36 protein-coding genes and 4 pseudogenes (1 of these 40 running past the window's edge) are annotated in these 46,781 nt (G+C 69.4%); 16 read left to right on the top strand and 24 right to left on the bottom strand.

Features of this window, described 5'->3' with window-relative positions; genetic code table 11:
• Nucleotides 1-364 precede the first annotated feature (364 nt).
• On the bottom strand, nt 365-532 hold the full coding sequence (locus ACIBVL_RS33905; RefSeq protein ID WP_399103325.1) for a hypothetical protein: 168 nt from the start codon (nt 530-532) through the stop codon (nt 365-367).
• A 132-nt stretch (nt 533-664) separates the two neighbouring features.
• Nucleotides 665-958 carry a hypothetical protein gene (locus ACIBVL_RS33900; RefSeq protein ID WP_399103324.1) on the bottom strand — a complete coding sequence of 98 codons (294 nt, stop codon included), beginning with the start codon at nt 956-958 and terminating at the stop codon, nt 665-667.
• Nucleotides 959-1,121: 163 nt separating this feature from the next.
• Here ACIBVL_RS33900 and ACIBVL_RS33895 point away from each other — a divergent pair, with 163 nt between their 5' ends.
• Together ACIBVL_RS33895 and ACIBVL_RS33890 are read left to right on the top strand one after the other, a co-directional pair.
• On the top strand, nt 1,122-1,688 hold the full coding sequence (locus ACIBVL_RS33895; RefSeq protein ID WP_399103323.1) for a hypothetical protein: 567 nt from the start codon (nt 1,122-1,124) through the stop codon (nt 1,686-1,688).
• Nucleotides 1,685-4,339, top strand: coding sequence for a Helicase associated domain protein (locus ACIBVL_RS33890; protein ID WP_399103322.1), 2,655 nt, complete (start codon nt 1,685-1,687; stop codon nt 4,337-4,339). The genes ACIBVL_RS33895 and ACIBVL_RS33890 overlap by 4 nt, the downstream gene beginning before the upstream one ends.
• A gap of 21 nt (nt 4,340-4,360) precedes the next feature.
• Here ACIBVL_RS33890 and ACIBVL_RS33885 read toward each other — a convergent pair whose 3' ends face one another.
• The 4 genes from ACIBVL_RS33885 to ACIBVL_RS33870 form a co-directional block, all read right to left on the bottom strand.
• Nucleotides 4,361-4,924 carry a hypothetical protein gene (locus tag ACIBVL_RS33885; RefSeq protein WP_399103321.1) on the bottom strand — a complete coding sequence of 188 codons (564 nt, stop codon included), beginning with the start codon at nt 4,922-4,924 and terminating at the stop codon, nt 4,361-4,363.
• On the bottom strand, nt 4,921-6,822 hold the full coding sequence (locus ACIBVL_RS33880; RefSeq protein ID WP_399103320.1) for a tyrosine-type recombinase/integrase: 1,902 nt from the start codon (nt 6,820-6,822) through the stop codon (nt 4,921-4,923). Before ACIBVL_RS33880 ends, ACIBVL_RS33885 begins: the two co-directional genes overlap by 4 nt.
• A 477-nt stretch (nt 6,823-7,299) precedes the next feature.
• Nucleotides 7,300-8,460, bottom strand: coding sequence for a tyrosine-type recombinase/integrase (locus tag ACIBVL_RS33875; RefSeq protein ID WP_399103318.1), 1,161 nt, complete (start codon nt 8,458-8,460; stop codon nt 7,300-7,302).
• 233 nt (nt 8,461-8,693) lie between these two features.
• Nucleotides 8,694-8,903 (bottom strand): hypothetical protein, encoded by a 210-nt coding sequence (locus tag ACIBVL_RS33870; protein ID WP_399103315.1) that lies wholly within the window; start codon nt 8,901-8,903, stop codon nt 8,694-8,696.
• A 123-nt stretch (nt 8,904-9,026) separates the two neighbouring features.
• Between ACIBVL_RS33870 and ACIBVL_RS33865 the strand changes: the two genes are divergently transcribed.
• Nucleotides 9,027-11,927 carry an NACHT domain-containing protein gene (locus tag ACIBVL_RS33865; RefSeq protein ID WP_399103312.1) on the top strand — a complete coding sequence of 967 codons (2,901 nt, stop codon included), beginning with the start codon at nt 9,027-9,029 and terminating at the stop codon, nt 11,925-11,927.
• Between the two features lie 112 nt (nt 11,928-12,039).
• A pseudogene (locus tag ACIBVL_RS33860) lies at nt 12,040-13,458 on the top strand (Helicase associated domain protein); the annotation flags it as partial.
• Between the two features lie 364 nt (nt 13,459-13,822).
• Here ACIBVL_RS33860 and tpg read toward each other — a convergent pair.
• A complete protein-coding gene (tpg, locus tag ACIBVL_RS33855) occupies nt 13,823-14,380 on the bottom strand; it encodes a telomere-protecting terminal protein Tpg (RefSeq protein WP_399103309.1) in 558 nt (185 codons plus the stop codon).
• Nucleotides 14,381-14,386: 6 nt separating this feature from the next.
• Nucleotides 14,387-16,633 (bottom strand): telomere-associated protein Tap, encoded by a 2,247-nt coding sequence (gene tap / locus ACIBVL_RS33850; RefSeq protein WP_399103307.1) that lies wholly within the window; start codon nt 16,631-16,633, stop codon nt 14,387-14,389.
• A gap of 409 nt (nt 16,634-17,042) precedes the next feature.
• Here tap and ACIBVL_RS33845 point away from each other — a divergent pair, with 409 nt between their 5' ends.
• From ACIBVL_RS33845 to ACIBVL_RS33815, 7 genes are all read left to right on the top strand, one after another.
• Entirely contained in the window at nt 17,043-18,515 is a 1,473-nt protein-coding gene (locus ACIBVL_RS33845) for an integrase (RefSeq protein ID WP_399103304.1), read from the top strand.
• Nucleotides 18,516-18,592: 77 nt separating this feature from the next.
• Nucleotides 18,593-20,473 carry a hypothetical protein gene (locus ACIBVL_RS33840; RefSeq protein ID WP_399103301.1) on the top strand — a complete coding sequence of 627 codons (1,881 nt, stop codon included), beginning with the start codon at nt 18,593-18,595 and terminating at the stop codon, nt 20,471-20,473.
• Nucleotides 20,470-22,557, top strand: a complete 2,088-nt coding sequence (locus tag ACIBVL_RS33835) for a hypothetical protein (RefSeq protein ID WP_399103299.1) — start codon at nt 20,470-20,472, stop codon at nt 22,555-22,557. The genes ACIBVL_RS33840 and ACIBVL_RS33835 overlap by 4 nt, the downstream gene beginning before the upstream one ends.
• Nucleotides 22,554-22,970 carry a hypothetical protein gene (locus ACIBVL_RS33830; RefSeq protein WP_399103297.1) on the top strand — a complete coding sequence of 139 codons (417 nt, stop codon included), beginning with the start codon at nt 22,554-22,556 and terminating at the stop codon, nt 22,968-22,970. The genes ACIBVL_RS33835 and ACIBVL_RS33830 overlap by 4 nt, the downstream gene beginning before the upstream one ends.
• 19 nt (nt 22,971-22,989) lie before the next feature.
• A complete protein-coding gene (locus ACIBVL_RS33825) occupies nt 22,990-24,291 on the top strand; it encodes a Mu transposase C-terminal domain-containing protein (protein WP_399103295.1) in 1,302 nt (433 codons plus the stop codon).
• Nucleotides 24,292-24,374: 83 nt separating this feature from the next.
• Complete coding sequence (locus ACIBVL_RS33820) at nt 24,375-25,358, top strand: TniB family NTP-binding protein (protein WP_399103345.1); 984 nt, start codon at nt 24,375-24,377, stop codon at nt 25,356-25,358.
• Nucleotides 25,359-25,365: 7 nt separating this feature from the next.
• Nucleotides 25,366-25,992, top strand: a complete 627-nt coding sequence (locus tag ACIBVL_RS33815) for a hypothetical protein (protein WP_399103293.1) — start codon at nt 25,366-25,368, stop codon at nt 25,990-25,992.
• A gap of 430 nt (nt 25,993-26,422) precedes the next feature.
• On the opposite strand, the gene ACIBVL_RS33810 is transcribed toward ACIBVL_RS33815, so the two are convergent.
• The 7 genes and pseudogenes from ACIBVL_RS33810 to ACIBVL_RS33780 form a co-directional block, all read right to left on the bottom strand.
• Complete coding sequence (locus ACIBVL_RS33810) at nt 26,423-26,806, bottom strand: hypothetical protein (protein WP_399103290.1); 384 nt, start codon at nt 26,804-26,806, stop codon at nt 26,423-26,425.
• Entirely contained in the window at nt 26,803-26,973 is a 171-nt protein-coding gene (locus tag ACIBVL_RS33805; RefSeq protein ID WP_399103287.1) for a hypothetical protein, read from the bottom strand. The genes ACIBVL_RS33810 and ACIBVL_RS33805 overlap by 4 nt, the downstream gene beginning before the upstream one ends.
• Nucleotides 26,970-27,482: an ATP-binding protein gene (locus ACIBVL_RS33800; RefSeq protein WP_399103285.1), complete on the bottom strand. Its 513-nt coding sequence runs from the start codon at nt 27,480-27,482 to the stop codon at nt 26,970-26,972. The genes ACIBVL_RS33805 and ACIBVL_RS33800 overlap by 4 nt, the downstream gene beginning before the upstream one ends.
• 217 nt (nt 27,483-27,699) lie before the next feature.
• Nucleotides 27,700-27,975 (bottom strand): helix-turn-helix domain-containing protein, encoded by a 276-nt coding sequence (locus ACIBVL_RS33795; RefSeq protein WP_399103282.1) that lies wholly within the window; start codon nt 27,973-27,975, stop codon nt 27,700-27,702.
• Nucleotides 27,976-28,251: 276 nt separating this feature from the next.
• A pseudogene (locus ACIBVL_RS33790) lies at nt 28,252-28,565 on the bottom strand (IS6 family transposase); the annotation flags it as partial.
• A gap of 167 nt (nt 28,566-28,732) precedes the next feature.
• On the bottom strand, nt 28,733-29,422 hold the full coding sequence (locus ACIBVL_RS33785; RefSeq protein WP_399103279.1) for a hypothetical protein: 690 nt from the start codon (nt 29,420-29,422) through the stop codon (nt 28,733-28,735).
• Nucleotides 29,415-30,020 (bottom strand): SigE family RNA polymerase sigma factor, encoded by a 606-nt coding sequence (locus ACIBVL_RS33780; RefSeq protein WP_399103277.1) that lies wholly within the window; start codon nt 30,018-30,020, stop codon nt 29,415-29,417. The genes ACIBVL_RS33785 and ACIBVL_RS33780 overlap by 8 nt, the downstream gene beginning before the upstream one ends.
• A 139-nt stretch (nt 30,021-30,159) precedes the next feature.
• Here ACIBVL_RS33780 and ACIBVL_RS33775 point away from each other — a divergent pair, with 139 nt between their 5' ends.
• Nucleotides 30,160-30,726: a hypothetical protein gene (locus tag ACIBVL_RS33775; protein ID WP_399103274.1), complete on the top strand. Its 567-nt coding sequence runs from the start codon at nt 30,160-30,162 to the stop codon at nt 30,724-30,726.
• Between the two features lie 186 nt (nt 30,727-30,912).
• On the opposite strand, the gene ACIBVL_RS33770 is transcribed toward ACIBVL_RS33775, so the two are convergent.
• Nucleotides 30,913-31,527: a hypothetical protein gene (locus ACIBVL_RS33770; RefSeq protein ID WP_399103272.1), complete on the bottom strand. Its 615-nt coding sequence runs from the start codon at nt 31,525-31,527 to the stop codon at nt 30,913-30,915.
• Between the two features lie 676 nt (nt 31,528-32,203).
• Between ACIBVL_RS33770 and ACIBVL_RS33765 the strand changes: the two genes are divergently transcribed.
• The gene (locus ACIBVL_RS33765) at nt 32,204-33,460 is read left to right on the top strand and encodes a hypothetical protein (RefSeq protein WP_399103269.1); all 1,257 of its coding nucleotides are present in this window, start codon (nt 32,204-32,206) and stop codon (nt 33,458-33,460) included.
• A gap of 132 nt (nt 33,461-33,592) precedes the next feature.
• Here the strand turns inward: ACIBVL_RS33765 and ACIBVL_RS33760 are convergent, their stop codons facing one another.
• Complete coding sequence (locus ACIBVL_RS33760) at nt 33,593-35,260, bottom strand: DUF4173 domain-containing protein (RefSeq protein WP_399103267.1); 1,668 nt, start codon at nt 35,258-35,260, stop codon at nt 33,593-33,595.
• Between the two features lie 512 nt (nt 35,261-35,772).
• Between ACIBVL_RS33760 and ACIBVL_RS33755 the strand changes: the two genes are divergently transcribed.
• The gene (locus tag ACIBVL_RS33755) at nt 35,773-36,078 is read left to right on the top strand and encodes a hypothetical protein (protein ID WP_399103265.1); all 306 of its coding nucleotides are present in this window, start codon (nt 35,773-35,775) and stop codon (nt 36,076-36,078) included.
• Nucleotides 36,079-36,168: 90 nt separating this feature from the next.
• On the opposite strand, the gene ACIBVL_RS33750 is transcribed toward ACIBVL_RS33755, so the two are convergent.
• Nucleotides 36,169-36,900, bottom strand: a complete 732-nt coding sequence (locus tag ACIBVL_RS33750; RefSeq protein ID WP_399103262.1) for an ATP-binding cassette domain-containing protein — start codon at nt 36,898-36,900, stop codon at nt 36,169-36,171.
• A gap of 331 nt (nt 36,901-37,231) precedes the next feature.
• Here ACIBVL_RS33750 and ACIBVL_RS33745 point away from each other — a divergent pair, with 331 nt between their 5' ends.
• Nucleotides 37,232-37,993, top strand: a complete 762-nt coding sequence (locus ACIBVL_RS33745) for a CoA transferase subunit A (RefSeq protein ID WP_399103260.1) — start codon at nt 37,232-37,234, stop codon at nt 37,991-37,993.
• A gap of 3 nt (nt 37,994-37,996) precedes the next feature.
• Nucleotides 37,997-38,643 (top strand): annotated as a pseudogene (locus tag ACIBVL_RS33740) (3-oxoacid CoA-transferase subunit B).
• A gap of 517 nt (nt 38,644-39,160) precedes the next feature.
• Here ACIBVL_RS33740 and ACIBVL_RS33735 read toward each other — a convergent pair.
• The 6 genes and pseudogenes from ACIBVL_RS33735 to ACIBVL_RS33710 all read right to left on the bottom strand — a co-directional run.
• Nucleotides 39,161-39,790 (bottom strand): hypothetical protein, encoded by a 630-nt coding sequence (locus tag ACIBVL_RS33735; protein WP_399103257.1) that lies wholly within the window; start codon nt 39,788-39,790, stop codon nt 39,161-39,163.
• Nucleotides 39,791-39,995: 205 nt separating this feature from the next.
• A complete protein-coding gene (efeO, locus tag ACIBVL_RS33730) occupies nt 39,996-41,132 on the bottom strand; it encodes an iron uptake system protein EfeO (protein ID WP_399103255.1) in 1,137 nt (378 codons plus the stop codon).
• 275 nt (nt 41,133-41,407) lie between these two features.
• Nucleotides 41,408-42,685 (bottom strand): annotated as a pseudogene (locus tag ACIBVL_RS33725) (helix-turn-helix domain-containing protein).
• A 104-nt stretch (nt 42,686-42,789) separates the two neighbouring features.
• Complete coding sequence (locus ACIBVL_RS33720; protein ID WP_399103252.1) at nt 42,790-43,482, bottom strand: SDR family oxidoreductase; 693 nt, start codon at nt 43,480-43,482, stop codon at nt 42,790-42,792.
• Between the two features lie 370 nt (nt 43,483-43,852).
• A complete protein-coding gene (locus tag ACIBVL_RS33715) occupies nt 43,853-45,847 on the bottom strand; it encodes a PKD domain-containing protein (RefSeq protein WP_399103250.1) in 1,995 nt (664 codons plus the stop codon).
• A gap of 95 nt (nt 45,848-45,942) precedes the next feature.
• Nucleotides 45,943-46,781, bottom strand: the 3' portion of a protein-coding gene (locus tag ACIBVL_RS33710; RefSeq protein ID WP_399103247.1) for an ATP-binding cassette domain-containing protein. Its footprint extends 4 nt past the window's final position; only the last 839 of its 843 coding nucleotides appear in the window; the start codon falls outside the window, past its right edge; the stop codon is at nt 45,943-45,945.

Raw genomic sequence — 46,781 nt, 5'->3', positions numbered from 1 at the left:
CCCCGCGGAGCGGGTCCCTTCGGGCTACGCCCGAAGCAAGCGAACACCCGCGCTGCGCGCGGGTGTTGCGCTCCCGCTCCGCGGGAGCGCTGGCGGGTGGCTGCGCCACCCGCACAATCCCGGTGCTGCGCACCGGGATTGCCGGTGCGTTCGCTGCGCTCCCGGACCGGCGGGACTTTCGTCCCGCTATCAGGCCTCCGCTCCGCTCCAGCCTGGCCGGCGGGTCCGCTGCGCTCCCCCGCCTGACGGTCCTTCCGGCTGCGCCTCCAGGACCGTTAGGCCCGCTTTCGCGGGCCAGGCTGGCCACAGGGGCAAGGATCTCGCCTGTGCGTGCCTGATGGCTTGTCACCAGGCACGCACAGGGTCAGCGTCTGCGGGCCCAGCCGGTGCCGATTCCGGCCACGTGCAGGGCCAGGGCGGTCAATCCCAGCAGCATCACGTTCGTCGAAGAGAACGCATCGTTGGTACTGAGTTCTGCCGCGTTGATCAGAAACGACACGAAGAACAGCACCGCCGCGACTATGCCGAGCATGAAACGAGCTCCTCTCATAGGGGGTGAAGCCCGTATGCCCGGTCATCGCCCCGGCAGGCCTGAGACGGCGCCTTCATGCCGCTGGGGCCGCCAGCGCGAGCCGGGCCGAAGCTCAACGGGGCTGACGGATGTTCAGGCGTGGGCGTGGCGGGGGCTTGCCGTCTTGTGTGATGCAGCGTGGTGCGCGGGTCGGTCTGTCTTGGGGGCTTCGAGGCGCCGCAAGGACAGGCCGGCGGTGGCGAGGAGGCCGGTGAAGATGGCGAGAAGCAGGACGCACGTCCACGTCTGCCGGCTTCCTGGTGCCTGCCAGCCGCTCCAGGCGGCGGATGCCGCCCATAGCAGGACGCCCAAAGCGTAGAAGGAGCGGACGCGGTGCAGCTGCCGTACGGCGCGCAGGAACATGATGCGTTCGGTCTTCGGTGCCATGCGGGGCCGTGTACCCCGATACGCCGTGACCACCAGGGCGGCAGGCATCGTGCGGACGGGCACTTGTGGGGGATCTTCTTCGAGCGTTCCGGCAAGCCTCCTCTTGATGTGATGCAGCATGTAGCATTGGCGTAATTCAGGGACTCCCAGCGGGAAGCGGTGTGTGTTGATCTACGAGTATCTTCCGCACGAGCTTGTCCGGCTCGGCGTGGTGGCGAAAGCAGCCGGGTTTGATCACCGTCAGGTAGCCGCGCAGGTATGCCAGGCTCAGGCACGCGCCGGGAAGGCGCGTATGGCCCCGCCCGAACCGCACCACTTGAGTGAACTGTTCATCGCGGAACTGCGACGCCTGCAGTGGGAACGGATCGCTGGCCTCATGGAGAAGGAGCGGATGGCCGTGTACGTGCCTTCCCGCGACTCGCGTGCTGTTCGTTATGAAGAGCAGCGCTTGCAGAGGCTGATGACAGACGTGGCTGAGGCCGAGCGGTCAGGCGTTGCCCCTCCGGAAATCTGGCGGCATCGCGTCTACCGGATCGCTGCCCAGCCTACCGCCTGCATCTCCAGCCCGGACCTGCCCGCCCCCACCGTCCACCTGATGGCCGCCTCAGCCGGCGAAGCGGCCGCGAGGGCATGGGCCGTGCACGGAAGAGAAGGCGGCCTCTACCAGCGCGGTGGATACCGGATCGCTTCCGTCGAACAAGCACTCCCCGAACCGGGAGAACTATTTTGATCCAGCTCCGAAAACACCAGGTGGACCAGAAATCAAGTTTCCGGAAATGGGTCGGATTCCCTGCAAGATCATCTGTGCCACCTGAAGGGGTGCGGGGCACGATCGTGTCCGCGACCGGATCGGGCAAGACGATCACCGCCGCCGCGAGCGCGCTGGAGTGCTTCCCCGGCGGGCGGATCCTCGTCATGGTGCCCACCTTGGATCTGATCGTGCAGAGCGCGCAGTCGTGGCGCCGGGTCGGGCACCGCGCGCCCATGGTCGCGGTCTGCTCGGTGGACAAGGACGAGGTCCTGGAGCAGCTCGGAGTGCGTAGCACGACCAACCCGATCCAGCTCGCGCTGTGGGCGGGATCCGGGCCGGTGGTCGTGTTCGCCACGTACGCCTCCCTGGTGGACCGCGAGGACCCGGAGGACCCGTCGGGCCAGCGGACGGTGCGCGGGCCGCTGGAGGCCGCGCTGGCGGGCGGGGAGCGGCTGTACGGCCAGCGGATGGCCCCGTTCGACCTGGCGATTCTGGATGAGGCGCACATGACGGCCGGGGACATGGGCCGGCCGTGGGCGGCGATCCACGACAACCAGCGGATCCCCATCGACTTCCGGCTCTACCTGACCGCCACCCCGCGCATCCTCGCCGCGCCCAGCCCGCAGCGCGGCCGGGACGGACGGGAGCTGGTGATCGCATCGATGCAGGACGACAGCGCCACCTACGGCACCAGGATTTTCGACCTCGGGCTGGCGGAGGCGGTGGAACGCTCGATCCTCGCGGGCTTCGAAATCGATGTACTGGAGATTCGGGACCCCGATCCGATCCTGGTGCTGTCGGAGGACGCGCTGCGCGGCCGGCGCCTGGCGCTGCTCCAGGCCGCGCTCCTTGAGCACGCGGCGCAGCTGAACCTGCACACCGTCATGACCTTCCACCAGAGGGTCGAGGAAGCCCGCGCGTTCGCCGAGCAGATGCCGGCGACCGCCGCCGAGCTGTACGCCACCGAAGCTTCAGACGCCGCTCTGGCCGATGCGGAGGAACTGCCCGCCTCCTCCATCGACGCCGAGCTGTACGAGCTCGAGGACGGCCGCCACGTACCCCCGGACCGGGTCTGGGCCGACTGGCTGTGCGGCGACCACCCCATCGCCCACCGGCGCGAGGTGATCCACCGGTTCGCCAACGGCATCAACGCAGAGAACCGGCGCGTACACCGGGCGTTCCTCGCCTCAGTACGGGCCCTCGGGGTCGGGGTCGACATCACCGGACTGCGCGGCGTGGAAGCGGTGTGCATCGTCGGCTCACGCAGCTCCCAGGTCGACATCGTCCAGAACATCGGGCGGGCCCTGCGCCCGAATCCGGACGGCACGGTGAAGACGGCACGGATCATCATCCCGATCTTCCTCCAGCCCGGGGAGGACCCGAAGGACATGGTCGCCTCGGCCAGCTACCAGCCTCTGGTCGACATCCTCCAGGCGCTGCGCTCGCACTCGGAGCGCATGGTCGACCAGCTCGCTTCCCGCGCCCTGACCCGCGGCACCGAACGCCGACGCCTCCACGTCCGCCCCGCCCCCGCAGCGGGAACCGACGGCGGTGACGGCGAGGAGAAGAGCGAGGCGCAGCAGGAGGCCGACCGGGTCACCTCTATCGTGATCAACTTCGCCTCCCCCCGCAACGCCGCCGACATCGCCGCCCTGACCCGCTGCCGCGTCATCCGCCCCCAGTCCCTGGTCTGGCTCGAGGGCTACCAGGCCCTGCTCCGCTGGCGAGCGGAGAAGGAGATCACCGGCCTGCACGCCGTCCCCTACGACACCGAGGTCGAAGTCGGCGTCACCAAGGACTTCCCCCTCGGGCGGTGGGTGCACCAGCAGCGGAAATCACTGCGGGCCGGTGAACTCGACCCCCACCGCAAAGAGCTCCTCGACGAGGCCGGGATGGTGTGGGAGCCCGGCGAGGAAGCCTGGGAGAACAAGCTCGCCGCGCTGCGCTCCTACCGGCGGGCCACCGGGCACCTCGCGCCCCGCCAGGACGCGGTCTGGGACGATCCGGCCGGCGGCGTCCCGGTGCCGATCGGGCAGCACATGGCCAACCTCCGCCGCAAGGGCGGCCTGGGGAAAGACCCCGAGCGGGCCCGGGCGCGCGCGGAGCAGCTCGCCACGATCGACCCCGACTGGAACTGCCCCTGGCCACTCGACTGGCAGCGCCACTACCGCGTCCTCGCCAACCTCGCCGCCGACGAACCCCACGGCCACCTCCCCGACATCGCACCCGGCGTCCTCATGGACGGCGACGACATCGGACGATGGCTCCAACAACAGCGCAAGCCAGGCACCTGGGCGCAGCTATCGAACGAGCAGCAGGAGCGGGTGTCCACGCTCGGCATCAAGCCGCTAGAGCCGCCGTCTCCGGTCTCGGTGACCACGCGTACGACGAAGGGCCCGAACAAGTCACAGCAGGCATTCCAACGCGGCCTGACAGCCCTCACCCAGTGGATCCAGCGCGAGGGCGTCGCAAGGCCAGTGCCGAGGGGACACGTCGAACGCGTCGTCTTCGATGGCCAGGAGCACCACCACAAGCTCGGCGTATGGCTATCGAATGCCAAGATCCGCCGCGACAAACTCGCTCCCGAGCAGCTCGACGCGCTACGGGAGCTGGGCGTGGAGTGGGCATGACCGCCGTGGATGGTATGTCGTTCAGCGGGCCGTGTTCTCGGTGCGGATCATCCGGCGCAGGCTTGTGCGGGCAGCAATCAGGTCTTCTTCGAGGGCGGTGATGCGGCTGCGGAACGTGGCGTTCTCCGAGGCGGCCTCCTCCAGCCGGCGGGTGAGGTCCTGGTTCAGGGCGTTCATCTGGTCTGCTCTGGCTGCTGTGTCGGGGGCGTGGATGGCATCGAGTTGCTGGCCGAGCTGATGGCGCAGGGCTGCCTGGAGCCGGTCGCGTTCGTCGCGGAGTTCCTTGATTTCTTGCCGGGCGATTTCGAGTTCGGTGCGCAGGCTGAGTGGGGAGGGCGAGCTTGCCATGGCAGATGGCGGGGTGCTGTGGGCTTGGCGTAGTTGGGCTGCCTCGATGTGCTCGCGTACGCCGGGGGCATAGGTGAGCCAGGTGGAGACTCGGGCGGCGCGGGCGACTGCGGCAAAGGTGAGCGGCTTTCCCTGTTTCTCGAGTGTGGCGAGGACGGTCAGGACACGGGCTCGTTTGTCGAGGCTGTGGCGGCGTCTGGCTTCGGCGAGCTGGGCGGGGTTGCCGCGGGGATTCATCGCGGGTCTTTCGGTCGGGCAGTGGTGAGGGGCAGGAGGGTGTGGTTGCGGCCTGCTCGTGCCTTGCGCAGCACGGTGCTGGCTTCTTCGATCTGGGCGCGTTCGGAGGCGGGGAGGGATGCCAGGTGTGTATTCATGCGGTCGATGACGCGCTGGTAGGCGGTGATCTGTGCGGTGAGGGCGGTGGTGACGAACTCGGCTGCGCCCATGGCGAGTGCGGTTTCGCGGTCTGCTCGTAGCTCGTTGATGTGGTGCTCGATGGCGGGCAGGTAGGAAGGGTCGGGGCGGTAGAAGCCGCAGCCCGCGCATTGGAAGCGGATGGGGCAGGCCTGGCCGCCAGCTTTGACGTTTGACGGCTCGGTGCAGCCGCCGTAGGGAACGGCTACGGAGCGCATCTCGTAGGCCGTGCTCGAGCTGGGGCTGGGGTGGCCGTGCTGGTCCAGGACGTGTGCGCTGAGTTTGGCCACGGCTTCGCTCTTCCGCTTGAGGGAGACGGTGTAGTAGCGCTGGGTCATGGCGATGGATTTGTGATCCATCAGCTCGCGCAGCACGTCGACGGGGGTTCCGGCGTCTGCGTGGCGCTGGGCGTAGGAGTGGCGGAAGGCGTAGGGGTAGATCAGAGACCGGTCGAAGAGCAGGCGTTGTCCTTTGGAGTCGGTGCCCTCGGCGTGGAGCGGGGGCAGGGCGTCTGCCCAGAGCCTGAGGGCGTCGCTGAGGTAGGTGCTGGAGATGTGGGGGGCGTCGCTCAGGGCGGTGAGGGACGGAAAGAGGTATCGATCCCCCTTGGCGGGAAGATGCAGCTGTTCGCGACAGGCTTGCCAGGTTCGGATGGCGTCGGCGGTGGAGGTTGTGATCGGCAGACGTCTGCGGTGGCGTTTCCTCTTGTGGTTGTCCCAGATCAGGGTGGGTTGGCCGTTGTGGATCTCCAGGCAGTCACGGGCCAGGGAGACGATCTCGAGCGGGCGGCGCCCGGTGTCGCGCAGGACGATGTACATCGTGCGGTACAGCAGCTGCCGGGCGTCTGGGGCGATGTCGCGGCAGCCGTAGGTGTTTCCGGTTCCCAGGGTGTCGAGGTGGGCGTCCAGTTGCCGGATGACGGATTCGGGGATGGCCTTGCCGATGAAGTCCTCGTTGGGTTCTTCCACGGAGATGACATGTTCGACGGGCACGCGGGTGAAGGTGCCGGCCAGGTTGTCGAGGGTGCCGTAGCGGCGGCCGTAGGCGATGAGCTGGAAAAACATCCCCAGCAGGCTGCGTCGGAAGGAGGAGGAGTAGGGGGTGCCGTCTCGTTTGCGCGCAGCACGGAAAGCGTCGACGGCCAAGGTGGCATCGGCGAACGTCAGGGCGGCGGGATCGTCGCCGGAGTCGGCGCGCTGGGCGAGTGCCGTGGAGGCGATGGTCGTCGCGTGGAAAGTGCGCTTGAAGTCTTCCGTGGAGGGTCGGGCGGTGGTCACCCAATGACGCAGCGCCTGGCGCAGCCAGGACTGGCGGACTGTGCGGAGATCGACGCGGCCGGGCAGATGCCGGCGCTTGCCGGAGGCGCTGTGGCGCAGCCCGAGGACGCGTAGATCGATGACGTCCTGGTCGACGAGGGTGATCCCGGAGAATTCGCTGTATCCGGCGCGGGCGGCGGACTGCAGGTTCTCCAATGTGCGGACGGCAGCCTGGTGCGGCTTGGTGAGCCGGGCCGCGTTGGTGGCGTCCAGAAGGGTCTCGGCCGTGGTGAGGTGGCTGATCACGCCGCGGATCCAGTGAGGTTCCAGGGCCCGTACCCACTGGTCCATCTGCTGCACGGCGTAGAGCACTTCCCAGCGCAGCAGGTCGGGCAACAGGGCGAGGTGGAACTGGTGCGCCAGCAGATACAGAGGCTGGTGCGGTGCCCACTGGGCGGCAGGCATGGGGTCGGTGCTGGAGCGGCATTCCGCTCTCCAGGCGCGCCAGTGGTAGTTGCACAGTCCACTTCCATGATCCGTGGTGGGCGGCGCACAGGCCTCCCGATACCTGAGGGCGTACGCACCGCACGCCGTCCCGGGTGAGCGTGCACGGACCTACGACCGTCAACGGCAGGGATCTGGAACGGGCGGGGGTGAAAGTGGCGGCGAACTCTTCCCGCGGCAGGCCGCTCTTTCTGCGCTGATCCGAGCAGTAGGTACAGAACGTCTCCTGAGCGCGCACGATCACATCGCAGCGGCGGGTGCGGCACCGGGAGGACGAGGTGCGCGGGTTGCCGAGGTCTCCCGTGAACAGCCATCTGGCGCTGTCCCACTCCCCCGGCCGCCACGCGGGATCGATGTGGGCACGCAGCCACGTCTCCCACGACTTCTTCGTGGCCCTCGTCGGTGCGGGACGTGCGACGGCAGGCGCACCAGCCGTGCTCACTGGTCCTCCCGCCATGCCTGGGCCCGGTCGACAGCCGCCCGGGTCTCGGACTCATCGACGTGGCGGTAGCGGTCCATCGACAGCGGCGAGGCGTGACCCAGCAGCTTTTGCACCACATCCCGGCCCACTCCCCCACGCAGCCAGTGAGTGGCCGCGGAATGGCGCAGCATGTGCGGCCGAACCGGATGCCCGGCGCGGCGGGCCAGACGGTCGAAGACGCTCTTGGCGTTCGGATAGGTCATGGCCCGCCCCAGCGGCGGCCGAAAGAGGTTCACGAACACCATGCCCGTCTCGGCCGCCTCGGCCACCGGGGTCCGTTCGTGCTGGTAGTCGGTGTAGAAGGCGACGATGTCGGGGGTGACGGGGAGGCAGCGGGAGTGTCGGGACTTGGCCAGGGCCCGGTTCGGGTTGTCCGTACGGCGCCGCACATGAAGATGCGGACCCTCCACGGGGCAGCCAAGGGAGCGTGACGAGGCTAGGAAGTGCAGATCTTCCTGGCGCAGGCCCAGGGCCTCCCCGATCCGCAGGCCGGTCGCGGCGAGCAGCGCGATGAGAAAACGGTCCCGCGCGCGGGGCGTATCCGCGATCATGCGGCGGATCTGCTCCGGGGAAAGGTCCTCGTAGCCTGGCTCGCCGACGCGGAAACGAAAAGCCGACACCTGGACCTGGCGCCACTGGCCGCGCTCGCCGGCGTCGTAACCGGCCGGCAAGAACCGCAGGAACTTCGGCTCCGACAGCAAGCCGGCCGTCTGCGCGGGGACCCAGCCGTGCAATGCGCCAAAGCGCAGGAAGTCCGTGACCGCCGTCATCACCGCGTTCGCCGTACCCTGCGAACGGTAGCGGGGCGCGCCCCTGGTCGGGGAGCGGCGACTGCGGGTGGGCAGCGGCGTGGTAACCAGCCACTGCTGCAGCCCGGACAACGCCATAAAACTCGGACACGACCACTCGATACGGCGCTCCGCGCAGTAGTTCAGGTACAGCGCGAGACGACCGGCATAGACCCGCTCCGTGTTCGGCGAGCGGCCCTTACTGCGCAACCCCGCTAAAAACGCACACGCCTCAGCGTGCAGGTCGAAGGTGCGTACGTCGGCCACCACCCACCGCTCCACACCAGTCGACGGAGAGATCGAACGCTCAGCTACGTAGGTCTGCTCCACCCACCAAACACAACCAAGCCCGCCCCCCGCGAGCGCAGCTTCCGGGCATCTCCCACACGACCAGGTAGGAACCACACCGAACACACCCCACGGGCCTGTGCACCTATGGATAATCCCTGTCCTGTAGTCGACGCCCTGACACTGGCCGGGCCCCAGCGCCGAGCAGCAACAGCGCCCGCCACGGGCGGGCGTCGTGCTCTCGCCTGCAGGTAGGAGGACAAAGCATCCTCGGTTCACAGCACCGCGAGGACGAAGGTCAGCAGCGCCAGGGACAGGGTGGCACTGCCCGCAAAGGCCACGGCACCGCGCAGCAGAGCCGTGGCATAGGTGGCTCCGTCGATACGAGCGAGCAGACCGGCCGCTGCTCCTACGAGCATGCAGAAGAGCGCGACGACCGCGAGGAGCAGGACCAGGAGCATCAGGTGAGTGGATGAGGTGCTCATGCCTTCTTCCCAGGACAACCGACGACGGGGACTTCGGCGAATTTCGCGGTTCCGGTGTTCACCGGGGTTCAGGGCGAACAAAGATGAACGAAGACGGTCGCCCGGGGGACGGAGAAGCAGGACATGGGGGACGTACACGAGGACCCGCTGGCGGAACTCGCGCTGCGGCTGCGCACCCTCCGGGCGCAGCGAGGTCTGCAGATGGGCGGATTGCAGCAGCGGACCGGGCTGGGACGGACAACAGTCAGCCAGGCGCTGAACGGCAAAATGGTGCCCACCGAGGCCACGCTGGTGGCCTTGGCGAAGGCGTTAAGTACGGATGTGGGCCCGCTGCTGGCCCTGCGCGAAGCCGCATGGCGCCAGCCGGATGTCTCACCGGCAAGAGTTGTGCGCAGGCCGGTGCGGCCGAAGGCGGAGCCGTCCTTTGAGGAGCGGTACCTCAACTACGTGGCAGAGCGGCATTCCCAGCTGACCGTCGTAGGGCTGGACCTGAGCCGACCGGAACGCGCGCGTTGGCCACTCGACGCCGCCTACTTGAGCCTGGAACTGGCGGAGCGGCCGGAAAGCTGGCCAGGAGGTGAGGAAGCGGACCGGCCATCCGTCGTAGTGAAGCGTGCCGAGCACGCGTTGGCCAACTGCCGACGGGTTCTTCTGCGAGGGCTCGCCGGCAGCGGAAAGACAACACTGCTGCAGTGGCTGGCCGTCGCCACGGCACGCGATGAACTACCGGAGGAACTGGCGGACTGGAGGGGGCAGATTCCGTTCGTCCTGCCGCTGCGCACGCTGGTGCGGCGCGGGCCCCTTCCAGAGCCACATGACTTCCTGTCCTCGGTCGGCACCCCCCTGGCCGCCTCACAACCTGAAGGCTGGGCCGATGCTGCACTCGCCAGGGGTGAGGCACTCGTCCTGGTCGACGGCATCGACGAGGTTCCTCAAGAGCACCGGGGTACCACGCGGGACTGGCTCGAGCGGCTCTTGGCGGCCTACAGGGACGCACGCTTCGTGGTCACCACGCGCCCGTCCGCTGTGCCGGAAGGCTGGCTGACTTCGTCGCGCTTCACCGAACTGTCAGTACGGCCCATGAGTGCCGCCGACACTGGAGTCTTCGTTCACCGCTGGCACACCGCAGCCCGACACAATGCGACAACCGACGCCGAACACTCACATCTGCATGATCTCGAAGCAGCGCTCCAGGTCACCGTGCGTGCTCAACGTGACCTGGCGCAGCTATCCAGCACCCCCCTGATGTGTGCACTGATCTGCGCACTGCACCGGGACCGCCGCGGTCATCTGCCCCACAGCCGCATGGAGTTGTATGAGGCAGCACTGTCGATGCTGCTCGTGCGTCGAGACCTCGAGCGCAGCATCGAGGTCCCGGAAGGTATTCAGCTCACCGAACACCAGAGCGTCCAGCTGCTGCAGCGTCTGGCCTACTGGCTGATCCGCAACCGCCAGACCGAGATGGACCGAGCTACCGCGCTGGCCCTAGTCGGCGATGCACTACCAGCTATGCAGGCCGTGGCCGAGCAGGGCACTGCCGACCAGGTCCTGGCGCACCTGGTCGGCCGCAGCGGGCTTCTACGCCAGCCCACCGCCGACACCATCGACTTCGTCCACCGCACTTTCCAGGACTACCTCGGGGCCAAAGCCGCCATCGAAGCCCACGACTTCCCCCTGCTGGTCAACAACGCCCACGACGACCAGTGGGAAGACGTCATCCGCATGGCCGTTGCCCACGCCCGCCCAGCCGAGAGCGCTGATTTCCTCCGCCGACTCGTCGAACGCGGTGACGCCGACGACGAACACAAGGGCAGACTCCACCTTCTGGCAGCCGCCAGCCTGCAGTACGCCACCGAAATCGCACCCGAGGTCCGCAGACTGGTCGAGCAGCGGGCGCGTGTCCTGATGCCTCCCCGCTCTTCTGAGGAAGCGGAGGAGCTTGCCGCGCTGGGCCCGGGCATCCTGGATCTGCTGCCCGAGCCCCAAGGCCTGAAGCAGGATGAAGTGAATGCGGTTTTCCATACGTCTGCTGTTATCGGCGGCGATCAAGCATACGCTTTCCTTCAGCATTTCACACAAACGTCTCCTTACCCCCCGGCGCACTACGAGCTAGTCGACGCCTGGGAGAGGTTCGATGCAGACCAATACGCCCAGGACATCCTCCTCCGCTTCAAAGAACGCTTGCATCTCAGCGTACAGACCCAAGACCAAAGGAACGCCCTACGCTTCCTGAAACCCGTAACCGACGTCGCCTTCAGGGGAGAATTCACTCAAGCCGAGATCACGGAGCACCTCTCTCCTGAGCACACCCAGAAGATCGAGATCTACTCGGGCCAACTGCTCGGAGATTTGACATTCGTACGCGATTTCCCCGCCCTCCAGGAGCTCGCTCTCAGCAATTGCACACAACTCAGTCACCTCGAAGACCTTGCAGGACTGCCACTGCCCAACCTGAGACTTATTCAACTCCCGGACTCTTTCTCATTCAACGCACTGGCCTCTCTTCCCCACCTCACTGAGCTCGCTCTCTACACACGCCTGCCATGGAATAGCCTCGGAGAGCTACCCGCACCAGCAGACCTGATCTCACTACGCCTCGCCGAATGGATCGGCATACCCCTGGCAGGCATCTCCAAATGGAAGAACCTGCAGGAGCTAGTGATCAACGCGGCACCTACACCAGCAGAATGGCGAGAAATTTCCACCCTGCCCCACCTATCAAGACTTGCACTCGGGCAATATGACCTCGCGCAGGCCACTCCCATACATGGCGTCACTTACCTGCACCTTTCCCCTATCGACTCAGACACTCAGTTGGAACTGGTGCCGGAGATCTTTCCCAATGTGCAAGAGATTTCCGCCAACTGTCGCGCGTCTCTGCCTGACATCACCGATATCACCCCTTTGAAACGAATCAAAGACCTGACAATCTCCTTGAGTTACGCGGATCATGTCGTTGGCCGAGAGGAATTCAGCCCAGAAGCGGTCCATCTCTACCCACGACCCCGCTCAGAAATCACCTGATCGCCCATCGGGTTGAGGTCTCGGCACACAGATCGGCTTCTCGCGTCCGCTGCCACCTATGTTTCCTAGCATTCAGACCAAACGTCGCTCACCATCTCGCCACCTCTAGATAATCGACATCGTCGGCGAGCGGGGCGTTGAAGCGGTGTGTTTCGCCGACACCCGCGGCTCCCAGGTGGAGATCGTGCAGAACATCGGCCGGGCACTGCGCCCGAACCCCGACGGCACGGCGAAGACCGCCAGGATCATCGTGCCGGTCTTCCTGGAGCCCGGCGAGGACCCAACCGACATGGTCGCCTCCGCCTCGTTCGCACCCCTCGTAGCGATCCTCCAAGGGCTCCGCAGTCACGATGAACGACTCGTCGAGCAGCTCGCCTCCCGCGCCCTCACCTATGGCAAGCGCAAGGTGCACGTCCAGCGCGATGAGGAAGGCCGGATCGTCGGCGCCGACGGCGCGGGTGACGGCGAGGACCAGGAGCACGACGACACTCAAGCCGCCGCCGAATCCGCCCTGCTCCACTTCTCCACTCCGAAGGACGCCGCGACGATCGCCGCGTTCCTGCGCACCCGCGTCTACCGGCCGGACAGCCTCGTCTGGCTGGAGGGCTACCAGGCCCTCATCCGCTGGCGGAAGGAGAACGAGATCACCGGCCTCTACGCCGTGCCCTACGACACGGAGACCGAGGTCGGCACGACGAAGTCCTTTCCCCTGGGGAGGTGGGTGCACCAGCAGAGGAAGGCGCTGCGGGCCGGGGAGCTGGAGGAGCGGCGCAAGGAACTGCTGGACGCCCCCGAGGCCGGGATGGTGTGGGAGCCGGGCGAAGAGGCATGGGAGAACAAGCTCGCTGCGCTCCGGTCCTACCACCGGGCCACCGGGCACCTTGCCCCGCGCCAGGACCAGGTGTGGGGCGAGGGTGAGGCGATGGTGCCCGTGGGGCAGCACATGGCCAATCTCCGCCGCAAGGGCGGCCTCGGAAAGGACCCGGAACGGGCCCGGGAGCGCGCTCAGCAGCTGGCGGGGATCGACCCGGACTGGGACTGCCCGTGGCCGCTGGACTGGCAGCGGCACTACCGCGTCCTCGCGGACCTGGTCGACGCCGACGGCAGCCTGCCCGAGATCCAGCCGGGCGTGCTGATGGACGGCGATGACATCGGGCGGTGGCTCGAGCGGCAGACCCAGCCGGGCACTTGGGCGCAGCTGTCGACCGAGCAGCAGGAGCGACTGTCCACGCTGGGCGTGCAGCCGCTTGAGGCGCCGTCTCCCGCCCCGGCCGCCAAGGGCGCGGCGAAGGGTCCGAGCAAGGCACAGCAGGCGTTCCAACGGGGCCTGGCGGCCCTCGCGCAGTGGGTCGAACGGGAAGGCGCGGACCGGCCGACGCCGCGTGGGCACAGTGAGCAGATCGTGGTCGACGGCGAGGCGGAGCCGGTGGTCGTGAAGCTGGGCGTATGGACTTCGAACACTCGGGCGAGGTGGGACAAGCTCACCTCCGAACAGCAGGCCGCCCTCGCCGCCTTGGGTGTGCCCTGGGCGAAGGCTGCGGTGCCGGCCCCGTCCAGCCCGGCATCGGGGGACGACGGTTCGGTCCAGCCCGCGCCGTCGGACGCGCAGGCGCAGGAGGAGGACGACCAGGGCGACACGGGGGCGGACGATGAGCGCGAAGCCGAGGCGGCCCGCGGCCTGGCGCGCATGAAGCGCCTCACCGAGCTGACGCGGAAGCACACCAAGGCCGAACTGCTGCGCATGGCCTACGCGGGCGGCCTGGTGAACCACAACTCCCCCGAGAAGTGGCGCAAGGACGAAATCGCCTCCGCTGTCGTGGACATCGAGTTCCGCGCGGCCGACCGGCTCTGACCACAGCATGATGCTGTCGACCGGGCTCGCGGATGTTCGAGATCTACAGATCGAACTCGAGGTGCTCGATGTCCGTGAACCGGACCTCCTCCAGCTGGCCGGCGCGGCGGCCGCCGTCCTGGAAGTACACCTCCTTGAGTGCCTCAGCAGCGAGCTCCTTCAGGCGCTGCTCGGTGGCACCCTGCTCCTGGGCCTCGAAGAGGCGGGCCGCGTACTGCGGAGGCAGGGCGACGGTCAGGTGGCGGATGCGGTCCTGGTCCGTCGACCCGATCGGCGCGGTGTAGCCGAGCCGGGCCCGGGTGTCGATGACGATGCCGCCGGTCGTCGCCGCCCGCTCCTTGGCCTTGGCCCGGATCTGCGGCTGCCAGCGCGCCTTCACCTCGCGCTCCAGGCGCGCGGCGAGGTCCGGGCGCGGCTTCTTGATCTGGTCCTTCACGTACCGCTCGACGGTGCGCTGGGAGATCCGCAGCATCTGGGCGACCGCCTTGGTGCCCTTGAGCTGCTTGACCAGGTAGCGCATCTGCGCGCCGGCCGACTTCGGAACCGGGCGCGTGAACGCCCGCTGCACCGCCGCCTCCAGGCCGTCTGCGAACATGCTCATCGCCTGCTACTCCCCGCTGTCCTTGTCCGTGACCTGCCCGTCCTTGATGTACCGGGCGAGGTTGAGTTCCGGGGCGTCGAACCGCTCGCGGACCTCTTCGCCCCACAGGACGCTCTGCGTGCCCTCGTGCTTGACCAGGCCCGGGTTGATGCCGAGCTTGAAGCCGCCCGGCAGCGGCTTGCCGTCCCGGTAGGGCAGGAAGTCCAACGGACTGGTGCCGTCGGCCGCGTACACGACGCAGTCGGACAGGATCGCCACCGGGTACTGCCCGGTGAACGCCGCGTGCTTGACGATCTTGCGGTGCAGGTTGATGCGGGTGCGGGAGATGACCGCCGCGCGGATGTCCGGCCGCCACGTCGGCCGGGAAAGGGCGCGCCAGGGTTCGCCGGGCTTCCAGCCCTCACCGCGCGGGCGCTCGCGCAGCTTGCCCAGGCCGCCCTTCACCGTCGCCTTGACCGCGTCCACGACGATCGCCAGCTCCGGGTCACGCTGCCGCCAGCCGTCCATCGCCGCAAGGAAGTCCGCCGGCGACAGGTCGGCGTCGACGCCGAGGTCGGCCATCGTGGCGAGGAAGGCGTCGCGCAGCCGGTTGTACCAGCCGTCCAGGTAGCGGCCATTCTTGTAGCGGACATACGCCTCGACCGGCGCGACGTCGTAGCCGAGCTCCACCGCGTAGGCAACGGTGGGCGTGGCGTACCAGGCCGGGCCGTCGGGGCGTTCGCCCTTCGGCGTGAACGGGCTGGGCAGCAGACTCGCGTCCAGGTCCGCCCACTTGTCCTTGCCGACCTTCACCCGCGACAGGTCCACATGGGAGAGGTCGACCAGCCAGGAGCCGGGCAGCTTCGGGTCGAACGCAGGGGCCTTGACGTGCGTGGGCGCGCCGAGGCCGACGACCAGGCCGTTGGCGCCGGCGGCGAAGGCCATGTTCACGTCGATGCCGACCAGGTGCCGCAGGGTGCACTCGGCATCCGTCATCGGCCGCGCCCAGTCGTACGCCTCCTCGAACAGCTTCTCCCCGGGGCCGCGCATGTGGAAGCGCGGCAGGTCCGCCAGGAGCGGGTGCCCGTCGGGGGCCTCGCACGGCGCGCAGTCCACCGGGTCCTTCCCCAGCGAGCCGGGATTGTGCTCGGAATGCCGCTTGCCCGACGCGTCCGGTTCAGAGGCGCGGGTCGGCGGGTGCAGCGCGGTCATCAGCTCCAGGCCAGTCACGGCCGTTGAGCCGCGCGGCGTCATCACCCGCGACGCGTACACACCCAGCAGCCGGGCGAGCTCCGCCGGCGGCAACTGCCCGGCCTCGCCCCAGTGACGGGAGTCCAGCGCGTTCCACGACGGAATGCACAGCTGCACACAGGCACGCTCCGAACCCGTGGCCGGGCGGTAGATCCGCGCCCACGGCCCAAACCCCCGCTTCGTCAGCTTCCACTCCGCACGCACCAGATGCTTGATGACCTTGTGGCCCTCAGGGATCCGCCCGGCGAGCCGCTCCTCCTCGGTGAGGGCGACCGGGAGACCGTAGCGCTCCAGCGCGGCCTCGGTGAGCACCAACAGCGGGTCGGCGTCCTTGCCTGGGCCGGACAGCTTCGGCGCCCCGAGCCGTGCTTCCTTCAGCGTCCACTCCACCAGGGCCGGGATCGACTTCGCGGGCACGTCCAGGACCAGACCGCCGGGGCAATACGCATACGCCTGGCCGTCGACGTCGACATCGACGACCGCCAGCGGACCGTTCTCGAACCGCGGGTCCGTGCCACCGGCCGGGGTGTTCGCCGGGGCGGCCTTCCTCGCGGCCGGCCGACGCGACGCCGACGACGTCGGCCTGGCGGTGCGAGCCGGACTGGGCGCAGCCACCGGAGCTGGGGCGACGGAGGCAGAGGTCTGGGTGTGCTCGGTCGCGGTCATGGCCCCAGCCTCGGAGACCGGCGCCGCAGCGGTCCGGACTTCCGTAGCGGGGGCGGGCTCGCTGGTGAACATCTCGGGCACCGCCGTGTCCTGCTCGGGTGCGGCCGAGCTGGTGGGGGCGGGGTACAGCTCCGCGAGCTGCCGCAGCAGCCGGGCGTACGCGTCGCGCTCCGGCGGGCGGGGCTCGGTCTTGCCGGCCTCCCAACCGGACACCGTGGCCCGCCGCACCTTCAGCGCGCCTGCCACCTCGTCGATCGTCAGGCCGTGCGCGGCACGCAGCCGCTTGCGCTCCGCCGGCGGCGGCAACACAGACCGGGACGCCACCAGCGCATCGACCGCATCAAACAACTCAGACATCGAACACCTCCCGACCACACCCTAGCCCATGGAACGCACGAAGCGCGTACGTTCACCGTACGGATAGCGTACGAATGCCGTACGCGTGGTTAGCTTTCAGGGTTGATCTCGGAGACCAGTCCAGGCGCGGTCCAGCCGTGGACCGGCTCGGGCGGCAGTCAGTCGGACAGGGCAGCTTCCGGATCCCGCATGCCGCGCAACCGTCCATCCTGATGCATCCGCCCCCTACTGATGACGCGTTCGCCGCTTTTGCCGGTGAAGGAGCCGCGCCCGGCTTGACTCCCACAACGGTCACTGACCGGCCGTGCACAAGCGATGGTCAGTTCCGCGAGTAGGCCGTGTTCGCACTGAGAGGGGCGCCAGGATGCGTGAGCCGACGTGGACTGTGCACTTCACTTCGAGGGATGTTGTGCAGCCGCAGACTGTCGCGCCAGAGCTACGAGGGCTGCCAGGCAACCTGGGCGTGTGGCTGGACGAGGCGGGCCTGCCGGACGGGCTGCCGTTCCTGCTGTCGCCGCGGTGGGAGTACGACGTGGCGCTGAACTCCTATTTCCAGCGGCCGCAGTTGGTGTTCGCGCCATGGAACAGCAACGCCAACCGGGCCCGGGCCTTGGCAGGGTTTTTGACATTCGTGTACCGGGCGCGGGGCGGGCGGGGGTGGCGGGAGGTCACCGAGGCCGATCATCTGGCGTATCACCAGTGGCGGCGGCGGGATGCGGCCGGGCCGCGGGTGTCGGGCGGCACGTGGAGCCAAGACGTGTCCCACGTCAACCAGTTCTACGGCTGGGCTGTCCAGCAGGGGCAGCTGGGCGCGATGCCCATCCCGCACCGGCTGTCCAGGGCCGCGCCCTGGGGCGTGCCGTCTGGCGCCCGCGTTCAGGCGACTGTTCCGGCGACCTACGCGCATGACCGGGGCGGTGAGCGCATTGAGTGGCTGCCGCCGGCGTCGTACCGGCTGTGGCGGGACGTGGGACTGCGGGGATACGGGCCCGACGGGCTGCCGTCGCGGCGGTTTCGGGGGCGCTGGGCGGCGCGGAATGCGGCGTTCGCCGACCTGATGGTGCGCACCGGGATGCGGCTGTCCGAGCAGGCCCACCTGGCGAGCCTGGAAGTGCCGACCGGGCCTGGGGCGGGCGGCTACCAGCGGTTCTGGCTGCCGGGGGCGATCGCGAAGTGTTTCTCCGCCCGCTGGATCTATGTCCCGCACAGCGTGCTGCGCGAGCTGACGGCCTACGCGCAGCTGGATCGGGCGGAAGTGGTCGAGGACGCCCGAGCGGCCGGCGCCTACCGGCGATGGCGTCGTCCGCTGGTCATCGACGACCCGTCGCGGCCGCAGCTGGCCCGGGTCACCGGGAGCAGCACCCGCCGCGTGGTGAACCTGGCCGAGCTCACGGCGGGGGAACGGCGCCGGCTGCTGGTGGAGGGCGAGGACGGCCTGGAACCGGCGCTGTTCTGGCTCGGTGAGAACGGGCAGCCGCTGGCGGTGTCGACGTGGAAGAGCGTCTTCGCCGACGCCAACAAGCGCTGCCAGGCGCGCGGGGTCGCGCTGTGCTGTCATGCCCATCTGCTGCGGCACAGCTTCGCCGTGGTGACTCTGGAACAGCTGCAGCGCGGCCACATCGCAGCCCTCGGCCAGCTCAACGAAGGCCAGCGCGGCCACTACACGCGGATCTTCGGCGACCCACTGGACTGGGTGCGCCGCCGGCTGGGCCACCGCTCCGTGGTGACGACGACCGTCTATCTGCACGCCCTGCAGGAGCTGGAGATGGAAACCCGCATGGCGCTGGTGCCCGATACCTGGGAGGACCCGCGCGACACCCCGCTGCAGCGGCTCGGCGACGACCTGCGCGCACCGGCCGGCACGGGCGGAGTAAGCGGGTGAGCCGGCGGGGGCGGAGCAGCACCGGACCGGGCCGTCCGGCAGCGCTGCCCCATGGCGCCTACGCACCCGCCGCGCCCGTGCAGCAAGGGGCGGACGACACGCTGGTGGTGGCCTTCCACGGGGACGACGGCCGCCGCGCCGCCTTCGACGTCTCCCGGCTGCCGCTGCCAGGCTGGCACCAGGCCCTGGCCGCCGCGTTCGCCGAGCGGACCGGCCCGGCCGGAGGGCTGCGCACCCACGCCGCGGCGCGGACAGGCTGGGGGTCCCTGGTCCGCCTGATGCGGTTCCTCGGCTCGCTGCCCCAACCGCCCACGGTGCCGGGCGAGCTCACGCCCGAGCATGTGTCGGCCTTCCACGCCCACCGGATGGCGACCTCGCCGGCCACCGCGCGCCAGGACCTCACCCGGGCCCGGCTGCTGTTCACCCGGCCCGGTCTGTGCGAGCAGGTCGCACCGCAGGTGATCGACCACCTTCGGCGACGCCTGCCCGCGCCCCGGACGCCGCTGGTGGCCACTGGCACCGCCGCCTCATCGGCGACGGGCGGCACCAAGCGGCTGACGAGCGGATACTCCGACGGTGAACTGGCCCGGCTGATGGCTGCGCTGCGGGCGGATGCCGCCAAAATCCGCGACCGCATCCGGGCCGGGGAGGACATACTGCGCCGCTACCAAAGGGACCCGCAGGCCCTGGACGAGAACGACCGCGCCCTGGGACGGATGCTGGAGCAGATGGCCGCCACCGGGCAGGTCCCCACACCGCCCGGTGCCCGCCCCAACCCGTTCGCTCCCGAGCGGCGGCAACTGGCGGGCCGTCTGTTCCTGACGCTGCGGGACCTTCCTCCGCTGTTGCTGCTCGCGGCCGCACTGTCCGAACGCAACGGTGAGACGGTCAAGGAACTGCCCGTGGCGCACCGGATGCTGGAAGACCGGGCGGTCGAAGTGGTCATCGTCAAGCGCCGGCGGGGAGCGAGCCGCTGGTGGGAGACCGTCACCTGGGAGATCGGTGCCCCAGGCAGGGAACTGCACACGCCCGGCGGGTTCTACCTGCTGCTGCTGGAGCTGACCGCCCGCAGCCGCCGGCTGCGCGGCTCGCCATCACCGCTGCTGTGGTGCGTGTGGCGCAACGGATACGGAGCCGGGCTGGGGGTCGCCGATGACCACTGCGCGCCGTTCGAACACTCCCTGCGGGGAACCCCAATCCTGCCCACCGCGTGGGCGGCCAACCGGCCGCGGCCGTTGCTGGCCGATCCACAGCCCGGGAGTAACGGCCCACATGGGTCGGGGGATGCCCTGCCGCTGCAGGTGAGCTTCAACCGGATCAAGACCAGCATGGAGGTACGACGCACGAAACGGATGGGCGGCCACCTGCCCTCGGCCGCCAAGTCCAACACCATGCCCGTGCTGTTCCGCAACTACCTCAGCGGCGATCCGGTCATCACCTCCTGGGCCGAGGAGGTCCTCGGGGAGGCGCTCGTCGACGCCGAACAGGCAGCCCTCCTGGCCCATGAGCGAGCCGTACGGGCGGCGGGCGGCGGACCCCGCGTCCTTACCGGACCGGCCGATACCGCGGCACTGACAAAGGCCGGGCTCGCGCCGTCCGCGGCCCGGCAGGTGGCGGACGGCGCCCTGGACACGGGCTGGAGTGCCTGCGCCAACCACGACCGCCATCCCCTCACCCAGCAGCCGTGCCAGGTCTCCTTCCTCGACTGCTTCCACTGCGGGAACTGCCTGATCACCCGGGACCACCTGCCCCGCCTGCTCGCCCTGAGCGACGCCCTTGCCCATCGCCGCCGCGAACTGCCCGAAAAGCAGTGGTGGCAGCGCTACGGCCCGGCCTGGGTCGCCATCCGCCAGGACATCCTCACCCGCTTCACCCCGGCCGAACTCGAGCAGGCCCAGACTCACAAGCCACAAGACGCGCTGCTCGACCTGGCCGAAAACCCGTGGGAGACCCCATGACCACCACCCCGCACAGCCGGCCCGTGGCCGTCCCACCGCCGCCCCTGGCACCGGAGAGCAACCCGTTCGTCCTGCACGGCTGCACCCTGAAGCTGGGCAGCAGGCTTCAGGAGACCTCACGCTTCGGTGACGACGTGTGGAACCTGGGCCCGGCCATGGTCAAGAAACACGACCGCCGGTTCATCCTCGACTTCCGCCTCATCCCCGCCGCCCACCGCCACGTAGGCAAAGAACTCTGCTACGCCATGCTGTCCGGACCCGCTCCTCCCGGAGAGACGCAGCCCGCGGCCGCGACCGTCCGCACCGTCTTCACCGAACACGTCCGCTTCCTGCGCTGGGCCGCCGCCCGCAGTGGGCGACTGGAGACACTCAGCGGCGCGGATCTGGAGGACTACCAGCGATTCCTGATCCAGTCTCTCCCCCGCACCAGTGCCCGCCAGAGCGCCCGAGCAGGCGCCCGCAAGTTCTGGCTCTGGCGAAGCTGCCTGTCCTGCGACGCCCTGCGCTTCGACCCCGCCCACATCGACGGATGGGCCGAAAACGCCGCGCACCGGCGGGAGAACACCACCGCCCGCATCCCCGAGGAAGTCCTGGGACCGCTGTTCGTCTGGTCCATGCGGTTCATCGACGAATTCCGCGCCGACATCCTCGCCGCCGACCGCGCCTGGCACACCCCTGCCCCGCCGCCGGTCAAGCCGCCCCCCTACGGCCAGGTATACGGACTGCTGCGGGCATGGCTGGACGAACGCATCGCCTCCCGCCAACCGCTGCCCGGCTGGCGCGGCAAGCCCAGCCTGACGGCGATCGCCCGCGCCGTCGGATGCAGCAGAATCTCTGTGACCCGTCACAGCCGCATGATCGACGAGACCGCTGCCCTCGTCAGTATCCGACCCCAGCCGGTCAGCGACCAGCCCATCCACGGCCGGCTCGACGGCCAGCCCTGGATCCAGGGGATCCTGGCCGACTACAGCGAACCCGACAGCCTCGCCAACCTCGCCCGCCTCCTGCAGGACGCCTGCTACATCGTCCTGGCCTTCCTCTCCGGCGCCCGCGACAGCGAACTCAAACACCTGAAACGCGGCTGCCTGGCCGTCGAACGCGACGCCGACGGCCGCCCCTACCGGTGGAAGATGCACAGCCTCGCCTTCAAGGGTGAAAGCGACCCGGCAGGCACCCCCGCCACCTGGAGCATCGGCGAACCTGCCGCACGGGCCATCACCGTCCTTGAGCAGTTGCAGCCGCCCGACAGCGACTACCTCTTCGCTCCCCTGCCCCACACCCCCGGCGCCCTCCCCGACGCCGTCAACCAGGTCCTGAGCAGCGGCGCCACCAACGCCCGCCTGAACCGGTACACCGCCTGGATCAACGACTACTGCCTACGCCACAGGCGCAACGACGTCATTCCCGCCATCGACCAACAGCAATGGCACCTGACGAACAGGCAGTTCCGGCGCACCCTGGCCTGGTACATCGCCCGCCGCCCCGGCGGCGTCATCGCCGGAGCCCTCGCTTTTCGCCACCACTGCATCCAGGTCTTCGAAGGCTACGCCGGCACCAGCGACTCCGGCTTCCGCGCCGAAGTCGAAAGCGAACAAGCCCTCGCCCGCGGCGAACACCTCATCGCCGCCATCGACGCCCACGAACACACCACGCTGACCGGCCCCGCCGCCGACGAAGCCGCCCGCCGCCTCAAGGAGTTCGGCATCCGCGCCCGCTTCCACGGCACCCTCGTCCTCGACGAGGCACGACTACGACGGCTGATGACCCGGCACGACCCGGCCGTCTACCCCGGCCAGTACGTCACCTGCGTCCACGACCACACCAAAGCCCTGTGCGAAAAAGCCCGCAACCGCCGCAGCGAAAACCTTCCCGACCACGGCAGCTGCAAGCCCCTGGCCTGCCACAACGTCGCCCTCACCCCCGAAAACACCGCCGCCTGGCAACACGAAATCAACCGCATCAACCACCGCCTCGCCTCCCGCCCACCCCTGCCCCCGCTCCTGCAGCACCAGCTCCAGGCACGCCACGAAGAGATCACCGCATTCCTTCAGCGGAACAACCCCACCCCACCGGAGAGCGCGTGACCCGCCCCGCCGCCATCCCCACCGAAACCCGAGCCCGCCAGGTCACGGACCAGTACCTCAACGACTGCCACACCAACGGCAAACGCCCCAGCGTCCTCGCCCTCGCCACCCGGCTCGGCCTGAGCAACACCACCTTCCGCCGCCACTTCCCCCAACTGGCCAAAGAAATCACAGCCCTTCGCAGCCATCCGTCCTCACCAGCGGGCCACGAGGCACGGCCAAGTCCCTACGACGTCCTCATCGCCAGGAACGCCAAACTCCGCCGGACCAACCGTGCCCTGACCGAAAACCTCCACTACGCAGCCGCCCACATCCAACGCCTTGCCCTGGACAACGCCCGCCTCCGCCAGGCCCTGGAGGCCAGCCACAACATCACCCGCATCGACAAACCTGAACGAGACCGACGGCACTGACCCTCCCCACCAACCCGCCGTGCTCCCTCGCCACAGCGGTCAACGGTCAGACCACAACCACCGCCACAAGATCGCCGTAGATGTCGCCACCCGCGCCATCCTCGCCGCCGTCCTGCGCCCGGCCGGCACCAAGGCCGTGGATGCGGCCCTGCTGCTGGCGGAGATGGCCGTCCCGCACCCCGCCCGCCCCACCTGGCCCGACGCGCTGCGCCTCGCCCACACCCAACTCCCCCAGCTCCAGCGGCTGATGACCCTGGACGAACGCCTTCAGGGCGCCGCCGCCCGTCCAGTCGTGGTGCCCGAGACGATCGTCGTGGACCGGGGCAAGATCTATCTGTCCACGGCGTTCAGCGCCGCCTGCGAAACTCTCGGCATCAGCGTCCAGCCCACCCCGCCCCACGCCCCCGCCGCCAAAGGCATCGTCGAGCGCACCTTCGGCACCATCAACGCCCTGCTGTGCCAGCACCTGCCCGGCTACACCGGCTCTGATGTCACCCGCCGCGGACCGGATGCCGAAACCGAGGCCTGCTTCAGCGTCGCCCAGCTGCAGGACCTGCTGGACGAATGGCTGATCCACTACCACCACCGCCCCCACGAAGGCCTGCGCCACCCCACCCTGCCCAAGAAGGCCCTCACCCCGAACCAGATGTGGGCCGCGCTGGTCGCCGTGGCCGGCCACGTGCCCCTCCCCCTCAGCGGCAGCGACTACCTCGAACTGCTGCCGGTGCGCTGGCAGGCCATCACCGAACGCGGCATCCGCGTCGACCACCGCACCTACGACCACGATGTCCTCACCCCCTACCGCGGCCAGCCCTCCCCCGTCACGGCGCGCGGCGGCAAATGGGAAGTCCACACCAACCCCCACGACGCCCGCCAGGTCTGGATCCGCCTGCCCGACGGACACCTGACAGAGATCCCGTGGATCCACCGCGACCACATCCACGAGCCGTTCAACAGCGCCACCTGGCAGCACATCAAAACCATCACCGCCCGCCACGGCGACCGCGACACCCACGAGGCCGACCTCGCCGACGCCCTCGACCAGCTCATGCGCCGAACCCAGACCAACACCGCCACCCCAGGCGAGCAACGCCTGATCACCCGCACCGCACCGCTGAAAACGCCCCCGCCAGCGGCCGACCACCACACGCCCCACACCCCGGGCCCTCAGGCCGACAGATGGGACGACGACAGTCTCGACGACCTCGACGACCCAGAGCAGGCTGATGGCGAGGAGGAAACCCCCGACAACGGCGACGCGCCCGTCCCGTACACCGGACTCGGCCTCTACGACCCCGCCCAGGAAGCCCTCAACTGGTGACCAGCCCCGCACACAACCACCACGCCACCACCGACACCGAGGTACCACTGCCCGGCACGCACGCGGCAGAGCCGGAGTGGCCGATCACCACCTGGCAGGGCTGGCAGCACTTCGCCACCACCCCACCCCTCGCCCCGCCCCAGCCCGGCGACGCACCCCGCAGCACGGAAGAACGCCTCGCCTACCACTCCGCGTTCGTCACCGTCCGCACCCCAGCCATCAACACCCTCGCCACCCAGGTCCGCACCCTGATGCTGCTCGGCCGCCACCAGCAGAACACCGCCCGGCCCTCACTGATCGTCACCGGCCCCGCCACGGCCGGGAAAACGACCGCCCTCCTCGAAGTCGGACGCACCTGCCACCTCGCCCACACCCGCAAACACCCCGCCCCGCCCGGACGCACCCACCAGCAGGTTCCGGTCGCGTACCTGCTGGTGCCACCCGGCGCCACCGCGAAAACCCTCGCCATCGAATTCGCCCGCTACCTCGGCATCTCCGTCACCACCCGCATGACCCAGGCCCAGATCACCAGCGCCGTCTGCCACACCTACACCCAAGCCGGCGTCCGCCTGGTCCTCATCGACGAGATCCACCGCCTCAACCCGCGCACCACCACCGGCGCGGAAGCCGCCGACCTGCTCAAAGACCTCACCGAACGCGTTAGAGCGACCTTCGTCTACACCGGCATCGACGTCGCCTCAACCACGCTGTTCGCCGGAGTGCGCGGCGCCCAACTCGCCGGCCGCGCCAGCCTCATCACCTGCGGCCCCCTCCCCGCCCGCCACGGAAACACCCGGCCCTTCACCGACCTCATCACCGACATGGAGAACGCCCTCGACCTGCCCCAGCACCCACCCGGCACACTCCCCCGCCACGCGCCCTACCTCCACCAGCGCACCGCCGGACGCATCGGAAGCCTCGCCCGCCTCATCCGCCAAGCAGCCATCACCGCCATCTGCGACGGCACCGAACGCATCACCAAGAAAACGCTCGAAGCCATCCAGCTCGACCACCTCGCCGAAGAAGCAAGCCGCCCCCGCACCCGCCGACCGGCCCAAACGGCATGATGCGGACATGAAGAAGAGTGCTGACACGACCGCTGACGAGGACTTCGCTGCTCTCTGCGGCCGAACGTGGGACATCCTGATCCCCGCCCGCGCCAGCTACCTGGCCGGCGTCTCACCCCACTACGACGAGGTCCTCCACGAAGTCGCGCAGCGGACCGAGCACACGGGCAGCCTCGGCAAGACAGACATCGCAGCCCTCGTCGTCTGGAAACGGCTCTCCGCACAAACCCGCTGGGTGACAGCACTCATGTCCCTGCCCGACACCCACGTACGAGCCATCACCGAGCGAGCCGTCACCGCCGTCCGCGACTCCACGGTCCCGCCCAGCGAGGCCGCCCGCACCGGACGCGGCATCATCTGGGAACTGCCCGGCTTCCGCACCGGCGACGCCGTCGCCTCCGCCATCCTGACCGCAGCAGCACCGCACCGGATGGCCGTCTACGACCGCCGCGTCCAACACGCCCTGGACACCCTCACCCTCACTCCAACACCGGGACGCTACGGCCGCTACATGCAACTCCTCGACGACCTCCTCGAACACGGCGCAGCACACGCCGACGGCTGGACCGCCCGCGACATCGACACCGCCCTGTACTGGACCGGCGCCAACCCCCACCCGACAGCAACGGCATAGCCCACCAGCAGACCCCGACCATGCAGCAAGCCGCCGACCAGCACAAACCCGCACCGACCCTTTAGATACCGGAGCCCATCACCAACACCCCACCACCGTTATCAACGAACTCCCAACGACCGCAGGCCAGACGCCCCATCACCACTGCCGCCAGCTTCCCGCAAGCGCCGGAATCGTTCTCAGGGAACCACCAACTCCCCAGCTCAAGCAGCCCTCACCACACCAACTACGCACCCTGGAATCACAGCCACACCGAGCCCTCTAGCCACTCGAACCAAGATCAAAACTTTTATGCGATTCGCATTAGAATGTCCTGCGCTTTTGCATGACTTGTCACGATCGTCTTTCACGCAATGTCACGCCACAGACCTAACACACCAGCTCACAGGGCTTTCTGTCTGACATTCAGGTGAGAGAGATCTTGGACGTTTCAGTGCGAGACGACAGCCGCGCGAGCGATCAGCTCACGATGGACCGCCGCGACGTTGCCCTTCCACAAGGCCAGCATGCGGCGCACTTCCGGGGTGACGGAGAAGCGGTCTTTGCTCTGGGCCCGCGCCCCAGGCTCCGCGGCCGCGAACTCGTCACGCTCGGCAGCGGCAAGCCACCGCCACACTGTGCGCTCAGTCACTTCCAACGACTCCGCCATCAGCCGTACATGCCGGGTCGTCAGTTTCTGCTCCTGTCGCAGAGCGAGCAGCCGGCGCACAGCAGGGCCGCGCAGCGCCGACAGGGAGGAAGAAGGCAGACCTCCCCGCGCGTGCGGACCGTCCTCGTGGCCGCCAGCCTCTCCCGGCCCGGAGGCGCCGGTCACAGCGGCCCCATGAGCCGTGCGCAGGCCCGCTCCAGCAACCGGCGGTCCACTACCGCACGACTCTTGCCGTAGATCTCGGCGGTCAGGTGCGAGGTCAGCTTCGCCCACGTCCGGAAATTGCCGTGGCCCACATGCTCGTCCACCCACACGACATCGTCCTCGCTCACGTCCTCCCACAGCGGGTGGAAGGCCGCCACCGCCCCTGCCACCTCGCCTGAGCTGAGGCGCGGCACAGCTCCCAGGTCAGCACCCGAGACGCCAGCGCGGGCACGCGGCGCAGCGCCTGTTCGCTGCCCGCACCCGCCAAAAGGAGCGCTGTGTCCGTGTCCGGGTGGTCCCACAGCCCGCGCAGAAACTCCAGCGCCGGCCCCGGAAGACGCTGCCCCTCGTCCAGCACCAGCACCAGCACGCGAGGCTGTCGCAATGCGTTCACCAGCATCAGGTCGGCCTCCCCCGCCCCGCGCGGCAGACGCCTGCCCAGCTCGAGAGCGTCCGCGAGTACCCGACGCAGCCCAGGAACCGTCGGGTGCACACCGACGTGAACCCGACGGACCCTGGCCGGGTGCGCCAGCTGGGACAGGGCGTACTGCAACGCGACGGTCTTCCCGTGCCCAGCGTCGCCGTACAAACACACCACCGCCCCGACCGCGGCCGCGTGCGCGACCGTCCGCAGCACCGACCGCACAGCGGCGTATGCACCACCTGCGCGCCCTGCACCAGAACCGGGACCTGCGCCAGATGCTTCTGCTCGCGCAGAAAAACCTGCCCGCCTGTACCTTGGCCGGCCACGACGTTCAGGCCGAGCTCGCTGAGCGGATCGGACCTGCGTGGCCGGGCCACCTCAGGCTCCCGCTCGACCATCAACGCCCGCCCCGCCCGGCGGTCCCTGCGGATCACCCGGTGCAGCGTCGACGCCGACGGCACCGACGCCCCGCCGCCAGCCGGCGCCTCAGCTCAGCAACATTCCCTCCCACCTCGCCCAGCAGCGCCCACACCTCGTCCGACACCGCATACCCCTGCCGGACCGGCGCCTCCACCTGCCCGGTCGCCTTCGCCTGCTCCAGCCAACGCCACACCGTGCGCTCCGAGACACCCACCGTCTCAGCGACCGCACGCACATGCCGCGTGGCCAGCTCCCCCGCCTGCTGCCGCTCCAGCAGACGACGCACCACCAACCCCCTGGGCAGCACAGGCCCACGACCGGCCCTTACCTCTTGGCCCCCACGATCACACCGAACCGGCCCACCTCACCGCATAAGAACTCCCGAACCTGAGACACCATCAGCCGCCATGCGATAAAGCCCCACGACAGCGATCCCACCCATCAACCTCTCGCCTCATGACAGTGCCAGCCCTCCCTTCAACACCCCACTGACCAGCACCAATGAACCAACCACCCGACCACCAACACCGACTCTCATCACCACCGACCCCAAGCCGAGAGGCCGCATCTGCACAAGGATGTCGAGGACGTTGCCGTCCTGGTCGACGGCCCGCCACAGGTATTGCAACCGTCCGTTGATCTTGATGAAGACCTCGTCCAGGTGCCATTTGTTCCCGGGTTGGGGCCGTCTGCGGCGCAGCGCGTTGGCGTAGGTCTGCCCGAACTTGCCGCACCAGCGGCGGATTGTCTCGTAGGAGACGACGATCGCTCGAGCATGAGCTCTTCGACTTCGCGGAACGACAGGGGGAAGCGGTGGTACAACCACACGCAGTGGGAGATGACCTCGACCGGGTACCGATGACCCTTGTACGACAGCGATGCGCTCCCCACAGACGACCCTTCCCCGGCTGATCAACCCGAAGATCATCCCACTGGTCAGCCACTGTGACAGTGCCCCCCTTCTTCCGTGCCGGCTCGCGGGCTGCCGGCGGGGTGCAGCCGAGCAGTCAGCTCCGGCACAGGGGCGAGGCGCCTCTGGCGGGTCAGGGCCTGGCCAGGCAGTCACCCCAGAGCTGGGCCAGGCGTGCCGGGATCTCCGGGACGGCGGCGCAGCCCCGGGGACTGCGGGGGAGCCCGTCGCCGGCCACGTAGGTCCACGCGCTGTCTGCGGCCTTGGTGAAGTACTTCTCGGCGCCCCCCTCGTCCTGAAGCCGGACCAGCTCGTTCTCGGTGGCGTCTGCCGTCGCGGTGAAGGAGGCTCCCGCGTAGAGGACGCCGTCGCACTGGCCGTAGTAGAAGGTGCCCTTCACCGGGGCGATGTGCACGAGCCCCGGCTGCGATCGCCGGTAGGCCTGGGTCACGGCATCCTTGACCTCCTGTGACACCACCAGGGAACGGCACGACGGTGAAGGGCTCGAGGGGGGTGCGGTCGCCGGGGCCGGCGCCGCGGTGCGGGCTGTCGGGGGCACGGTCGGCGGGGCCGTGGACGTGGCCGGTGCGGCCGGGCTCACGGCTCCCTCGGCCGGGGAGGCCTGGCGGGACGGGCCCGTGACGGCGAGGGCGCCGCCGCCGACCGCAGCGACCAGGGCGACGGCCAGTGCGGCGGTGGCCGTCCGGTGACGGCGACGCAGTTGGTCCCCGCGAGCCCGGACAGCCGCGACGGGCGGGGCGCTGGTTCGTGCGGCGAGTTCCTCGGATCCTCCCTTGAGGATGGCCTCGAAGTCCTCAGTCATGGTGGTGCACCTCCTGGTCGGTGGAGCCTTGGCCGTCGGTCGCGACAGCGGGAGCGATGCCGGGTGCCGTAAGGGCCGACCGCGAGCGGATCGCACGGGTGGCCCGGGTCGGGCGGTCGCCCGCGCTGTCGGACAGGTACGGAGCCATCGACTGGCGCCCACGCGACAGCCGGGCCTTGACCGTTCCCGGCGCGGCATCGGTTTCACGTGCGGTCTCCTCGACGGACAAACCGACCAGGTGATGCAGCACGATCGCCCGGCGTTGCTCGTAGGGGATGCGCCGCAACGCCGCGACGATCGCCACGTAGTCAGGACTGACGCCGGGCACCTCGTCGGGTATGCCGTGGCGCCGGTGGGCGGTGAGCCGGTTGACCGCCTTCCGCCAGACACTCACCCGGATACGGCAGGCCACCGAACGCACCCAGGCCTCCGGGTCCGCATAGCCGGACACCTTCTCCCAGTTCTGCCAGGCCCGGGCGAAGGCCTCCTGCACCAGGTCCTCGGCCTCGGCGAGGCTGCCTGTCATCGCGTACATCTGGCTGGTCAGCCGGCGTACATGGCCGACGTAGAAATCGTCGAAGACGCGTGGGTCGCGCATTGCCCCCTCCACATCGCTGGTTGAGGGGTCGTGCCCTCATCGCCTTGTCACGCCCGACGAGGGTGCAGGGTTGCATGGCAGCAGCCACTTGATGCGAGGGGCATCCTGGTATCCGTACGGGCAGCCGGGAGGTGCTGGGATGCGGTGGTGGGCCGGGGCGTGGGTGATCGCCGGAGTGGTCGTCGTGGCCGCATGCGGTACGTCGACCGGCGGCGGATCCACCGCAGGGCCGTCCGGGAGCCGCTCGGCGGAGCCGTCCACCGGTGCGCCGACGCAGACCTTCGCGGGCTCGTCCTCGCCCCCGCCGCCGAGCCCGGGCGGAGCCGGTCCGCCCGGGGCGGTCCGCACGCCCTCCGCTTCGGCGAGCGCCTGCGTTGCCGGACACGCCGAGGTCAGCGTCACCCCAGGTGACGCGCCGGGACGACGGCTGTGCGTGCGACCCGGGACCATGGTGTCCCTGACGCTGGAACCCCGCGCGGACGACAAACGATGGGTGGCCGTCCGGAGCTCCGCGCCGGTCTTCGTCGTGGCGTCCGGATGGCAGGTGTCGGGTGACGGGTCCGCCCGCGCCTCCCTGCGGTGCGCCGGCACCCGGGGCGGCACGGCCGAGGTCACCGCTCTCGCCAAGGCGCCGGACGTCGCGGGCGCGGCGAAGGTCGTCTTCACGCTCGAGGTGAGTGTGGTGCCGTACACGACGGAGCGGTGACCCGAAAGCCGATACAGCGGACTCACCCTCTACCAGATCATCGACGCCATCCAGGACCTGCTGAACTGCTGGACCGGCACCTGCACCACCTGTCACCGCCCCCTGCCCAGAGCATCAACCACCAGCCCAAACCCGGGAGCCAGAACGTGGCGGCCTTGACGGTGTCGGGGTCGGGCAGGGCACGTTTCACTCGGCTGGCTCCGAAGCGTGGCGGGCTAGGAACGCGGCCGTGGCACGGTGCTGTTCCTCAAGGCGGTGGCGCAGGTAGGGGGCGAGGCGATCGCTGTCACTCAAGGCGTCTTCCAGCTGGGTGAGGTGACCGGCGAGGGCCTGGTGGTTGGCGGGCTTGAGGGCAGTGTTGCGGCAAGCCAGGGGCTGGCAGTCGGCCAGGACCGGCTGGTCGCCGGGATCGGAGGACGTGCGGCACAGGGCGCGGTCGGGATTGTAGACGCAGGTGACGAAGGTCCCCGGGTACATGTGCGGGTCGTGGCGGGCCACGATGCGCCGCAGGCGGGCTTCGTCGGTGACGACCTGGCCGTCGAAGACGGTGTGGCGGGCGAACTCGGCGATCCGGGCTTCGGCCTCGTCGCCGGCCGGGCCGGCCAGCGCCGGGCGGTCGATGTCGGCCCCCATATCGGCGAGGAACTGGCCCCGGGCGAGGGCCTCTTCGGCCTCGACCTCGTCGCGGAACCCGGAGTCGCTGGTGCCGGCGTAGCCCTCGAACATCTGGATTCCCTGGTGGCGGTATTGCAGGGCCCCGGCGATGGTGCCGCCTGGGCGGCGGGCGATGAACCGGGCCAAGGTCCGTCTGAAGCGACGTGTGGTCAGGTGCGGCACTCACCCGCGTTCTGGTGGGATGCCGTCCGGGCGTTGGTGTGCGGTGCAGTAGTCGTTGATCCACCTGATCAGGTCGGTGATGTCCGTGTTGGTGGCATTGCTGTCCAGCACGCCGTAGGGGCTGCGGCGTTGGCGGTAGCTGCGGGAAGTCAGCGGCGGGGCGAACAGGTAAGGCTGATCGGCTGGTTGGAAGCGTTCGAGGACGGCGATGGCCCGGGCGACCGGGGCGGTGACGATCCAGGTGGCCTGAGCGCCGTGGGCGTCCTCGCCTTTGAAGGCGAGGCTGTGCAGTCGGTGGCGGTAGACGCGGCCGCGGTCCGCACCGCTGGCCTGCCCCGCGCGATGGAGCCCGGCGCGGCGATGTCAGCTGCTCAAGGCGCTCGACGGGGCTGGCACCACCGGCTTCGCCGACCTCGCTGAGCGGGGTCCTCGCCCGCGCCAAGGACGACACATGGGCCGATGCCGGACTTCTGGCCGGGCTCACCGAGGTGGTCCTACGGATGCCGTGCCCCTGGACGTCCCACGGCGCGGAACGCCTGGTGGGCCCGGCGTTGCTCGCACTCCGGGCCTCGGTGCGCGGGTCGGAGGTGGTACAACTTATGCACTTTTCATAAGAGTTGAGGGGTGTAGGAGTGCAGTGGTGCATGTGCGGGTACTCGTGGATGTCGTGGTCATCGCCTCGGTCGTTCCGAGCCTCGCGATCGCCCCGCGTGTCCTGGCCCGCCGCCCCGACCCGGTCGCGGAGGCGGACCGCCGTGTGTTCGCCCCTGCCGTCTGGCTGGCGCTGGTGACCTGTCTGATCTACGTCAACCAGGTGCTGTTCACCGTCTATGTGCTCCGCGTGTACGGCGGGGACCCGTCGTTCATCGCGCGGTATCTGCCCACCGGGTGGTTCGACCTGGCGTCGGCGCATCCCTTCCTGCGCGGCCTGGCGGAACGCATCCCGGCGCCGGGGCTTCTCGCGCCGAGCGTGCTGCGGATCCAGGCCTTCCTGGAACTCCCCTTCGTGCTGCTGGCGTTCGCGACGGTGGTGCGCTGGCTGGACGCTGATCTGTACCGCCGAGTCGCGCGCTCCGCCCTGCTGCCCCTGGCTTCCCTCTCGTTCACGGCTGTGTTCTGTCTGGTCGAGTGGGACCTGCGCAATCCGTACACCCCCGACGACCTGGTGATCCGCGCCGTCGCAGCCGTGATCACCCCGTTGCTGATGGCCCGGGCGGCCGCGCGTGACACGGGGACGACCCGGGTGACGACCTCCCTCGCGGGCCTGCTGGTGTTCATCGGCTCGCTGGGGGCACTGGGCGGCCTGGTCCTGATCGTGTACGACACCGCGCTGCTGTACAACCTGGGCCGGATCGACGACCGTCTGCCGCTCGCCCTGACGGCTGCGGGCCTCCTGCTCTGTCTGCGCGGGGCCGCGTCCCGCCCGAGGGCCCGATCGACGTCCACGCCGACGCTGTCGTTCGTGGTCCACGCCCTGCGGCACTGGTTGGTGCTGTTCTTCGTGCCGGCCCTGGCGGTGCGCTACGGGCTGCTGTTCGGGACGCCGTCACTGGCTCTGACGACGGGCGGGCTGACGGCCGCGGTCGCGTGCGTGCAGGCCGGCCGCGACACGCTGACCGAGACGCGGGACGCCCCGGGCGGAACTGCGCGACCGATGTCCGCCCTGCTGCTGACCGGCGGCATCGGCTGCGCGATCCTCGCGGGAGCCGGTGGCGCGGCCGTGGCCGTCCGGCTGACCCCCAGGTCGTACGAGGAGGTGGCCCTGCTGTCCGCCCTCGCCGGATTCCTGGTGACGGGCGTCGCGGTGTGTGGGCTGATCGACATTCGGTTGGCGGCCGTTCTCAAGAGGGTCGACGAGGATGGGCGCTTGGTCCACCACTCCCGTCCCACACCTTGAACCCATCGTCCTCACCCGCCGACACGCCGCCGCCACGGGCCGGGCAGGATCCCGAGGAGGACCGGCCACCGGAATCCACCTCGCCTGCGACGGCTAGGGCCGTCCTCTCGCCGTCTTCGTCGCCCCGGCTCGTCAGTACTCCTCGCGTTCGACGAACGTGCCGAGCGCACGGCAGTCCTCGACGGTGGCCGTCACCGGCCGCTCGCGCAGGATCGCGCGGGCCCGGGACTCGCCCAGGCTCGTGGCGTACCAGGGCGCGTCGGCGGAGTCGGCCAGGTCGTCGCGGATCCCCATCAGGGCGCAGGAGCGCTGCGGTTCGGGCAGTCGGTCCAGGGCGGGCGCGGCGTCCGCCGACAGGTACTGGAAGTACGACAGGTCGATCTTGCCCTGCTGTTCGTAGCGGGCCACGAGGTTCTCGGCGACCGTCCCGTCCGGTGAGAGAATCCCGAAGGCCAGGACGGTCGCGGCGGCGCTGGCGGCCACCGCGCGGGCCAGCCAGCGGCCCCCGGTCAGCCCGGCCGCCATCAGCAGCACGATCACCAGGCCGAGCCACAGTTCCATGGTGACCACCGACAGCCGCAGCCTGGTCAGACCGTACGCGTCCACATACAGGTCCATCCGGCGCACCGCGGAGGCGACCACGACCAGCGTCAGCAGGCACAGGGTGCCCAGGACCGCCCGGACGAAGCCGCGGTCGCCGGGCTTGCCGCGCGGCGCCCAGCGCAGGGCCAAGGCGATGACCCCGAGGACGAACACGGTGGCCCACAGAAGCTGCCAGAACCCCTGGCGCGCGTACTCGGCGTACGTCAGTCCGGTGCTCTTCAGCACCTTGTCGTAGCCGCCGAACAGCACAGCCAGCTGTACCGCGATGAAGCCGGCGAAGAGCAGGTCGAGCACGATCAGCGGGAGCGCCCACTCCAGCCTGGAGCGCGCCCGGCCCGGCGCCACGGTGACGCGGTCCCAGCGGTGCGGGGCGGCGGCGGTGCGGGCGGCGGCCAGTGCGAGGACCGAGCCGAGCAGGAAGAGCACGATCCGCAGCGGGCCCTCGCCCACGGAGACGTCGGGGCTCAGTTGACCCAGCAGGTCGGCGAAGGCGGCGTCGGCCGAGGCGAACAGCGCCCCGAAGACCACCAGCAGGCCGGCGGCGGCCACGACGGCCTTGGCGACGGGCAGCCAGCGCTCGCGGCCCGCCCCGCCCCCGCGGGCGCGCACGCCCTCCCAGGCCCAGCCGACGCCCGTGACGGCCGTCCTGGCGAAGCCGAGCGGGCTCAGCAGGACGCCCGGCCACCTCCGGCTGCCGTGCAGAGCCAGCGCGGCCAGGAAGAGCGCGGCGAGAACGGCGAGGGTGACCGGCCAGGCGGAATCGCGCAGGGCCGGTACGGCGAGCAGGGCCACGCAGCCGAGGACCCACACCAGGGTCCAGGGGCGGGCGGTGCGGCCGGCCGCGCGGGCGGCGGCGTAGGCGGCGGCCATGGCGGGCAGCGCCGCGAGCAACAATCCCGGTCCCATACCGTCCCCGAGGAGGACGGCGCTGGCGAGTCCGGCCACGGCCGCGGCCACCAGGGTGACGGTGCCGATCGGCGCGGCCCGGCCGGGGCGGACCCGGTTGCTCATCGACGCCGCCTGTCTCGCGGCGGCCGCGGCCTGACCCTCCCGCATGCGGAGCTGGTACTGGTACGCCATCCAGGCACGCCAGGCGGCGGGGTCGTGACCGGGCAGCCCGGGCGCGGGCGGCGCCGTCGGCACGGCGGGCGGTGCGAGCGGCGCTTCGCGCTTCGCCTCGTCGGTGTTCTCGGACATGCGGGTCCCTCCCCTGTCGGCCGCCCCGGAGGTATCGAAGATCAGGGCGGCGGAGCGCACAGGGTAGGCCCGCGCCTCATGGTTTTGAACATATTCAAAAACCGTTCGTGTCAGGACCGTGACATTCGGATCCGGCGGGTCCAACGGCGACTGCGTGGTGGATCACGTGGTTTCACGGATGCTGCTCCGGCTCGCGGTAGGCCAGGATCATGCGCCTTCGTGGCTCCTGTGGCACACGCGTGCCGCGAGGGCCGGCGGAGGACCCCACCATGTCCTGTGGCCCCCGTACTTCCGCGGCGCGCCCTCCCGCGCCCGCGGCCCCGCGCACGCGCTGGCCGCGCTGGCCGCGCTGATCCTTGTCACCGTGATCTGCCCGGCCTACAGCTGGGAGAGGCCATACATACGTTTCGTCGTCCTGGTGTGGGCCGCGCTGCTGAAGGTAATGCCGATCCTGCTGATGGGCTGCTCGCTGGAGAACGCCCTGAGCGACCGACGTGGGGGGGTCCGGGCTGGTGACCGCAGCGGCGTGGACCCTGACGGTGCTCACGATCCCAGTGATGTGGCTGGTCACCGTGGCGAAAAACAGGCACACCCGTCCCGCCACCCTGCAGGACACGCTCGCGGGCTGGGTGGTGCCCATCGCCGTCGTGGTGGCGCTGGCCGCAGGATCGGCCGCCTCGTGGACCGTGTGGGTGGTCTCGCGCCGCCGGGCACGGTCCGTGGATCTGTACCGGGTGTGGCTCATCACGGCGGGCCTCGCCGTGGGGGCGATCCTCGTGCCGTGGGTGCCGGTGGCCGAGGCCTGCCACCGCACATGAGAGGGAGCGTATCGGCGGACAAGGCACGCCAACCGGCAACAGGAGACCGGCGACTTCTCACACCGCCGCTCCCCCGTCACCCACTGCGGCTCAGGTGGAAAAGACATGATCGGCCGGTCGCCGCGCAAGGACGACCACGCGGTCGGACAGGGGTTCCAGCAGGTCCAGAGACTCGGGTAAGGCGGTCATCACTATCGTGTGGCCGTCCTCGTCGCGCAGGGACCGGATGAGAGCGGCGAGTTCCTCCGCCTCGTCCCTGGACACTCCGGTCAGGGGATCGTCGAGAAGTGCGAGTCTCGGATCGTCGGCCAGCATGATGGCCACTTCCAGTTTTCTCTTCTCGCCGGCCGAGAGGTGGGACGAGGGGGTCGCGCCACGGCCGGCCAGCCCGGTGCGCGTCAGGAGACGGTCGGTGACGGCTTGGTCGACCGGATCGCGGAGCCACGGGCGGCACGTGGCCTGACGGGCCTCCTGGACGGCCACGTGGAGGTGGTCCTCGACCGTCATTCCGGCCCACAGCGGGCGGAGCGGATAGCTGCGGCCCAGGCCGCGCCGGACCCGCTTGTGGGCGGGCTCCGCAGTGACGTCGACGCCGTCGAACTCGATGGTCCCGGCACCCGGCACGACAATACCGCTGAGCAGATGCAGGAGCGCGGCCACGGCGGCACGTTCGGGTGCGACGACGGTCACCATCTCGCCCGTGTCGACGTCGAAGGTGACAGGGCCGATCGTGGGCGCACCGGTGTCCGGGCCGGAAAGCCCCATGACGCGCAGCGTGGTGTTGCGCGTGGTCGTCGGGCCGGCCTCGTCACTTCCCGCCATCGTGTTCCTCGCATCCGCCGTACTGCGTTCAGGAAGCCCCGGCCATCTGCTTCCCGCGCTGGGCTCTCGCGCTGTGCGCCCCCGGATTCTCCGGTGCCCGGCGCCCGGCGGCTGGGGAGAACCAGCGTCCGGGGCAGACGCTACAAAGCCCCTCCGTCGCCTGACATGGCGACGGCAGCCACCCGGGTCGTCCGGGGCGTAGCGGTGAACCACATACCCGTTCGACGCCGCTCCCGTGAAGGTGGAAGGCCCCAGACCCCGGACTGGGGCGCCGGGAGGACCGTCGGAACATGGCCGGTGGCTCCTGGGCGAAGGGAGACGGAGAGACGACATGGACAAGGTGGTGGATTCGGTCGCGGACGCCGTGGCCGACATCCCGGGCGGGGCGACGCTCGCGGTCGGAGGTTTTGGGCTGTGCGGCATTCCTTCGACGCTCATCGCCGCGCTCGCCAGGACGGAGGCGACGGGGCTGCGCGTGGTGTCCAACAACTGCGGAGTGGACGACTGGGGCCTCGGCCTGCTGTTGCGGGCAGGCCGGATCTCCCGCATGACGGCGTCATACGTGGGCGAGAACAAGGAGTTCGCACGGCAGTACCTCTCCGGCGAGCTGGAGGTGGAGCTCACGCCGCAGGGCACGCTGGCTGAGCGGTTGCGGGCCGGTGGCAGCGGCATCCCCGCTTTCTTCACACCGGCGGGTGTGGGAACCCAGGTCGAGGAGGGCGGCCTGCCGTGGCTGTTCGCCGCCGACGGGAGCGTGACCGTGGCCTCTCCGCGCAAGGAGGTCAGGGAGTTCGGCAGTCGCCGTTACCTGCTGGAGGAGTCCATCACCACCGATTTCGCGCTGGTGCGCGCGGCGGTCTCGGACCGGCACGGCAACTGCGTATTCCACGGTGCCGCGCGGAACTTCAACCCGTTGTGCGCGATGGCCGGCCGGACCACGCTGGTGGAGGCCGAACGGATCGTGGAGCCGGGGCGGATCGATCCCGACACAGTGCACCTGCCGGGCGTGTACGTCGACCGGATCGTCGCCGCGGACCCCACCGACAAGCGCATCGAGCGCCGTACCGTCCGCCCCGCCCCCCAGGAGGCCTGACCCATGGCACTCGACCGCGATCAACTCGCCGCCCGCGCCGCCCGTGAACTCGAGGACGGCCAGTACGTCAACCTGGGCATCGGCCTGCCCACGCTGATCCCCAACCACCTGCCCGCCGGCGTCCATGTCGTACTGCACTCCGAGAACGGCATCCTGGGCGTCGGGCCCTACCCGGTGGACGGAGCGGAGGATCCGGACCTGATCAACGCGGGCAAGGAGACGGTCACGCTCCAGCAGGGCGCCGCGTACTTCGACTCCGCCTTCTCCTTCGGCATGATCCGCGCCGGACGCGTCGATGTCTCCGTTCTGGGGGCCATGCAGGTCTCGGGCCGCGGCGACCTGGCGAACTGGATGATCCCCGGCAAGATGGTCAAGGGCATGGGCGGGGCCATGGACCTGGTCCATGGGGCCCGTCGGCTGATCGTCGTCATGGAGCACACCGCGAAGGACGGCTCCCCGAAGATCGTCGACGAGCTGAGCTTCCCGCCACCGGGCGCGGCGTCGTGGACCGCGTCATCACCGATCTCGCCGTGATCGATGTGTCCCCCGAGGGGCTGACCCTGGTCGAGCTCGCACCGGGCGTCACCCTGCGCGACGTGCAGGCGGCCACTGTGCCCGAGTTGCGTGTTCCGGCCGACATGGCCTTCTGATCCGTGCGGGAGGCGGTACGGGGCAATCCCGCGCGAGGTCCGGGGGACCCTGGACGGACAGAGCCGAAGACCGTACAGACCCTTCCGGGTTCGCCCTCTACTGCGATCACCTCCGCGAACAGCGCCAGGCCAACTCCGCAGTCCCGCGTCACTCAACTGCTTTGGGGGATCCGAGAGTACAGAACACGAGCTTTTGTCCGTTTTTGTGAGGTTCGGTGAGGATGCCCCGGCCGGCCAGGAGAGTCTTGCGGGTGATGCGCAGGTTCTCGCTCACCGCGTCGAGTTCGCCGAGCTGCCGGGTGAGTTCTGCGATGCGGACCCGGAACCGCCCGGCCTGGTCGGCCAGTCGCGCTCGCGGGTTTCGATGTGTTCCAGGATGGCTTTGACCCCGTTCGTCTGCTCCACGATCCACCGCTTGGTCTGCGGAACGAAGCCCTTGTCGTCCGGGGTGCGCTCGACGATCTCGACGTCGATGCCCCCTCCTTGCCATGCTCGACGACCGTCTTCTTGAAGCCGGCTATCCGCCGCGCATGGGAGAGCACGTGGGGGACGCGGCGAGGATCGGTCCGAGGAGGAGCAAGACCGCGACTCCGGCGGATGCCAGCCAGACCGCATACAGCCCGAGGTGGTGTATGCGGCGCCGTGTCACGGCCCATGCGCCGGCACTGGTCAGCGATCCGATGACAAGCGAGGCTGCCAGGCAGACCGGGACCATGAGTACCGGCTCCAAGTACAACGGCACTGGGGGCCGGATCGTTTCGCACAGGTCGGCGCTGAAAGCAAACAGCAGCAAAGGCAGGCTGAAGCTCGTGCATACGGATACCGTCCAGGCGACGGCAGACAGCGACCGGCGGAGAACGCTTTTCCGTCGGATGGTGAGGGCGCCGACGAGAGCCCCGCACATGAGCAGGACCGATGGAGCAGTCCATTCCACCCAGAACCAGCGCAGCGGCGGCCGACGCCGGTAACTGTCAGCCCAGTAGCTGTCGAAAGCGACGGCGACGGACAGCTCCAGGACAAGTCCGGCCAGACCATACGCCGCCGAGCGGGCGTGCGGGGTGTCAGGGAAGGACGGCGGCCACAGTGCGTCTGCGAGGCGGTCGTCCCGGCCGCCGCCTGGTCGACTGCTGCCGATCGTGGTGCGCACAATGCTCCCTCAGTGCGGTTGGGTTATGGCATGGCATGAGCATGAGGCAAGCCGTATCCGAGCGATCTCACCGATGAGCAGTAGGAGCTCGTCGAACCCGTGATCACGGCTTGGAAGGCCCGGCATCCGTCGGTCAGCGGGCATCAGGGAGGTGTACGCGATGCGGGAGATCGTGAACGCGAGACCTACATGGCCCCTCGACCGGCTACTTCGCGACGGCGGCAGCAAGCTTCGCCAGCGACTCCGCCAGCGCGTGGACCGCGTCCGACAGCTGCTTGCGGTCGGCCTCGCCGACCTTGTCGTAGGACGTGAAACCGTACGACGTCCTGTCCACGCGGTACTTGTCGAACATCGTGTTCAGCGTGGCGGACCGGGTGTCCAGTTCGGTCACCAGCGCTGTGTCGTTCTCCTGCCCGACCGCCCTGAGGAGCAGCTCAGATGACTTCTGCACGCCCTCGACGTCGGCCTTGAAGTCGACCAGGTCGGTGTGCGAGTAGGGCTCCTCCTCGCCGGTCGTCATGCTGGAGGCGACCTCGTCGAGCAGTTCCTTGGCGCCGTTGGCCATGGAGGTCGGAGTGATCTCGGCCTTGCCGATGCGTCTCTGCCAGTCACCGAGGTCGGCGATCATCTGGTCGGCGACCTGCTTGTCACGCTCGGTGATTTTCTTGTCCTGCCAGAGGGCCTTCTCCAGGCGGTGCCAGCCGGTCCAGTCGGTGGCCGGGTTCTGGTCATCCCCCAGGCCGTCCTCGCGGACGTCGACCCTGGAGCCGATGTCGCCGAAGGACTCGGCGACCGCCTCGGTGCGCTCCCAGCCAATGCGGGAGAGCGCGTACGTCTTCTTGGCATCCTCGATGTCTCCGTCCTTGACGGCCTGGGCGAAGGTTTCGGCCAGACGCAGCGTCTGGTACGCCTGCTCCTGGGCGTAGGCGCGGTAGGTGGCGACGGCCCAGTCCTGGCGGGGATCACGCTTGTCGCCGGTGCCGCCGGTGACCTTGAGGTCTTGCCGAACACTGTCGGAGTTCATGCCCGCCCTGCAGCCGATCTGGTAGTCACCGGCCTTCACCTCAGCCGTGACCCTCTGTTTGGTGCCGGGGGCGATGTTCTCGCGCTCGGCGACGACCTGGTCGTCCGGGAAGAGGATGTACACCGCGGCGGCCAAGGAACCCTTGTTCTCGATGGCGAGTTGGACGTGCCCGGCGGCGATCTCCTTCTGGGAAGTCTCGCACTTGCTGTCCGCGGCCATCACCTCGATGACGTTGTCGCTGCCGGTGCAGCCCGTGACGGCGGTCAGCGCTGCCGCCGCGGCGGCAGCGCTGACGACGGAGAGTTTGGCGGATCGCATGCAGGCTCCTGAACTGATGGCGGGGTGAGCCGGATCGACGGCATGCCGCCACGCTCGCGGAACCGCCGAGCGCCCTTCCCGGACCCCATTTCGTGCGACTCTCCCCCGCGTATTTCGGTGAGTCATCAGGGAAACCACGTAGTCGAACACGTAAGGAGCCACGCAAGGAGGATCAACCGCTGACAGACGCTCCACTCCGCAGACGGCCGCCCACAACCGGCGCGAGCACTCCAGTCTGCCCGGAAGCCTCTGGCGGAGCGGGTCGTCGATGGCGGTCACCCGGGGCAACTGCGGGGCGCCGGAACGTCTCCGCCGCGGTGACCGGCCTGGGAGACGAGGTGGATGCGCAGAGCCAATTGGATCTCCAGGGCTCGTTCCGGGCTTTCCCAGTCCCGGCCCAGGAGTGCGGCGATCCTCTCTGTGCGCTGGACCACGGCGTTGACGTGGATGTGCAGCAGGTCCTTGGCCCTCAGGCGGCTGCCACCGGCGGCGAAATACGCCTGGAGTGTTCTGACGAGTTCGGTCTCCCTGCGCTGGTCCCAGTCCAGCACGGGGCCCAGGACTCTGCGGACGAAGCCGCCGGTGTCCTGTTCGTTGCCCAGCAGCACACCGAGGAACCCGAGGTCCGCCGCGCAGGCCCCGCCTCCCGTGAGGCCCAGCACATGCATCGCGCTCAGGCATCGGTGAGCCTCCGCGTAGCAGGCGGGCAGGTCCTCCGGCCCCCGGCAGGGTCCCGCGGCGACCACCGTGACCGGTGCGCCGAGTGTCTGGGCGAGGTGGTCGGCCGCGGCGCCGGCGGCCTGGCCGGGCTCGGTTCCGTCGTCGGGGAGCAGCATGACGACGTGCTGGAGGTACTCGCAGCACACACAGGCCTCCCCGTCCGAAGAGGTGCTGCTGGGCCGCGGCCGTGAGCTTGCCGGTCGCTCCCGGTTCGGCCTCGGCGACGAGCACCAGGTGCGGCTGGTGCAGGTCCACGCCGAGTCTGCGGCCGCGTTCGGCGAGCAGGGCGGGATCGCGCGCGGCGCTGTCGAGAAGGTCGGTCAGCAGTTCGCCGCGCACGCGTCGGTGCGGTAGTCAGGGGAGGCGTAGGGGCGCATGGTCTGTGCGACCAGGCCGCCCCGTCCCTCGCCCAGTTGAAGCCTGAGCTGTTGGAAGGCCGAAGAGACCGAGCCGTCGGTGACCCGCATGAAGGTGTCCTGTGCCGCCTCGTCCACCAGAGTGAGGTAGGCGGTGTCCGTTCGCAGCAGGGTTCGTGCCCGTCGGACGATCGAGTGCAGCACCGCGTCTAGGTCACGCAGGGCAGCTAGGTCGCCGGCTGTGTCGAACAGCGCGGTGAGCTCGGCCTCGCGGCGGCGCTGTCGGCGCAGCCCGTGCCGGACACCGAGGGCGGTGGCGACGGCCTTCTCGACCTCCGCCAGGTCCTGGTCGTCGACGGAGCCGGCGCGGGCGCGCGCGGCCAGAGCCGTGTACTGCTCGGCGGAGGCGTCGGTGGCCAGCAACTCCACCAGGTGTCGTAGGTCGGAGGCGGCCGACAGGGCGGTGGGCTGTGACATGGGACGAACCTCAGGCAGGTCGGGTACGAACCTCGGGCAGGGCCGATACGAGCGGAGCGGCCGCGCGCGGTGCCGGGACCGTCGGGAGCGCGGCGGCGCGCTGCTCAGTGGGCGGTGCAGCCGCCGTCCAGCGGCAGGGAGGTACCGGTGACGAATCCGGCGTCCTCGGAGCACAGCCACAGCACCGCCGAGGCGACCTCCTCCGGTTCGATGAGACGCTTGACCGCGCTGCGCCGCAGCATGATCTTCTCCAGGACCTCCGACTCGGCGATGCCGTGGGAGCGGGCCTGGTCGGCGATCTGGGCCTCCATCAGCGGGGTCCGGACGTATCCGGGATTCACGCAGTTCGACGTGACGCCGTGCGCGGCTCCTTCCAGGGCGGCGACCTTGCTCAGCCCTTCCAGTGCGTGTTTGGCGGCGACGTAGGCGCCCTTGAAGGCCGAGGCCCGCATCCCGTGCACCGAGGAGACATTCACGATTCGGCCCCAGCCCCGGGCGTACATGTGGGGCAGCGTGTGCCGGATGATGCGGAACGGAGCCTCGACCATGACCTTCTGGATGAGGGTGAAGCGCTCCGGCGGGAAGTCGTGCAGCGGCGCGACGTACTGGAGCCCAGCGTTGTTGACCACGATGTCCACATCGACGGGGAGGGCGTCGAAGGACGCCGGGTCGGAAAGGTCGCACACACAGGCACTGCCGCCGATCTCCTCGGCCACCTGGTCCGCGGCCGCCTTGGCCATGTCGACGACGTACACGAACGCCCCTGCCTCGGCGAGTGCCTTGGCGCAGGCGCGCAAGGCTCGGCCGAGGGGGGCTCGACTTCGAATGTAGCCACCGTGTTCAGGACGTAGTGGGCATAGATGTCCGCCGCCCCGGCCAAGTCCTCTGGCACGGCTGGCCGGATGATGACTTCACGATCTGCCACGCGGAACTCTTCTCTCGTCTGTTCAGCGTCGGCTCCGCAGGCAAAGCCGGTCGGAAGCCGCCCCCTCAACAGCTCCCGACGCGACGTAGAGGACGTCCCGCGCCGGCGTTGGCCTGCACGTCCGCGGCGGAGCCGGCCCTCGCGGACAAACTCGCCGAGATCTGTCCCAGCTGGCCTCAGACTGACGTGCCGCAACCGGACGCATCTTGTGCGCAGGACCTGGTGGAGGCGAAAGGGGATCTCTAGTGGACGACGACGCGCACCCGGCCGAGGTTCGCCACCTGGGCGAAGGGGGTTGCGGTGTCGCCTTGCCGTTGCGCCGCCACCCTCAGCACCGGGAAGTACGTGCCCGGCTTGGTGTAGGTGAACGTCTGGCTCACCTCGGCGGTTCGGCGAGGTGGCCCGAAGGACTTGGGCGTGAAAGTGCCGGTGCCGGCGAAGTCCCATTCCGTCGTCACAATGCGGCCGGCGGCGGGCGGGACCTTGATCCTGGCCTTGAAGGTGACGGACCGGCCGACGGCCACATCGATCCGGTCGGTGCCGTCGACCGTCAGATCGACGACGGGCTGGATTCCCCGGCGGGCCGTGGCGCTCTCCGGCACCTCGACCTGGCTGTCGTCCACGCTGTAGGGAGTCGAGCGCGCCGGTGCGGCACCCTTCTCCACCCAGGCACTCAGATCGCGCAGCGCTTGCTGCAGGATGCCGGTGAACTCGACGATCTGGGCCGCGCGGGCACCGATGACGGGGCCTTCGAGGTGGTCGGCGTTGTCGTTGAACCAGAGGCGGAAACTGTCGTCGTAGCCCTCGCCGAGGGCTTCCTTGACCCGCGCCCGGTACCAGTCGGCGGGCCAGGGGTAGGCGTCAGTGTCGAGGAGGTTGGCGACCACGATGACCTTGCCGTTGATCCTGCCCGTGTGCGTGCCGCCGCCGCTGGTGGACGCGGAGATGGCGGGGCCCACCTGGACCTTGCGCTGCGGGTAGAGAGGCTGCCCGTCGGGTCCCCGGTATTGGTCCCAGGCGTAGAAGCCGGGACGGGTCGGAACCTGGTAGCGGTGGTAGGCGCGGAAAGCGAGGGACCACCGGTTGTCCATGCGCAGTTTGTCGCCGGTGCCGAGGGCGGCCAGCACCCCGGCGTTGTTCCCGCTGTCGAGGGTGATGACCCGTGTGGTCGGGTCGAGTGAGCCCGAGAGTGTTCCGATGACCGTCGTGCCGTCGCTTTCGTAGGCGGTGAAATCCAGTCCCGTCGTGTCCGGCTGGGACGGCGCGGTGTCGAGGACAAGGCTCTTCGGCTTGTTCTGGCTGTCCAGGTTGATCTGCTCGACCCTGGCCTGATGGTCGATCCGCGCGGCACGGATCAGATCGCCGAGGGGCGACTGTTCGGTGCCGAGGTAGCCCGGCTTGCCCCAGAAATCGTCCGCGTAGGTGGGATCCATACTGCGCACGATGGCCGTGAACCCGAGGAGGCCGTCGGGGGCGGTCAGCCCCAGCACGTAGCGGTAGTCCTCCCACGCACGGAGCGGAACGCCCATCTCCGTGGCTTCGCGCAGCATGGCCCGCTCCACCTCGTTGAGATGCGCGTAGGGGTTGCCGCTGCCGCCGGGTGCCACGGCGTCGGCGATCAGGGGTGCCTTGTTCCGCAGGACGAGCCGGGCCAGGGCGCGGACGGTGAAGCTGTTGGGCATGGAGCCCGGCGTGCCGGGGATGAAGGGCACCGCGCCGTCCCAGACGCCCGAGGTGTTCTCGATGGCGCCGATGGTCTGGTAGGAGCCGCCGCTGCCGCCGTAGACGTAGCCGTAGATCCGTTTCTTCGAGTCGTAGTACCGCGCCGCGTACGTCCGGGAGAACTTGGCCGTGGCCGCGTCCACGCGGTAGCCGATGCCGCCGTTCGTCTGCACGACGTAGGCGCCGCTGTCCACGCCGAAGGCGATGTCCTCGGCGGCTGGGTTCTCGTCCTGCAGCGGATACACCTTGTGGAAGAAGCGGCCCTGCCACTGCCGCTTCAAGGGGAGGCAGAGGGTGAACTTCTTGTCAGTGCCCGCGAAGTGGCCTGAGACCTTGCGGTGCGGTACCGGTGTGGTGAGGTCCGCCTCGCTGTCGATCACAGGTTGGTTGTACAGGGGGTCGTCGCAGTCGGGTGTGACCCATACCGGCCCGCCGTTCACGCGCGCCGTGCACTGCGGCCGGGATGCGGCCGCGGCGCTGGGGACCTGGATCGACGACGCGCCCAGCACCACCACGGTGCCGACTGTCGCATTGCGGACGAAATGGCGTCTTGACCATGCCCCTGCCGGGGAACCGTGCGACCTGTCGTCACCGGCCGTTCCGTGTGTCTTCATGAGTTCCCCTTGAGGTCGGAAAGCTCTGCGGTGTCGAGGTGCAGCCGCTTGGCGCGCCGGATGCGTTGTTTCTTCGGATCCGCGACGGGGGCCGCCATCTGCAACTTGCGGGTGTAGGGGTGCTGTGGGTTCGTCGCGACGTCGTGTGCCTTGCCGATTTCCGCGATGCGGCCCTGGTGGAGGACGGCGATCCGGTCGCTCACCTCGTTCACGACGCCCAGGTCGTGGCTGATGAACAGGTAGGCCACGCCCGTCCGGCGCTGGATGTCCTGCAGGAGCGTGAGGACGCGGGCCTGGGTGGTCACGTCCAGAGCGCTGGTGGGTTCGTCGCAGATGATGACTGAGGGATCGAGGGCGAGGGCGCGAGCGATCGCGATCCGTTGCCGCTGCCCGCCGGAGAACTCCCGCGGGTACCTCCCGCCGGCGTCGGCCGGGAGACCGACGGCGTCCAGCAGTTCCCGTACGCGGGTTCGGCCGCCCTCGGCCCCGGCTGCGACGAGGGGTTCGACGAGGATGTCTTCGACCTGCATGGACGGGTTGAGTGACGAGTAGGGGTCCTGGAAGATGACCTGGATGTCGCGGGCGACCTTGCGTCTGCGGGCCCGGGAGATGTTGCTGATGGTCTCGCCGCGGAAGGTGATCGAGCCTGCCGTGACCGGCGCGAGCCCGAGGACCGCACGGCCGATGGTCGTCTTGCCCGAACCGGACTCACCGACCAGGCTCAGTGTCTCCCCGGCGCGCAGATCGAAGGAGACGTCGTCGATCACCGTAGTCCCGGCACTCTTCCGGCCGCCGTAGCGGACGACGAGGTTGTCGACCTTCAGTACCGGCTCTG

This window comes from Streptomyces sp. NPDC049687, from assembly GCF_044465285.1.
GTDB lineage: Bacteria > Actinomycetota > Actinomycetes > Streptomycetales > Streptomycetaceae > Streptomyces.
Note: the sequence above shows the minus strand (reverse complement) of the source record. Positions and strands in the feature narration are given on the sequence as shown.

What these genes read in the sequence shown, in the direction of transcription:
- ACIBVL_RS33905 (WP_399103325.1), bottom strand. Translation starts at nt 532, where the DNA reads ATGCTCGGCATAGTCGCGGCGGTGCTGTTCTTCGTGTCGTTTCTGATC.
- ACIBVL_RS33900 (WP_399103324.1), bottom strand. Translation starts at nt 958, where the DNA reads ATGGCACCGAAGACCGAACGCATCATGTTCCTGCGCGCCGTACGGCAG.
- ACIBVL_RS33885 (WP_399103321.1), bottom strand. Translation starts at nt 4,924, where the DNA reads ATGAATCCCCGCGGCAACCCCGCCCAGCTCGCCGAAGCCAGACGCCGC.
- ACIBVL_RS33880 (WP_399103320.1), bottom strand. Translation starts at nt 6,822, where the DNA reads ATGCCTGCCGCCCAGTGGGCACCGCACCAGCCTCTGTATCTGCTGGCG.
- ACIBVL_RS33870 (WP_399103315.1), bottom strand. Translation starts at nt 8,903, where the DNA reads ATGAGCACCTCATCCACTCACCTGATGCTCCTGGTCCTGCTCCTCGCG.
- ACIBVL_RS33865 (WP_399103312.1), top strand. Translation starts at nt 9,027, where the DNA reads ATGGGGGACGTACACGAGGACCCGCTGGCGGAACTCGCGCTGCGGCTG.
- tpg (WP_399103309.1), bottom strand. Translation starts at nt 14,380, where the DNA reads ATGAGCATGTTCGCAGACGGCCTGGAGGCGGCGGTGCAGCGGGCGTTC.
- tap (WP_399103307.1), bottom strand. Translation starts at nt 16,633, where the DNA reads ATGTCTGAGTTGTTTGATGCGGTCGATGCGCTGGTGGCGTCCCGGTCT.
- ACIBVL_RS33835 (WP_399103299.1), top strand. Translation starts at nt 20,470, where the DNA reads ATGACCACCACCCCGCACAGCCGGCCCGTGGCCGTCCCACCGCCGCCC.
- ACIBVL_RS33815 (WP_399103293.1), top strand. Translation starts at nt 25,366, where the DNA reads ATGAAGAAGAGTGCTGACACGACCGCTGACGAGGACTTCGCTGCTCTC.
- ACIBVL_RS33785 (WP_399103279.1), bottom strand. Translation starts at nt 29,422, where the DNA reads ATGACTGAGGACTTCGAGGCCATCCTCAAGGGAGGATCCGAGGAACTC.
- ACIBVL_RS33780 (WP_399103277.1), bottom strand. Translation starts at nt 30,020, where the DNA reads ATGCGCGACCCACGCGTCTTCGACGATTTCTACGTCGGCCATGTACGC.
- ACIBVL_RS33775 (WP_399103274.1), top strand. Translation starts at nt 30,160, where the DNA reads ATGCGGTGGTGGGCCGGGGCGTGGGTGATCGCCGGAGTGGTCGTCGTG.
- ACIBVL_RS33760 (WP_399103267.1), bottom strand. Translation starts at nt 35,260, where the DNA reads ATGTCCGAGAACACCGACGAGGCGAAGCGCGAAGCGCCGCTCGCACCG.
- ACIBVL_RS33750 (WP_399103262.1), bottom strand. Translation starts at nt 36,900, where the DNA reads ATGGCGGGAAGTGACGAGGCCGGCCCGACGACCACGCGCAACACCACG.
- ACIBVL_RS33745 (WP_399103260.1), top strand. Translation starts at nt 37,232, where the DNA reads ATGGACAAGGTGGTGGATTCGGTCGCGGACGCCGTGGCCGACATCCCG.
- efeO (WP_399103255.1), bottom strand. Translation starts at nt 41,132, where the DNA reads ATGCGATCCGCCAAACTCTCCGTCGTCAGCGCTGCCGCCGCGGCGGCA.